The sequence below is a fragment of the Streptomyces sp. NPDC093094 genome (genome assembly GCF_044754345.1).
GTDB lineage: Bacteria > Actinomycetota > Actinomycetes > Streptomycetales > Streptomycetaceae > Streptomyces.
On sequence record NZ_JBIVOX010000002.1, the window covers coordinates 577,607 to 632,864 of the forward strand.

53 protein-coding genes, 2 tRNA genes and 2 pseudogenes (2 of these 57 cut by a window edge) are annotated in these 55,258 nt (G+C 71.8%); 19 read left to right on the forward strand and 38 right to left on the reverse strand.

Annotation, left to right across the window (positions count from 1 at the left end; all coding sequences use genetic code 11):
• The 3 genes from ACIQGV_RS05390 to ACIQGV_RS05400 all read right to left on the reverse strand — a co-directional run.
• A protein-coding gene (locus tag ACIQGV_RS05390) for a DMT family transporter (RefSeq protein WP_402490749.1) crosses the window boundary here: on the reverse strand, positions 1-307 show its 5' portion. 14 nt of this gene lie to the left of the window's left edge; the window shows 307 of its 321 coding nt (coding positions 1-307); the start codon lies at positions 305-307; its stop codon lies beyond the left edge, outside the window.
• A 172-nt stretch (positions 308-479) separates the two neighbouring features.
• Positions 480-782 carry a co-chaperone GroES gene (locus tag ACIQGV_RS05395; RefSeq protein ID WP_247615119.1) on the reverse strand — a complete coding sequence of 101 codons (303 nt, stop codon included), beginning with the start codon at positions 780-782 and terminating at the stop codon, positions 480-482.
• Positions 783-875: 93 nt separating this feature from the next.
• The gene (locus tag ACIQGV_RS05400; protein WP_402490751.1) at positions 876-1,205 is read right to left on the reverse strand and encodes a DUF3618 domain-containing protein; all 330 of its coding nucleotides are present in this window, start codon (positions 1,203-1,205) and stop codon (positions 876-878) included.
• A 106-nt stretch (positions 1,206-1,311) separates the two neighbouring features.
• Here ACIQGV_RS05400 and bcp point away from each other — a divergent pair, with 106 nt between their 5' ends.
• From bcp to ACIQGV_RS05420, 4 genes and pseudogenes are all read left to right on the forward strand, one after another.
• The gene (gene bcp, locus ACIQGV_RS05405) at positions 1,312-1,779 is read left to right on the forward strand and encodes a thioredoxin-dependent thiol peroxidase (RefSeq protein WP_402490754.1); all 468 of its coding nucleotides are present in this window, start codon (positions 1,312-1,314) and stop codon (positions 1,777-1,779) included.
• Between the two features lie 94 nt (positions 1,780-1,873).
• Positions 1,874-2,521 (forward strand): annotated as a pseudogene (locus ACIQGV_RS05410) (HNH endonuclease signature motif containing protein); the annotation flags it as partial.
• A 45-nt stretch (positions 2,522-2,566) separates the two neighbouring features.
• On the forward strand, positions 2,567-3,019 hold the full coding sequence (locus ACIQGV_RS05415; protein ID WP_402491060.1) for an HNH endonuclease: 453 nt from the start codon (positions 2,567-2,569) through the stop codon (positions 3,017-3,019).
• Positions 3,020-3,030: 11 nt separating this feature from the next.
• A tRNA-Leu gene (locus ACIQGV_RS05420) sits at positions 3,031-3,105 on the forward strand.
• Between the two features lie 46 nt (positions 3,106-3,151).
• Here the strand turns inward: ACIQGV_RS05420 and rdgB are convergent.
• The 4 genes from rdgB to ACIQGV_RS05440 form a co-directional block, all read right to left on the reverse strand.
• The gene (gene rdgB, locus ACIQGV_RS05425) at positions 3,152-3,757 is read right to left on the reverse strand and encodes an RdgB/HAM1 family non-canonical purine NTP pyrophosphatase (RefSeq protein ID WP_402490757.1); all 606 of its coding nucleotides are present in this window, start codon (positions 3,755-3,757) and stop codon (positions 3,152-3,154) included.
• Positions 3,758-3,800: 43 nt separating this feature from the next.
• Positions 3,801-4,199 (reverse strand): hypothetical protein, encoded by a 399-nt coding sequence (locus ACIQGV_RS05430; protein WP_402490760.1) that lies wholly within the window; start codon positions 4,197-4,199, stop codon positions 3,801-3,803.
• Positions 4,200-4,527: 328 nt separating this feature from the next.
• A complete protein-coding gene (gene rph / locus ACIQGV_RS05435) occupies positions 4,528-5,253 on the reverse strand; it encodes a ribonuclease PH (RefSeq protein WP_402490763.1) in 726 nt (241 codons plus the stop codon).
• Between the two features lie 77 nt (positions 5,254-5,330).
• On the reverse strand, positions 5,331-5,579 hold the full coding sequence (locus tag ACIQGV_RS05440) for a glucose PTS transporter subunit EIIB (RefSeq protein WP_402491063.1): 249 nt from the start codon (positions 5,577-5,579) through the stop codon (positions 5,331-5,333).
• A gap of 171 nt (positions 5,580-5,750) precedes the next feature.
• Between ACIQGV_RS05440 and ACIQGV_RS05445 the strand changes: the two genes are divergently transcribed.
• The gene (locus ACIQGV_RS05445) at positions 5,751-7,040 is read left to right on the forward strand and encodes a PTS transporter subunit EIIC (protein ID WP_402490766.1); all 1,290 of its coding nucleotides are present in this window, start codon (positions 5,751-5,753) and stop codon (positions 7,038-7,040) included.
• Positions 7,041-7,218: 178 nt separating this feature from the next.
• On the forward strand, positions 7,219-8,481 hold the full coding sequence (locus tag ACIQGV_RS05450; RefSeq protein ID WP_402490769.1) for a PTS transporter subunit EIIC: 1,263 nt from the start codon (positions 7,219-7,221) through the stop codon (positions 8,479-8,481).
• 119 nt (positions 8,482-8,600) lie between these two features.
• Here ACIQGV_RS05450 and ACIQGV_RS05455 read toward each other — a convergent pair whose 3' ends face one another.
• Complete coding sequence (locus ACIQGV_RS05455) at positions 8,601-9,353, reverse strand: MBL fold metallo-hydrolase (protein WP_402490772.1); 753 nt, start codon at positions 9,351-9,353, stop codon at positions 8,601-8,603.
• A gap of 214 nt (positions 9,354-9,567) precedes the next feature.
• Here ACIQGV_RS05455 and ACIQGV_RS05460 point away from each other — a divergent pair, with 214 nt between their 5' ends.
• Positions 9,568-10,008 carry a type II toxin-antitoxin system PemK/MazF family toxin gene (locus ACIQGV_RS05460; protein WP_402490774.1) on the forward strand — a complete coding sequence of 147 codons (441 nt, stop codon included), beginning with the start codon at positions 9,568-9,570 and terminating at the stop codon, positions 10,006-10,008.
• A gap of 82 nt (positions 10,009-10,090) precedes the next feature.
• On the opposite strand, the gene ACIQGV_RS05465 is transcribed toward ACIQGV_RS05460, so the two are convergent.
• The 7 genes from ACIQGV_RS05465 to clpS all read right to left on the reverse strand — a co-directional run bounded on the left by ACIQGV_RS05465 (position 10,091) and on the right by clpS (position 14,928).
• The gene (locus ACIQGV_RS05465; protein ID WP_402490776.1) at positions 10,091-11,041 is read right to left on the reverse strand and encodes a PLP-dependent cysteine synthase family protein; all 951 of its coding nucleotides are present in this window, start codon (positions 11,039-11,041) and stop codon (positions 10,091-10,093) included.
• Positions 11,042-11,047: 6 nt separating this feature from the next.
• Positions 11,048-11,326: a MoaD/ThiS family protein gene (locus ACIQGV_RS05470; protein WP_402490779.1), complete on the reverse strand. Its 279-nt coding sequence runs from the start codon at positions 11,324-11,326 to the stop codon at positions 11,048-11,050.
• Positions 11,327-11,439: 113 nt separating this feature from the next.
• A complete protein-coding gene (locus tag ACIQGV_RS05475) occupies positions 11,440-11,535 on the reverse strand; it encodes a putative leader peptide (protein ID WP_402490782.1) in 96 nt (31 codons plus the stop codon).
• A gap of 89 nt (positions 11,536-11,624) precedes the next feature.
• Entirely contained in the window at positions 11,625-12,047 is a 423-nt protein-coding gene (locus ACIQGV_RS05480; RefSeq protein WP_402490784.1) for a Mov34/MPN/PAD-1 family protein, read from the reverse strand.
• A 171-nt stretch (positions 12,048-12,218) separates the two neighbouring features.
• The gene (locus ACIQGV_RS05485; RefSeq protein ID WP_402490786.1) at positions 12,219-13,637 is read right to left on the reverse strand and encodes an amino acid permease; all 1,419 of its coding nucleotides are present in this window, start codon (positions 13,635-13,637) and stop codon (positions 12,219-12,221) included.
• A gap of 353 nt (positions 13,638-13,990) precedes the next feature.
• On the reverse strand, positions 13,991-14,599 hold the full coding sequence (locus ACIQGV_RS05490) for a DUF2017 domain-containing protein (protein ID WP_402490788.1): 609 nt from the start codon (positions 14,597-14,599) through the stop codon (positions 13,991-13,993).
• A gap of 11 nt (positions 14,600-14,610) precedes the next feature.
• Entirely contained in the window at positions 14,611-14,928 is a 318-nt protein-coding gene (clpS, locus tag ACIQGV_RS05495; protein ID WP_089106662.1) for an ATP-dependent Clp protease adapter ClpS, read from the reverse strand.
• A gap of 56 nt (positions 14,929-14,984) precedes the next feature.
• Between clpS and ACIQGV_RS05500 the strand changes: the two genes are divergently transcribed.
• Positions 14,985-16,316, forward strand: coding sequence for a nicotinate phosphoribosyltransferase (locus ACIQGV_RS05500; RefSeq protein WP_402490791.1), 1,332 nt, complete (start codon positions 14,985-14,987; stop codon positions 16,314-16,316).
• A gap of 80 nt (positions 16,317-16,396) precedes the next feature.
• Complete coding sequence (locus ACIQGV_RS05505; RefSeq protein ID WP_402490794.1) at positions 16,397-16,984, forward strand: nicotinamidase; 588 nt, start codon at positions 16,397-16,399, stop codon at positions 16,982-16,984.
• On the opposite strand, the gene ACIQGV_RS05510 is transcribed toward ACIQGV_RS05505, so the two are convergent.
• A complete protein-coding gene (locus ACIQGV_RS05510; protein ID WP_402490797.1) occupies positions 16,977-17,312 on the reverse strand; it encodes a hypothetical protein in 336 nt (111 codons plus the stop codon). The two genes, ACIQGV_RS05505 and ACIQGV_RS05510, sit on opposite strands and share 8 nt — an antisense overlap.
• 121 nt (positions 17,313-17,433) lie before the next feature.
• Positions 17,434-19,779, reverse strand: a complete 2,346-nt coding sequence (locus ACIQGV_RS05515; protein WP_402490800.1) for an immune inhibitor A domain-containing protein — start codon at positions 19,777-19,779, stop codon at positions 17,434-17,436.
• 418 nt (positions 19,780-20,197) lie between these two features.
• On the opposite strand from ACIQGV_RS05515, the gene ACIQGV_RS05520 reads away from it, so the two are divergent.
• Positions 20,198-20,458, forward strand: a complete 261-nt coding sequence (locus ACIQGV_RS05520) for a hypothetical protein (RefSeq protein ID WP_402490802.1) — start codon at positions 20,198-20,200, stop codon at positions 20,456-20,458.
• Positions 20,459-20,519: 61 nt separating this feature from the next.
• Here ACIQGV_RS05520 and ACIQGV_RS05525 read toward each other — a convergent pair whose 3' ends face one another.
• Entirely contained in the window at positions 20,520-21,233 is a 714-nt protein-coding gene (locus tag ACIQGV_RS05525) for an RDD family protein (protein WP_402490805.1), read from the reverse strand.
• 89 nt (positions 21,234-21,322) lie between these two features.
• Positions 21,323-22,762, reverse strand: a complete 1,440-nt coding sequence (locus ACIQGV_RS05530) for an RDD family protein (protein WP_402490807.1) — start codon at positions 22,760-22,762, stop codon at positions 21,323-21,325.
• A gap of 239 nt (positions 22,763-23,001) precedes the next feature.
• On the opposite strand from ACIQGV_RS05530, the gene ACIQGV_RS05535 reads away from it, so the two are divergent.
• The gene (locus ACIQGV_RS05535; protein WP_402490810.1) at positions 23,002-23,478 is read left to right on the forward strand and encodes an SsgA family sporulation/cell division regulator; all 477 of its coding nucleotides are present in this window, start codon (positions 23,002-23,004) and stop codon (positions 23,476-23,478) included.
• 14 nt (positions 23,479-23,492) lie between these two features.
• Here the strand turns inward: ACIQGV_RS05535 and ACIQGV_RS05540 are convergent, their stop codons facing one another.
• Positions 23,493-24,899 (reverse strand): FAD-binding oxidoreductase, encoded by a 1,407-nt coding sequence (locus ACIQGV_RS05540; protein WP_402490813.1) that lies wholly within the window; start codon positions 24,897-24,899, stop codon positions 23,493-23,495.
• A 91-nt stretch (positions 24,900-24,990) separates the two neighbouring features.
• Here ACIQGV_RS05540 and ACIQGV_RS05545 point away from each other — a divergent pair, with 91 nt between their 5' ends.
• Positions 24,991-26,463, forward strand: coding sequence for a tetratricopeptide repeat protein (locus ACIQGV_RS05545; protein ID WP_402490815.1), 1,473 nt, complete (start codon positions 24,991-24,993; stop codon positions 26,461-26,463).
• Here ACIQGV_RS05545 and hppD read toward each other — a convergent pair.
• Positions 26,460-27,605 (reverse strand): 4-hydroxyphenylpyruvate dioxygenase, encoded by a 1,146-nt coding sequence (gene hppD / locus ACIQGV_RS05550; protein ID WP_402490817.1) that lies wholly within the window; start codon positions 27,603-27,605, stop codon positions 26,460-26,462. The two genes, ACIQGV_RS05545 and hppD, sit on opposite strands and share 4 nt — an antisense overlap.
• 122 nt (positions 27,606-27,727) lie before the next feature.
• Between hppD and ACIQGV_RS05555 the strand changes: the two genes are divergently transcribed.
• Genes ACIQGV_RS05555 through ACIQGV_RS05575 form a run of 5 tightly spaced genes read left to right on the forward strand, consistent with a single transcriptional unit; the run spans position 27,728 to position 31,913 of the window.
• Entirely contained in the window at positions 27,728-28,234 is a 507-nt protein-coding gene (locus ACIQGV_RS05555; protein ID WP_402490820.1) for an Lrp/AsnC family transcriptional regulator, read from the forward strand.
• Positions 28,235-28,245: 11 nt separating this feature from the next.
• A complete protein-coding gene (locus ACIQGV_RS05560) occupies positions 28,246-28,893 on the forward strand; it encodes an ABC transporter permease (RefSeq protein WP_402490823.1) in 648 nt (215 codons plus the stop codon).
• A complete protein-coding gene (locus ACIQGV_RS05565) occupies positions 28,886-30,130 on the forward strand; it encodes a betaine/proline/choline family ABC transporter ATP-binding protein (protein ID WP_402490825.1) in 1,245 nt (414 codons plus the stop codon). The genes ACIQGV_RS05560 and ACIQGV_RS05565 overlap by 8 nt, the downstream gene beginning before the upstream one ends.
• A complete protein-coding gene (locus tag ACIQGV_RS05570; RefSeq protein WP_402490828.1) occupies positions 30,127-30,948 on the forward strand; it encodes an ABC transporter permease in 822 nt (273 codons plus the stop codon). The genes ACIQGV_RS05565 and ACIQGV_RS05570 overlap by 4 nt, the downstream gene beginning before the upstream one ends.
• Positions 30,945-31,913 carry a glycine betaine ABC transporter substrate-binding protein gene (locus tag ACIQGV_RS05575; protein ID WP_402490831.1) on the forward strand — a complete coding sequence of 323 codons (969 nt, stop codon included), beginning with the start codon at positions 30,945-30,947 and terminating at the stop codon, positions 31,911-31,913. Before ACIQGV_RS05570 ends, ACIQGV_RS05575 begins: the two co-directional genes overlap by 4 nt.
• A 392-nt stretch (positions 31,914-32,305) precedes the next feature.
• On the opposite strand, the gene ACIQGV_RS05580 is transcribed toward ACIQGV_RS05575, so the two are convergent.
• The 4 genes from ACIQGV_RS05580 to ACIQGV_RS05595 all read right to left on the reverse strand — a co-directional run bounded on the left by ACIQGV_RS05580 (position 32,306) and on the right by ACIQGV_RS05595 (position 37,631).
• The gene (locus ACIQGV_RS05580) at positions 32,306-33,097 is read right to left on the reverse strand and encodes a S16 family serine protease (protein WP_402490833.1); all 792 of its coding nucleotides are present in this window, start codon (positions 33,095-33,097) and stop codon (positions 32,306-32,308) included.
• 107 nt (positions 33,098-33,204) lie between these two features.
• Positions 33,205-33,846: an IclR family transcriptional regulator gene (locus ACIQGV_RS05585; RefSeq protein WP_402490835.1), complete on the reverse strand. Its 642-nt coding sequence runs from the start codon at positions 33,844-33,846 to the stop codon at positions 33,205-33,207.
• A 291-nt stretch (positions 33,847-34,137) separates the two neighbouring features.
• Complete coding sequence (locus tag ACIQGV_RS05590; RefSeq protein ID WP_402490838.1) at positions 34,138-35,931, reverse strand: DEAD/DEAH box helicase; 1,794 nt, start codon at positions 35,929-35,931, stop codon at positions 34,138-34,140.
• A gap of 194 nt (positions 35,932-36,125) precedes the next feature.
• Complete coding sequence (locus ACIQGV_RS05595; RefSeq protein WP_402490841.1) at positions 36,126-37,631, reverse strand: MFS transporter; 1,506 nt, start codon at positions 37,629-37,631, stop codon at positions 36,126-36,128.
• A gap of 233 nt (positions 37,632-37,864) precedes the next feature.
• Between ACIQGV_RS05595 and ACIQGV_RS05600 the strand changes: the two genes are divergently transcribed.
• Positions 37,865-37,939, forward strand: a tRNA-Cys gene (locus ACIQGV_RS05600).
• Between the two features lie 169 nt (positions 37,940-38,108).
• Here ACIQGV_RS05600 and ACIQGV_RS05605 read toward each other — a convergent pair.
• The 10 genes and pseudogenes from ACIQGV_RS05605 to ACIQGV_RS05650 all read right to left on the reverse strand — a co-directional run.
• Positions 38,109-38,534 (reverse strand): annotated as a pseudogene (locus ACIQGV_RS05605) (SUKH-4 family immunity protein); the annotation flags it as partial.
• 208 nt (positions 38,535-38,742) lie between these two features.
• Positions 38,743-41,055: a xanthine dehydrogenase family protein molybdopterin-binding subunit gene (locus tag ACIQGV_RS05610; protein WP_402490844.1), complete on the reverse strand. Its 2,313-nt coding sequence runs from the start codon at positions 41,053-41,055 to the stop codon at positions 38,743-38,745.
• Positions 41,052-42,839: a 2Fe-2S iron-sulfur cluster-binding protein gene (locus ACIQGV_RS05615; protein ID WP_402490846.1), complete on the reverse strand. Its 1,788-nt coding sequence runs from the start codon at positions 42,837-42,839 to the stop codon at positions 41,052-41,054. Before ACIQGV_RS05615 ends, ACIQGV_RS05610 begins: the two co-directional genes overlap by 4 nt.
• Complete coding sequence (locus ACIQGV_RS05620; RefSeq protein ID WP_402490848.1) at positions 42,836-43,729, reverse strand: FAD binding domain-containing protein; 894 nt, start codon at positions 43,727-43,729, stop codon at positions 42,836-42,838. The genes ACIQGV_RS05615 and ACIQGV_RS05620 overlap by 4 nt, the downstream gene beginning before the upstream one ends.
• A 242-nt stretch (positions 43,730-43,971) precedes the next feature.
• The gene (locus ACIQGV_RS05625) at positions 43,972-45,603 is read right to left on the reverse strand and encodes a beta-N-acetylhexosaminidase (RefSeq protein ID WP_402490851.1); all 1,632 of its coding nucleotides are present in this window, start codon (positions 45,601-45,603) and stop codon (positions 43,972-43,974) included.
• Between the two features lies 1 nt (position 45,604).
• Positions 45,605-46,450, reverse strand: coding sequence for a carbohydrate ABC transporter permease (locus ACIQGV_RS05630; RefSeq protein ID WP_402490853.1), 846 nt, complete (start codon positions 46,448-46,450; stop codon positions 45,605-45,607).
• Entirely contained in the window at positions 46,447-47,325 is an 879-nt protein-coding gene (locus ACIQGV_RS05635) for a carbohydrate ABC transporter permease (protein ID WP_402490856.1), read from the reverse strand. Before ACIQGV_RS05635 ends, ACIQGV_RS05630 begins: the two co-directional genes overlap by 4 nt.
• Positions 47,322-48,614 (reverse strand): extracellular solute-binding protein, encoded by a 1,293-nt coding sequence (locus ACIQGV_RS05640; RefSeq protein ID WP_402490859.1) that lies wholly within the window; start codon positions 48,612-48,614, stop codon positions 47,322-47,324. The genes ACIQGV_RS05635 and ACIQGV_RS05640 overlap by 4 nt, the downstream gene beginning before the upstream one ends.
• A 276-nt stretch (positions 48,615-48,890) precedes the next feature.
• Positions 48,891-49,178 (reverse strand): DUF3039 domain-containing protein, encoded by a 288-nt coding sequence (locus tag ACIQGV_RS05645; RefSeq protein WP_356690570.1) that lies wholly within the window; start codon positions 49,176-49,178, stop codon positions 48,891-48,893.
• A gap of 29 nt (positions 49,179-49,207) precedes the next feature.
• Positions 49,208-49,780, reverse strand: a complete 573-nt coding sequence (locus ACIQGV_RS05650) for a YqgE/AlgH family protein (RefSeq protein ID WP_402490862.1) — start codon at positions 49,778-49,780, stop codon at positions 49,208-49,210.
• A 244-nt stretch (positions 49,781-50,024) separates the two neighbouring features.
• On the opposite strand from ACIQGV_RS05650, the gene murA reads away from it, so the two are divergent.
• Entirely contained in the window at positions 50,025-51,362 is a 1,338-nt protein-coding gene (gene murA, locus ACIQGV_RS05655) for a UDP-N-acetylglucosamine 1-carboxyvinyltransferase (protein ID WP_402490865.1), read from the forward strand.
• 157 nt (positions 51,363-51,519) lie between these two features.
• Here murA and ACIQGV_RS05660 read toward each other — a convergent pair whose 3' ends face one another.
• The 3 genes from ACIQGV_RS05660 to ACIQGV_RS05670 all read right to left on the reverse strand — a co-directional run.
• A complete protein-coding gene (locus ACIQGV_RS05660; protein WP_402490868.1) occupies positions 51,520-51,801 on the reverse strand; it encodes an HU family DNA-binding protein in 282 nt (93 codons plus the stop codon).
• Between the two features lie 328 nt (positions 51,802-52,129).
• Positions 52,130-53,551: an NAD-dependent malic enzyme gene (locus tag ACIQGV_RS05665; protein ID WP_402490870.1), complete on the reverse strand. Its 1,422-nt coding sequence runs from the start codon at positions 53,549-53,551 to the stop codon at positions 52,130-52,132.
• 378 nt (positions 53,552-53,929) lie between these two features.
• Positions 53,930-55,258, reverse strand: the 3' portion of a protein-coding gene (locus tag ACIQGV_RS05670) for a HelD family protein (protein WP_402490873.1). Its footprint extends 969 nt past the window's final position; only the last 1,329 of its 2,298 coding nucleotides appear in the window; its start codon lies beyond the right edge, outside the window; its stop codon occupies positions 53,930-53,932.

The window sequence follows — 55,258 nt, forward strand, 5'->3', positions numbered from 1 at the left end:
TCGCCTTCAGCCCGACGACGGCGACCAGCAGCAGACAGACGAAGAAGATCCGGGCGGCGGTGGCCGGCTCACCCAGCACCACCATGCCGAGCACCGCCGCACCGGCCGCGCCGATGCCGACCCACACCCCGTAGGCGGTGCCGATGGGCAGCGTGCGGGTGGCCCAGGACAGCAGGACCATGCTGGCGACGATGCCGGCGCCGGTGAACAGGCTGGGGACCGGACGGGTGAAGCCGTCGGTGTACTTCATCCCGACCGACCAGCCGACCTCCAGCAGACCGGCGACGACGAGCAGAACCCAGGCCATGACGAGCACCTCCGGGAGACGGGCGTTTCCAAGGGGGCGTCGTCTTTGCGCGTCCACCGCTGAGCGGGTGGTCCCGGTACGGCGCGTCTCGTCGGGGTTGCCTTCGAATCTAGCAAAGAAACGAGAAAGGGGCCGGTGACACCGGTCACCGGCCCCTCGCCCGGACGCTGAATCAGAGGTAGAGCCCCGTGGAGTCCTCCGACCCCTCGAACCGGTCGGCGGCGACGGCGTGCAGGTCGCGCTCGCGCATCAGCACGTACGCGGTGCCCCGCACCTCCACCTCGGCCCGGTCCTCCGGGTCGTAGAGCACACGGTCGCCCGGCTCCACGGTCCGCACGTTCTGCCCCACCGCGACGACCTCCGCCCACGCCAGCCGCCGGCCGACGGCCGCCGTGGCGGGGATCAGGATGCCGCCGCCGGAACGCCGCTCGCCCTCACCGGTGTCCTGCCGCACGAGGACGCGGTCGTGCAGCATACGGATGGGCAGCTTGTCGTGTTCCGTACTGTCGTTTCTGTTGGCGCTCACGCCTCGAACCTACCTGTCTTCGGCGCATCCCACCCGGGAGGGTCAGCCCTTGCGTCGCCGGGTGCCCAGGGCGAGCAGCCCCACGACCCCGACGGCGAGGAGGGCGACGGGCACGACCCGCTCCAGGCGCGGCGCCCCCTCCTCGTCCACGAACTTCGCCCGGACGTCGGTCACGACCCGGTTGACCTGTACGTAGGCCCTTCCGAGGGTGTGGTCGACATTGGCCGCGAGCTTGGCCTTGGCGTCGCCGACGATGGTCTTCGGGTGCACCCGCACGCCGATCTCGTCGAGCGTCTCGGCCAGCACTTCACGGCGGCGCTTGATGTCCGCCTCGATCTGCGCCGGGGTTCTGGTGTCCGACGTCTCCGCCACCGTACGGCCTCCGTGTCTGCTGATGCTGTTCCGGACAGTCTGTCAGCTCTCCGCGCGGCCGCACCGTCAGGACCCCCGGTCGGGGACAGGCTCTAGGCTCGGAGCCATGAGCGAACGACTCCAGCCCGGGGACCCGGCCCCCTCCTTCACCCTGCCCGACGCGGACGGCAACGAGGTCTCGCTGGCCGACCACAAGGGCCGCAAGGTCATCGTCTACTTCTACCCGGCCGCCCTCACGCCCGGCTGCACCAAGCAGGCGTGCGACTTCACCGACAACCTCGACCTCCTGGCCGGCGCCGGCTACGACGTCATCGGCATCTCCCCCGACGCCCCGGAGAAGCTCGCGAAGTTCCGTGAGAAGGAGTCCCTCAGGGTCACGCTGCTGGCGGACCCCGAGAAGACGGTGACCGAGGCGTACGGGGCGTACGGCGAGAAGAAGAACTACGGCAAGACGTACATGGGCGTCATCCGCTCCACGATCGTCGTCGACGAGGAGGGCAAGGTCGAACGAGCCCTCTACAACGTCCGCGCCACCGGCCACGTCGCCAAGATCATCAAGGACCTGGGCGTCTGACCCACCCCCTCCGCCCCGGCCTGGCGTGACCCTCCACCCTTCGGATCGTTGATCCGTTCGAGCAGGGAACGTCCGGTCGGGTCGGAGGGGAGTCATGGGGGCCAGCGGTTACTCGAAGGAGTGTTTGACAGAGGCGGCACGGGGTGCTCGAACGCTTTCGGAGGCGTGCGAGCGGCTGGGGGTGGATCCGAAAAGCTGGAAGCGGCGATACATCCACGAGCGGATGAAGAAACTCGGCGTGGACGTGTCCCACTTCGAGCGCGAGGGAGTCAAGTGGACGAGGGAGATCCTTGAGCCGGTGGTCGCCGCGTCGACCAGCGTCAACGAGGTCCTGCGGCGGCTCGGACTCGACGTGGTCGGCGGACACCACACGAACATCTCGCGGCGCATCAAGACCTACGGCATCGACATCTCACACTTCACGCCGAGGCCCCGCACCGAGCGTCAGCGCAACAACCAGCGCCGGCGCACCCCCGAGGAGATCCTTACCGAGAACACAGCTGCAGATGGCATGCGAGTCCCGAGCAGCCGCCTCAAGCGTGCGTTGCGGGAGACGGGCATGCCGGAGCAATGCGCCCTGTGTGCCATGGACGGCAACTGGCTCGGACGGACGATCCCTCTGGAGGTCGACCATATCAACGGCAACTGGCGGGACAACCGCGTCGACAACCTGCGACTCCTCTGCCCCAACTGCCACTCCACAACGGACCGTTACCGAGGTCACGGCAAAGGCACGGCATCCGAGTACGGCCGCAGCGGACGGCCCGCGCCCGACCGCCTGCGCGCGCTGGTCGCGGAGTCGGCCTCCCTCGCGGAAGTGCTGCGTCGCCTGGGCCTCCCGGACAGCGAGCTTCATCGCAAGAGGCTGCGTCAGTGGTTCGACGACGACCATCTGACGGCGTCCCACTTCCGCGGGCACACGGAACAGCGGGGACGCCGCTCGCCCCACGCGAAGCGGCCCGAAGAGGTCCTGGTGCGGCGCGAGGAAGGCCGGCGGACGGCGACCAGGCGACTTCGCCGAGCCCTCCAGGAGATCGGCGTACCCGACGAGTGCGCCCAGTGCAGGGTCGTTCCCGCGTGGCGCGGTCGCCCCATGACACTGGAGATCGATCACATCAACGGCGACTGGCGAGACAACCGCCGGGAGAACCTGCGGCTGCTGTGCCCCAACTGCCATGCGGCCACAAACACCTGGTGCAGGGGAGGCAGGCGGCGGCAAGCCGCGGATGCCACCCAGTAGAGTAATCGGGCGTGCCCGTACCCCAGCTGGCTAGAGGGTGCCGGTTTAGGTCCGGTATGTCGTGGGTTCGAGTCCCACCGGGCACACTTTCCGTAAGGGCGCCGCAACCGCGAGGTCGGCGCCCTTACATGTTCAGCCTCCCAGCAGCTCGCGCACCACCGGTACCAGGCCGCGGAACGCCTTGCCGCGGTGGCTGATGGCGTTCTTCTCGGCGGGGGTCAGTTCCGCGCAGGTGCGGGTGTCGCCCTCGGGCTGGAGGATCGGGTCGTAGCCGAAGCCGCCCGTGCCGGAGGGGGTGTGGCGCAGGGTGCCGAGGAGGCGGCCCTCCACGACCCGCTCCGTGCCGTCGGGCAGCGCGAGGGCCGCGGCGCAGGCGAAGTGGGCGCCGCGGTGCTCGTCGGCGATGTCGGAGAGCTGGGCGAGGAGCAGGTCCAGGTTGGCCCTGTCGTCGCCGTGGCGGCCGGCCCAGCGGGCGGAGAAGATGCCCGGCGCGCCGTTCAGGACGTCCACGCAGAGGCCGGAGTCGTCGGCGACCGCCGGCAGGCCCGTCGCCTGCGCGAGGGCGTGGGCCTTGAGCAGGGCGTTCTCGGCGAAGGTGACGCCGGTCTCCTTGACGTCGGGGACGTCGGGGTAGGCGTCGGCGCCGACGAGCTCGTGCGGGAGTCCCGCGTCGGCGAGGATCGCCCTGAGTTCGGTGATCTTTCCGGCATTGCGGGTGGCGAGGATCAGGCGGGTCATGGCGTCCAGTATCGCGGGGCCGCCACGACCCGCCCGCACCGGCTTACGGCGTGCAGACCTTGGTGAGTTCACCGGCCGCGTCGGTGACGCCGCTGATGTCCGGGGTCTCGTCGCCGTTCTGGATCGCGGTGGTGACCTCGGTCAGGGCCGCCCGCAGGTCCGCGGTGGCCTTGTCGAGGTCGGCGTCGCCCGTGGAGCTGTCTATCTTCTCCAGGCTCTCCCCGACGGCGTCGATGGCCTCCTCGGTCTGGGCGGGGTCGTTCGCCGCGCTCTCCACCGCCTGCTGGAGGTCGGTCACGGCGTCGGCGACGGCGTCGGCGGTCTCGACGCAGTCCAGTGCCTTGCTCACGGCGTCGCAGCCGGTGGTGAGGCCGGTGGTCAGCACGGCGGCCACCAGGGCGGCGGCGACGGTGGTGGTGCGGCGTCGGCGGCTCGCGGCCATGGAACGGTTCCCTCCCTCTGGGCCTTGCGGCCCCCTCTGTGGACGGGCGCACGGCGTGAGCCGTGCGCCCGTATCCCTAGGACGCGGCGGGGGGGGGGGGGGGGGGGGGGGGGGGGGGGGGGCCGCCCGGCCCGGGGGGGGGGGGGGGGGGGGGGCGGCGGGGGGGGGGGGGGGGGGGGGGGGGGGGGGGGGGGGGGGGGGGGGGGGGGGGCCCCGGGGGGGCGCGGGGGGGGCGGGGGGGGGGGGTGGGGGGGGGGGGGGGGTGGCGGGGGGGGGGGGGGGGGGGGGGGGGGGGGCCCCCCCCCCCCCCCCGTCCGTGGTCCCGGTGCTACTGCTCCAGCGCCTTGGTCTGCAGCAGCGTGAGGTCCGCGCAGCCGGCGACCGCGAGGTCGAGCAGGGTGTCGAGTTCGGCCCGGTCGAAGGGCTGGGCCTCGGCGGTGCCCTGGACCTCGACGAAGCGTCCGTCGCCGGTGCAGACGACGTTCATGTCGGTCTCGGCGCGCACGTCCTCCTCGTAGCGGAGGTCGAGCAGGGGCACGCCGTCCACGATGCCGACGGAGACGGCGCTCACGGTGCCGGTCAGCGGCTTGCGGCCGGCCTTGATCAGCTTCTTGCCCTGGGCCCAGGCGACGGCGTCGGCGAGGGCGACGTACGCGCCGGTGATGGCGGCGGTGCGGGTGCCGCCGTCGGCCTGGAGGACGTCGCAGTCGAGGACGACGGTGTTCTCGCCGAGGGCCTTGTAGTCGATGACGGCGCGCAGGGAGCGGCCGATGAGGCGGGAGATCTCATGGGTCCGGCCGCCGATCTTGCCCCGTACGGACTCGCGGTCGCCGCGGGTGTTGGTGGCTCGGGGCAGCATGGAGTACTCCGCGGTGACCCATCCCTCGCCGGTGCCCTTGCGCCAGCGCGGGACCCCCTCGGTGAAGGAGGCGGTGCAGAGGACCTTCGTGTCGCCGAAGGAGACGAGGACGGAGCCCTCGGCGTGCTTGCTCCACCCGCGCTCGATGGTGACCGGGCGGAGTTCTTCGGGGGTGCGGCCGTCGATTCGAGACATGCGCACGAGCCTATCGGCACGGACGGAAGGGGCTCCTCCCGCGGTGGGAGGAGCCCCTTTCAGGTGAATCCCGTGGATCACATCATGTCTTCGATGTCCGCGGCGATCGGGTCGGCGTCGGTGCCGATGACGACCTGGATGGCGGTGCCCATCTTGACGACGCCGTGCGCTCCGGCGGCCTTCAGGGCCGCCTCGTCGACCAGCGAGGGGTCGTGGACCTCCGTGCGCAGACGGGTGATGCAGCCCTCGACCTCTTCGATGTTGTCGATGCCGCCGAGCCCGGCAACGATCTTCTCAGCCTTGCTGGCCATGTCTTTCTCCCTGATCCGACCTGAGGTGAAGCGCGTGAGCGACTTTGTCGCAGTAACCCACAATTGGCCCAACTTCGCGAGCGTTCGGGCTGTATGGGCCTCAGGATGACGGCACGGCTCCACAATCGTCCGTGACTGGTCTACACCACCTTCCGGACGGTCGCCAAACCGCCCGGAAGGACGCCCATGAGTGAAGAAGCCGTCAGTCCCTCGCGCGCCCGCTGGAACACCCTGTTCCAGGGACTGCAGAAGATGGGGCGCAGCCTTCAGCTCCCCATCGCCGTACTGCCGGCGGCCGGCATCCTCAACCGGCTCGGCCAGCCGGACGTGTTCGGCGACGACGGACTCGGCTGGACGGACGTCTCCAAGGTCATGGCGGGCGCGGGCGGCGCACTGCTGGACGGGTCGCTGGGTCTGCCGATGCTGTTCTGCGTGGGCGTGGCCATCGGCATGGCGAAGAAGGCGGACGGTTCTACGGCCCTCGCGGCGGTGGCGGGCTTCCTCGTCTACTACAACGTGCTGCGCCAGTTCCCCGAGGACTGTCCGCCCGACACCCTGGCCATCCCCAACGTCGGCTGTCTGGCGCCCGTCGAGGACACGGCGGCGGGGTTCACCTACCAGAACCCGGGCGTCTTCGGCGGCATCGTGATCGGGCTGCTGACGGCGTACTTCTGGCAGCGCTATCACCGCACGCGGCTGGTGGACTGGCTGGGCTTCTTCAACGGGCGCCGGCTCGTGCCGATCATCATGTCGTTCGTGGCGATCGCGTTCGCGGCGCTGTGCCTGTGGGTGTGGCCGCCGATCGGTGACGGGCTGGAGAACTTCAGCGACTGGCTGAGCGACGCGGGCTCGTGGGGCGCGGGCATCTTCGGTGTGGCGAACCGTGCGCTGCTGGTGATCGGGCTGCACCAGTTCCTGAACGTGCCCATCTGGTTCCAGTTCGGCACGTACGTCAAGCCGGACGGCACCGAGGTGCACGGCGACATCAACATGTTCCTGGCGGGCGACCCGAACGCGGGCCAGTTCCTGACGGGCTTCTTCCCGATCATGATGTTCGCGCTTCCCGCGGCGGCGCTCGCGATCACGCACACCGCCCGGCCGGAGCGCCGCAAGGAGGTCGGCGGCCTGATGCTCTCGGTGGCCCTCACCTCGTTCGTGACGGGTATCACCGAGCCGATCGAGTACTCGTTCCTGTTCATCGCGCCGGGGCTGTACGCGGTGCACGCGCTGCTGACGGGTGTGTCGATGGCGGTGAGCTGGGGGCTGGGCGTGCACGACGGCTTCAGCTTCTCCGCGGGCCTGATCGACTACGTCATCAACTGGAACCTGGCGACGAAACCGTGGCTGATCATCCCGATCGGGCTGGCGTTCGCGGCCGTCTATTACGTCGTCTTCCGGTTCGCGATCACGAAGTTCGATCTCAAGACGCCCGGCCGGGAGCCGGAGGACCAGCACGAGGACGTCACCAAAGCCTGAAGTCCCCGCTGTCGAGGGCCCCTTGGACCACCCCGGTCCAGGGGGCCCTCGGCGTGCCCGGAACGGGCACGCGGTGTAGCGCTCCGGTAGCAGGAATCGTGGGTTCCTTATGCGCTCTTCATCGTGTACAACAGGTCTACACCACTGAGTGGTGTAGACCACCCCCGATGGAGGAAGTATGAGCACCGCCACCGCATCGGCGGCCCCCGCGAAGAAGCGGGGCTCCGGCCTGTTCCAGGGTCTGCAGAAGGTCGGTCGCAGCCTTCAGCTGCCCATCGCCGTGCTTCCGGCGGCGGGCATCCTGCTGCGCTTCGGCCAGGCCGACGTGTTCGGCGCCGACGGCCTCGGCTGGGACAAGGTCGCGTCCGTGTTCGCCACCGCCGGCGGCGCGGTCTTCGACAACCTGCCCCTGCTGTTCTGCATCGGCGTCGCCATCGGCTTCGCCAAGAAGTCCGACGGCTCGACGGCGCTCGCCGCGCTCGTCGGCTTCCTGGTCTACAGCAACGTCCTGAAGGCGTTCCCGGTCACCGAGGCCGTCGTGAACACCACCGGGAACAAGGGTGTCGACGTCGCCGCGACGTACAACAACCCGGGCGTCCTCGGCGGCATCCTGATGGGCCTGATAGCCGCGGTGCTCTGGCAGAAGTACCACCGCACCAAGCTGGTGGACTGGCTGGGCTTCTTCAACGGCCGCCGGCTCGTGCCGATCATCATGGCCTTCGTCGGCACCGCCGTCGGTGTCTTCTTCGGTCTGGTCTGGGAGCCGATCGGTGAGGGCATCTCCAGCTTCGGCGAGTGGATGACCGGCCTGGGCGCCGGTGGTGCGGGTCTGTTCGGTCTCATCAACCGCGCGCTGATCCCGGTCGGCATGCACCAGTTCGTGAACACCGTCTCGTGGTTCCAGATCGGCGACTTCACCAACGCCGCCGGCGACGTCGTCCACGGCGACCTGAACCGCTTCTTCGCCGGCGACCCGAGCGCCGGACTCTTCATGACCGGCTTCTTCCCGATCATGATGTTCGGTCTGCCGGCCGCCGCCCTGGCCATCGCGCACTCCGCCCGCCCCGAGCGCCGCAAGGCCGTGATGGGCATGATGGTCTCCCTGGCGCTGACCTCCTTCGTCACCGGTGTGACCGAGCCGATCGAGTTCTCGTTCATGTTCATCGCGCCGGCTCTGTACGGCATCCACGCGGTGCTGACCGCCGCCTCCATGGCCGTCACCTGGGCCCTCGGCGCCCACGCGGGCTTCACGTTCTCGGCCGGTCTGATCGACTACGCCCTGAACTGGAACCTCGCCACCAAGCCCTGGATGATCATCCCGGTCGGTCTGGTCTTCGCGGCGATCTACTACGTGGTCTTCCGCTTCGCGATCGCCAAGTTCAACCTCCCCACCCCGGGCCGCGAGCCCGAGGAGGAGGTCGAGGACCTCACGAAGGCGTGAGCCCCTCGCACCCCGCGCGAAAGGCCCCCGGAGCCCTGACAGGCTCCGGGGGCCTTCCCCGTTCGTACGGCCGGATCCCGCGGGTGCGGCCGGATCCCGTGCGACCGGATCCCGTGCGGCTAGATCTCGTACACCGTCCGCGGCACGGCCAGTTCCACCGGCCCGTCGTAGACCGCTCGGGCGTCGGCCAGGTTGATCTGCGGGTCCGTCCACGGGGGGATGTGGGTGAGGACCAGGCGGCGGGCGCCGGCGCGGGCCGCGGTCTCGCCGGCCTCGCGGCCGTTGAGGTGCAGGTCGGGGATGTTCTCCTTGCCGTGCGTGAAAGCCGCCTCGCACAGGAACAGATCGGTGTCACGGGCGAGTTCGTCCAGCACCGGGGTCACACCCGTGTCGCCGGAGTACGTCAGCGACCGGCCGCCGTGCTCGATCCGGATCGCGTACGCCTCCACCGGATGGGCGACCCGCTCGGCGTGCACCGTGAACGGGCCGACCTCGAAGGCGGACGGCTTGACCGTGTGGAAGTCGAAGACCTCGCTCATCGAGGAGGCCGAGGGGGTGTCGGCGTAGGCGGTGGTCAGCCGGTGCTCCGTGCCCTCCGGGCCGTAGACCGGGATGGGGGCGCAGCGGCCGCCGTCGTGCCGGTAGTAGCGCGCGACGAAGTACGCGCACATGTCGATGCAGTGATCGGCGTGCAGATGACTCAGGTAGATCGCGTCGAGGTCGTAGAGACCGCAGTGACGCTGCAGCTCGCCGAGGGCACCGTTGCCCATGTCGAGAAGCAGCCGGAAGCCGTCGGCCTCGACGAGGTAGCTCGAGCAGGCCGATTCCGCGGACGGGAACGACCCCGAGCAGCCGACGACGGTGAGCTTCATGAAGCAGAAACCTCCGAGGACGGGAAGGTCGGAAGAAGGGGCGTCGGGGGGCGTGCGGTCCGTCGAGCGTAAGGCGCAAAACGTCCGGTCGCTCCTCCGCCCGGGGCCGTTGTGGGCGAACTCACCAATGGTGTCACCGGTTCGGCTGGAACGGGGGGTGAGCGAAGCGCGGGAGGGCGCGCGGGGCGGTGTGTGCGCCGGTACCGTCGTCCCTATGGACACGTCCTGGTGGCTGGCGCTCGCGGCGGTGGTGCTGCTCGCACTCGTGGCCGCCCTGGTCGACGGCCGGCTGCGCGCGGGCCCGGCCGGGCGGCGGAGCCGGCCGCGGCGTGCGGCGTCCTCGGTGCGGCCGCGGCCCGCCGAGATCTGGTGGGCGAACGTGCCCTACGAGGACGGTGCGGGGGCGAAGGACCGGCCGTGTCTGGTGCTGACGGTGCGGGGGCGGCACGCGACCGTCGCGAAGATCACGAGCAAGTTCCACGACGAGCGGGCGGGTGTGATCCCGCTCCCGCCCGGTGCGGTGGGTGACGCCCGGGGCCGCACGAGCTTCCTGGAGACGGACGAGCTGCGCGAGGTGCCGGTGTGCGACTTCCGCCGGAGGGTGGGGGTGATGGACCCGGTCCTGTGGGACCAGGTCCGTCACCTTGCGACGTAGGAGCGGCGCCCCCGGGCCCGCGGCCGTCCGCGGGTCCGTCGTGGCTCGTCGCGCGGTTCCCCGTGCCCCCGGGGCGTGGCCGTCACGCCCAGAGCTGGCCCTGGAGCGTCTCGATGGCCTCTTCCGTGGTGGCCGCGGTGTAGACACCGGTGGAGAGGTACTTCCAGCCGCCGTCGGCGACGACGAAGACGATGTCGGCGGACTCGCCCGCCTTCTGCGCCTTCCTGCCGACACCGATCGCGGCGTGCAGCGCGGCGCCCGTCGAGACGCCCGCGAAGATGCCCTCCTGCTGGAGCAGCTCCCGGGTGCGGGTGACCGCGTCGGCGGAGCCGACCGAGAAGCGGGTGGTCAGCACGGAGGCGTCGTAGAGCTCGGGGACGAAGCCCTCGTCGAGGTTGCGCAGGCCGTAGACCAGGTCGTCGTAGCGCGGCTCGGCGGCGACGATCTTCACGTCCGGCTTGTGCTCGCGCAGGTAGCGGCCGACGCCCATCAGGGTGCCGGTGGTGCCGAGGCCCGCGACGAAGTGGGTGACGGAGGGCAGGTCGGCGAGGATCTCCGGGCCCGTCGTCGCGTAGTGGGCGCCCGCGTTGTCGGGGTTGCCGTACTGGTAGAGCATCACCCAGTCGGGATGCTCGGCGGCGAGTTCCTTGGCCACGCGCACGGCGGTGTTGGAGCCGCCCGCCGCCGGGGAGGGGATGATCTCCGCGCCCCACATGCCGAGCAGTTCCCGGCGCTCCTGCGAGGTGTTCTCCGGCATCACGCACACCATGCGGTAGCCCTTGAGCTTGGCCGCCATGGCGAGGGAGATGCCGGTGTTGCCGCTGGTCGGTTCCAGGACGGTGCAGCCCGGGGTGAGACGGCCGTCCTTCTCCGCCTGCTCGATCATGTGCAGCGCCGGGCGGTCCTTGACCGAGCCGGTGGGGTTGCGGTCCTCCAGCTTGGCCCAGATCCGCACGTCCTCGGACGGCGACAGCCGCGGCAGGCGCACCAGAGGGGTGTTGCCCACCGCGGCGAGCGGGGAGTCGTAACGCATCGCCGGTCAGGCCATGCCGCCGGCCACGGCCGGCAGGATCGTGACGTTGTCGCCGTCGGACAGCTTGGTGTTGATGCCGTCGAGGAAGCGGACGTCCTCGTCGTTGAGGTAGACGTTGACGAAGCGGCGCAGCTGTCCGCCGTCCACGATGCGGGCCTGGATGCCCGTGTGCCGGGTCTCGAGGTCGGCGAACAGTTCGGTGAGGGTGTCGCCGCTGCCCTCCACCGCCTTCTGACCGTCGGTGTACTGGCGGAGGATGGTGGGGATGCGGACCTCGATGGCCATGGCTGAGGGCTCCTGTCGGGAGTAGTGGCGTCGGTGGGCGCGCGGCAGCGCAGGTGGACCGGGGTGGTGCGGTGAGCGCCGCGGCTCCACGGCCGTACGGCGGCAGGGCTGCGTCAACAGATGGAGCTGGCGAGCCTGCACAGGTCGACGTGCAGCCGCGCCACGAGCAGCGTGCCCGGCGTCTTGTCGCTCACGTCGTTCAGAACCATGGGCTCATCGTATCGATTCCCGTCCCGGGTCACGGAGTGTGATTCCGTATGGCGGACGGATTTGGTCCGTGATGTGAGACGTGGGCTGCTCAGTACGCCTCGACGATCACGACCTCCTCCTCGGTGACCTCGCCCTCCACGATCCGGAAGGAGCGGAACTGGAAGTCGCCGAGCCCGTCGGTGTCCGCCGTGGAGACCAGGACGTAGTGGGCGCCGGGCTCGTTGGCGTACGAGATGTCCGTGCGGGAGGGGTGGGCCTCGGTCGCGGTGTGGGAGTGGTAGATGACGACCGGCTCCTCGTCGCGGTCGTCCATCTCGCGGTAGAGCTTCAGCAGATCGCCGGAGTCGAACTCGTAGAAGGTGGGCGACATGGCGGCGTTGAGCATCGGGATGAAGCGCTCGGGGCGGTCGGAGCCCGCCGGGCCCGCCACGACGCCGCACGCCTCGTCGGGGTGGTCCTTGCGCGCGTGCGCGACGATCTGGTCGACGAGGGCCTGGGTGATGGTCAGCATGTCCGAAAGGATAAGCAGAAGGGCCGTTCCGTACCGAGGGATGGTACGGAACGGCCCAGATGCCGGACGTCCTGAGCGGCAGCCTCCCGGGGACGCCACGAGTGTCCCCGGACGGCCGGACGCCGGCGCGGTGAAGGTCCGCCGAAATCAGCCGAGGTCAGCGGCCGATTGTCAGCCGACCTTCTCGAACTGCGGCTCGCGGCGTTCCGCGATCTGCGGGTTGCGCGCCTTGAGCACCGCCCAGCCGATGCCCAGGACGACGGCCCAGCCGGCCATCACGTAGAGGCTGACGCGGGAGTCCTTGTCGTAGGCGATCAGGCCGGTGACGAAGAGCAGGAACGCGATGGCGACGTACGAGCACTTCGCGCCGCCGGGCGCCGGGAAGGAGGAGGCGGGCAGCCGGCCCGCGTCGACCGCGCGGCGGTACAGGACGTGGCTGACGAGGATCATGAGCCAGGTCCAGATGCCGGCGCCGGTGGCGACGGAGGTGACGTAGCCGAACGCCTTCTCCGGGACGACGTAGTTCAGGATCACGCCGATGCCCATGAAGAGCACCGAGACGGTGATGCCGAGGGCGGGCGTCTTGGTGGAGGACAGCTTCCTGAAGACCCGCGGGGCCTCGCTGCTCTCGGCCAGGTTCCGCAGCATGCGGCCCGTGGAGTACATGCCGGAGTTGCAGGAGGACAGGGCCGCGGTCAGGACGACGAAGTTGACGATGGCGGCGCCGGCCGGGATGCCGATCTTCGCGAATGCCTCCACGAACGGGCTGACGCCGGGCGCGAACTCCGTCCACTTGACCACGCACAGGATGACCGTGAGGGCACCGACGTAGAACAGCGCGATACGCCAGGGCAGGGTGTTGATCGCCTTGGGGAGGGTCTTCTCCGGGTCCTCCGACTCGCCGGCCGTGACACCGACCAGCTCGACCGCGAGGTAGGCGAACATGACGCCCTGGAGGGTCATCAGGGACGCGCCGATGCCCTTGGGGAAGAAGCCGTCGAACTCCCACAGGTTCGAGACGGCGGCGGTGTCACCGGCGGAGCTGAAGCCGAAGGTGAGCACACCGAGGCCGATCACGATCATGCCGATCAGGGCCGTGACCTTGACCATCGAGAACCAGAACTCCAGCTCGCCGAAGAGCTTGACGGAGATCAGGTTCACCCCGAAGAGGACCACCAGGAAGACCAGCGCCGTGACCCACTGCGGGATCTCCGGGAACCAGTAGTTGACGTAGATCGCGGCGGCCGTGAGCTCGGCCATGCCGGTGACGACCCACATCAGCCAGTACGTCCAGCCGGTGAAGTAGCCGAAGAACGGGCCGAGGAACTCGCGGGAGTACTCCGCGAAGGAGCCCGACACGGGGCGGTAGAGCAGGAGCTCGCCGAGCGCCCGCATGATGAAGAAGATGATCACGCCGGCGAGGGCGTACATGAGGATGAGGCTGGGTCCGGCCTTGGCGATGTTCGCGCCGGCTCCCAGGAAGAGGCCGACGCCGATGGCGCCGCCGATCGCGATCATCTGGACCTGACGGCTGCCGAGCCCTCGCTCGTACCCCTCTTCGGGAGCGTCGGTGACCTTCTCGGAGGTCATGTGTGATGCGCCTTTCTCCATGGCCGATCCCGGGCCTTTCGTCGGCCCCGGATCGGGTCTCGATCCCCCCGGATTGATGGAGCTGGGCAAACCCTCGCGGGGGCCTGCCCGTGCCTGGCCGGCGGTCGCCGGCTCGGTGGCGCACCCGGCGGACATGGGTGGTGTTCGCCGGGCGGTCGTGAAGATTTATCACGGCCGCAACACTGATCGCCGGGGTCGCCTGTGACGCACTGCACAGGAAGAAGCGGACTAACCGGACATAAGCGGGGCGTAAGTGACCATGCTGTTGACTCAACCGTTATCCGGATCTGAGCGTCCGCTGAGCGAACGCGAAAACGGTCACACCGGGATGATCACGGCATGAGCGTCGAGACGAGGGTCTCCTGGAGGCCGCCCAGCCACAGGTACGCCATCACCATCGGCTTGCGCGGGTCCTCGTCGGGCAGCCGGTAGAGCAGATCGGTGTCGTCCTCGTCGGCGATCTCCAGCCGGGAGCCGATCGCCAGACGCAGGTCGTTGAGCGCGCCCAGCCACTGCCGGGACTCCTCCGGCGACAGCTTCAGCACCGCCCCGCCGTCCCCGGCCGCCATGGTCAGCGCGTCCAGCGAGCGGACCACCGCGAGGGCGTTCTCGCGCTTGCCCGCCCTGAGGTCGTTCTCGGTGTACCGGCGGAACTCGGCGGAGTGCGCCTGCCGCTCCTCGGCCTCCCGCGCGGAGCCGGGCAGCTCCTCGGGGTCGCTGTAGGCGTCCGGGAACAGCCGGCGCAGCACCGGGTCCGAGGGCGGCTCGCTCGGCCCCTCCGCGAACAGCTCGGCGAGCGGGTCGCCGTCGGCGTCCTCGGCGGGGCCCGGGCCGATGAGCTCCAGGAGCTGCACGGCCAGCGACCGGATGATGGAGATCTCGACGTCGTCGAGGGCGACGGCCGCGCCGCCGCCGGGGAGCGGTTCGAAGGTGCCTGGCATCAGGGAGGTCGCTACTTCCGGTCCTGCTGGAGGGTGGCCCACAGTCCGTAGCCGTGCATCGCCTGCACGTCGCGCTCCATCTCCTCGCGGCTGCCGCTGGAGACGACCGCCCGGCCCTTGTGGTGGACGTCGAGCATGAGCTTGGTGGCCTTGTCCTTGGGATAGCCGAAGTACGTCTGGAAGACGTACGTCACGTAGCTCATGAGGTTGACCGGGTCGTTGTGGACGATCGTGACCCAGGGGACGTCGGGCTCGGGTACGGCGAAGACCTCCTCCGCCGACTCGGTGCGTTCGATCTCTACGGGAGCGGGTGACGTCACAAGGCCCATGCTGCCACGCCCACGATAAATCGTCACACTGACGAAATGGGGGTAGCATGCTTGCCATGAACACAGCGGACCTTGGGCTGCCGGTGGACGTTCCCTCGACGGCTCTCTTCACGGACCAGTACGAGCTGACCATGCTCCAGGCCGCCCTGGAGGCCGGGACCGCGGACCGCAGGTCGGTCTTCGAGGTCTTCACCCGGCGGCTGCCCGAGGGGCGGCGCTACGGCGTCGTGGCGGGCACCGGGCGGGTCCTGGACGCCGTCGAGAACTTCCGCTTCGACCCCGCCGTACTGGGGTTCCTGCGCGAGCGGGGCATCGTCGGCGAGCAGACGCTGGACTGGCTCGCCGGCTACCGCTTCTCGGGTGACATCTGGGGCTACCCCGAGGGCGAGGTGTACTTCCCGGGCTCGCCGATCATGCGGGTGGAGGGCTCCTTCGCCGAGTGCGTGCTGCTGGAGACCGTGATCCTGTCGGTCCTCAACCACGACTCGGCGATCGCCGCGGCCGCCTCCCGGATGTCGTCGGCCGCCGGGGACCGTCCGCTGATCGAGATGGGCGCGCGCCGCACCCACGAGCTGGCCGCCGTCGCCGCCGCCCGCGCCGCCTACGTCGGCGGCTTCGCCTCCACCTCCGACCTCGCCGCCGGCTTCCGCTACGGCATCCCCACCGTCGGCACCTCCGCCCACGCCTTCACCCTGCTGCACGACCGCGAGCGCGACGCCTTCCGGGCCCAGGTGGACTCCATGGGCCGCGGGACGACGCTGCTGGTGGACACGTACGACGTCGCCGAGGCGGTCCGCACGGCCGTGGAGGTCGCCGGGCCCGGGCTGGGCGCGGTGCGCATCGACTCCGGGGACCTGCTGCTGGTCGCGCACCGGGTGCGGCACCAGCTGGACGAGCTGGGCGCCCGCGGCACCCGGATCATCGTGACCTCCGACCTCGACGAGTACGCGATCGCCTCCCTGGCGGCCGCCCCGGTCGACGCCTACGGCGTGGGCACCCAGCTGGTGACCGGCTCCGGGCACCCCACCTGCTCGATGGTCTACAAGCTGGTCGCGCGGGCCGAGTCCGGCGACCCCAGGGCTCCGCTGGTGCCGGTGGCCAAGAAGTCCACCGGGGGCAAGACCTCCATCGGGGGACGGAAGTGGGCCGCGCGGCGCCTCGACGCCGAGGGCGTCGCCGAGGCGGAGGTCGTGGGCACCGGGGCCGTGCCGGCCGAGCTGGCCGACTCCCAGCTGCTGGTGCAGCTGGTCAAGGGAGGCGACGTCGTGGCACGTGAGCCGCTGGACCTCGTACGGGACCGGCACACGGCCGTCCGGGACGGGCTGCCGCTGTCGGCCACCCAGCTGTCCCGCGGGGAACCGGTGCTTCCCACCGAGTACCTGCGCTGAGCGGAGGGCAGGCCCTCTCCCCTCGGCGGCCCCGAATCTCTAGGCTTTGAAGTTCCAGCATTCGTCGAAGGACATTCACCATGCGCCGCGCCTTGATCGTCGTCGATGTGCAGAACGACTTCTGCGAGGGGGGCAGTCTCGCGGTGGCCGGCGGTGCCGACGTGGCCGCCGCCGTCACCGAGCTGATCGGGCAGGCTCCGGCCGGGTACCGGCACGTCGTGGCCACCCGTGACCACCACATCGCACCCGGGGGCCACTTCGCCGACAACCCGGACTTCGTGCACTCCTGGCCCGCCCACTGCGTCGCGGGGACCGAGGGGGTGGGATTCCATCCGAACTTCGCGCCGGCCGTCGCCTCCGGCGCGATCGACGCGGTCTTCGACAAGGGGGCGTACTCCGCGGCCTACAGCGGGTTCGAGGGGGCCGACGAGAACGGCACCTTCCTGGCCGACTGGCTGCGCGAGCGGCAGATCGACGAGGTCGACGTCGTGGGCATCGCCACCGACCACTGCGTCCGGGCCACCGCCCTGGACGCGGCCCGCGAGGGCTTCCGCACCCAGGTCCTGCTGGACCTGACGGCCGGCGTCGCCGCCGGGACCACCGACCGCGCGCTGGAGGAGATGCGCGCGGCCGGGGTGGAGCTGACGGGGAAGCCCGTGGTCAGCTGACGGGCTCCGCGGGGCGCCTGAGCAGCGCCCGGATGGGGTGCCACAGCTCGGTGACGGCTCCGGCGCCGCTGTCCGGGGCCGTGCGCCATATGAGGCCGTCGGGGTGGTGCAGGACCGCCGTGATCTCGTCCGGGGTGGGCGGGGCGGCGTTGCCGCGCAGGTAGACCGCCCGCAGCCCCAGGTTGCGCAGCCTGGTCAGGGCGCGCGCCCGGTTCTGGGCGTGGACGAGGAACCGCACCGCGGCGGAGCCCTCGGCGCCGGGGCTGGGCAGGTTCAGCGCCACCACCACGCTGCCGTTCGGCAGCTTGCAGAAACCTCCTGCGGCCATACGATCACACCCCCGTGCGCACTGGTGTCAATAAGAAATCCACAGCACGCACCTAAACACGATCGGCGGCAACCCGCCAAGGGGTTGCCGCCGATACGCCTCTGACCTGCGGTGATGCTGTTTACTTCACCGCGGGCGACACCTGGAGCAGGATCGTGGAGCCGTCCGTGGCCTCCTTGACGATCCTGATCTTGGTGTTGGTGTCAGTGATCTCGACGCCCACGCGCGGGTTGGTCGCGTCGTAGTAGGTGTTGGTGCGGTCGTTGAAGACCGAGACACCCGCCTTCGACGGGATCCTGGTCGCCACGTCCGCCTTGTGCAGGGTGATGCCGTCCGTGCGGTAGAGGCTGAACGGCGAGTCGTACGCCTGGACGCGCGCCCGCATCAGGGTGCCGTCGGTGTACTTCAGCTGGGCGGGGTGGGAGTCGACCGGGAGCAGCAGACCGACACCGGGGTGCTGGCTGGTGTTGTTGTCCACCTGGGAGGTGTCCCACTTCCAGATCAGCAGACCGTTCTGGTACGCGTAGTGCTCGACCCAGGACGGACGGGCCGCCGAGCCGAAGTTGTACGGGCCGACCTTGAGGGTCTTGTCGTACGAGACGTACTGGCGGTTCTCCGCGATGTAGAACTGGTCGTACTTCGAGGTGAACGAGGCGCCGACGCGGCCGAAGCCCTTCTTCGTCCAACCGGCGTCGTCGCCCTCGGCGTTGTCCGTGAACAGCGCGGTGCCGTCGGCGACGACGGAGATGTTGTCGCCCGTGAAGCCCTTCAGCGCCACGCCGCCGTCGCTCTGGTAGCGGAAGCGCAGGTCGAACTTCTTGCCCGCGTAGGCGTTCAGGGAGTACGACAGCTTCTTGTAGGCGTCGATCGTGCCGGTCAGGGCCGGCTTGTCGCTGCCGTCACGGGTGATCGGCTGGCCGTCGAGCGTGCCGTCCAGGGCGGTCCAGTTGGCGCCGCCGTCGGTGGAGACCTCGGCGTAGAGGTAGTCGTAGTCCTTCTCGATGTCGTACCAGCCGTCGAGGGTCAGCGCCGCCGACGCCTTGCCGGTCAGGTCGACCGAGCGGGTGAGCGTGTTGCGCAGGTCGTTGCCGCTGCCGCTCCACCACTGCTTGGTGCCGCCGGCCGGGGCGACGATCTCGGTGGTCACGGCCTTCTGGGGCAGCTTGACCACGAGGGCCTGCGCGTGGCGGTTGTTGTACTCCGCGACGCCCAGCTTGTGCTGGGACTTCTTCGCGGCCCTGGCGGTCTCGTAGTCCAGCCAGCCGAGCTGGAGCTTGTCCCAGGCGGTCATGTCGCCGGGGAGGTCGCCGATGCTGTCCTTGCCGGTGCCGAGCCAGGAGCCCGACGACATCAGGGTCCAGAACCCGGTGGAGTTCTCGCCGCCCGCGGTGTCGTAGTGGTCCGGCAGACCGAGGTCGTGGCCGTACTCGTGGGCGAAGACGCCGAGTCCGCCGTTCTCCGGCTGGATGGTGTAGTCGCCGACCCAGATGCCGGAGTCGCCGATCGGGGTGCCGCCGAGCCTGTTGCCCTCGGGGCCGGTGGCGCCGGCGTCGGTGCCGAACGCGTACCAGCGGTGGGCCCAGATGGCGTCCTCGCCCTGCGCGCCGCCGCCCGCCGACTCGTCCTCGCCCGCGTGGACGATCTGGAAGTGGTCGATGTAGCCGTCGCGCTCGTTGAAGTTGCCGTCGTTGTCGAAGTCGTAGCGGTCCCACTGGTCGTAGGAGGCCAGCTTCGCCTTGATCTCGGCGTCGGTCTTGCCGGCGGCCTTCTGCTGGGCGACCCACGCGTTGACGCCGTCCTGGACCGCGAACCAGGCGCAGTTGTCCGGGTCGCAGGCGTTGGAGCCGTAACGGGCCTCGTTGTACGGGACCTTGACCCAGTCCTGGACCTCGCCCTCGACCGAGTAGCGGCCCGAGGACTGCTTCTCGTAGTAGGTCTTGACCGAGTTGGTGCCCTTGCCGAAGTACAGGTCCTGGAAGTGCTGGCGGCTGTAGTCCGCCTGCCAGGCCGTGCTGTTGTCCTGGGTGCGGTCCGGCTTGGCGATCGTGTTGTGCAGCGGGCCGGGCGTGCCGCCGTAGCGGCTGTCGACCTGGTCGCCGAACTCCACCAGGATCGTGAAGATCTTGTCGGTCTTCTCGCGGCGGAGCTCCACGTACTTGCTGTTGCCGCGGCTGCTCTCCAGCTCGACGACCTGCGAACCGCTGCGGTTCTGAAGGTCGGCCTGGCCGGATATGACCTGCTTCAGGGCCTCTTCGCGCTGGGCTTCCTGAGTCTTGCTGAACGGTCCTTCGAGGTTGTGCTCCTGCTGAAGTGCCTTCGGGGACGCCGGGTCCCGGCGGTCCACGGCGGGCGTCTTGGCGCCGCCCGAGTCCGCCTGGGCCACGGCGAACGTCGAGAACGTCGCGGTGGCCGCGGCGAGCGCCACGGCGGTCGCCGTCGCTCTGAACGTCCAGGTTCTGCTGGTCACTTGAGATCCTCCCCCGCGTGCGGGCGCGCGGCAAGGAAGGGTTCCTGTGTCATGGAGGGGCGCCCGCGCGCGCGTGATCAACGCGTGTAGTCAAGTGACGACATTGGACTAGAGGTTGGGCAGAAAAGACAGACCTTGACTTGAGCAGGTCAACTGCACTATGCGGAGTTCCCGCTTCGCTCAGCGGACGTTCCGGCGGCCGTCCGGTCATATTCGACAGGCGCATGCAAACGTCCACTTGATGGACGCCATGACTCGGTGCGCCCCCTGTGCACCGACACTGTTGGTCAGGTCACGCTTACCGCTCGTTCCGTTCGGGCATGCACGCGAGGAGAGTCGCGTGGCGGAACGCCCGGAATTCGGCGGAAAGCCAGGCCGATGCCCTAGTCTCGCCCCCACTTCCGAGGACACGATTGCCATGCCTCGTCCGACTGCCGCACAGCTCGTCTACGGTTCGTCCACCGTGATCCTGTCCACGCTGGCCCTGCTGCTGCTGTCCGGGACCGGTTCGGCCGCGGGCATCGCGTTCGTCGCCCTGGCCGCGCTCGCCCTCGGACTGCTGGTCGCCCTCACCGTCCCGGCGCGCAGGCCCGCGCGGCGCACGCGTCCCGCCGCCGTGGCGCAGAGCGCGCCCGCGCAGGCGGAGCGGGTGGCGGCGTCGGTGGCCGCCGACAACTGACCCCGCGCGCACGGCGAAGGGCGGACCCGCCGGGTCCGCCCTTCGCCGTGTGCGGCACCGCTCAGGTACGGGTGCTGACCACGACCGTCTTGGCCGCCTTGTCGTGCAGGCCCTGCTTGTAGGGCTTGTCGAAGAAGCTCCAGCCGCCGCAGATCGCGGTCCACAGACACGCGCAGCAGAACGCGAACGGGATCCACAGGACCGACGCGCGCATCAGCGAGGTCTGCGCGGAGGGCGTCGAGCCGTTGTCGAGGTTGGCCACCCTCATGCCGAGCCACTTCTTGCCGAGCGTCTGCCCCGTCCTGGCGATCAGGAACGTGTCGTACGCGATGTAGAGGACGGCCGCCACCAGGGACTGCGCGAAGGACTTGCCGACCTCCACGTCGTCGGCGGCGACGTCGTAGTTGTCGACACCGAAGCCCCAGGTGAGCAGCCAGACGACGATGCCGACCATGATCATGTCGATGATCCGCGCGAGGGTGCGCCTGCCGCTGTCGGCCAGCGGGGGCATGCCGTGCAGCGGGTCGGCGGGGTAACCGCCGCCGTACGCGTCACCGCCGCCGTAGGGGCCACCGCCGTAGGGAGGAGGCTGCCCGCCCCCGTAGGGAGGCGGCTGCCCGCCGGGAGGCGGCTGCCCGCCCGGGGGCGGCGGGGTGCCGCCCGACGGAGGCGTGTCGTAGGGCGAGCCCGATCCCTGTCCGGGCGGTGGCTGCTTCCTGAACGGGTCGTCATCCGGTGGCTGGCCGCCGGAGCCGGGGGGCGGTTCGGTGCTCATGGCCCGAGTGGACCGCGGCGGTCCCGGCCCCGCATCCGGCGCGCGGCCGTCCGGGCTACCTGATCATCCGGCTGCGGCGGCCTGCCCGGTCAGCCCGCCACGAAGGTGTGCGCGGCCTTGTCGTGCCAGCACTGACGCCAGGGACGGTCGAACACGCACCACAGGACGCCGAGGACACCGAAGAGGAGCAGGGCCGGGACGCTGTACACCAGCCAGCGGCGCAGCGCGGCCCCGAAGGACGGGGGCTCGTGCGCCTCGATGTCGCGGACCTCCAGGCCCAGCGCCTTCTTGCCCGGCGTGCGGCCCCACTTGGCGGTGGGCAGCGCCTCGTAGAGGACACCGGTCAGCAGCAGGACCGCCAGCACGATGCCGAGGTACGCCGACGTCGTGCCGTCCAGCAGCCAGACCGTGACCGTCTCGCCGGACAGCCTGGCCTCGTCGATCTTGCCCCGGATGTGGTCCAGCGCCCTGGTGGCGAGGGGCACGGCCGCGGCGGCGGTGACGCCCGCGACGACCACGGTGTCGATCAGCCGTGCCGCGAGCCGTCTGCCGAGCCCCGCCGGGCGTGCCTCGGCCTGCCGCCGGGCCGCCGCCTGGAACACGTCCTCCACGGGCGGCTTCCAGGGGGCGACCGGCTGCTCGTCGGCGGACCCGCCGGCGAGGCGGTGCACCTGCTGCGCCCAGGAGGACTGTCCGCCTCCGACAGCGCTCGTCACGGGCGCCGTCGCGGCCGCCTGCTGCGCGCCGCCGGACTGCGCGGGGACGCCGGGGGCCGTCGGGCGGGAGCCGGCCGGACCGGCGGAGGCGGGGGAAGCGGCGGGGGCCGCCGGTGCGGGGGCGGCGGCCTGGGCGGCGTGTCCGCCGGCCGCTCCCGCGGACCCCTGCACGCCCTGGGCCGCGGCGCGTTCGGCGGCGGCCAGGCCGGCACCGAAGCCGGGTCCGTCGGCCGCCCTCGGCGGGACGGCCCGGAAGGTCATGGTGCCCTCGTCGGCCGCAGGTCCGGACGCGGCACCGGCGCCGGAAGCCTGCGCCGGGGCTCCGTCCGCGAAGTGGGGACCTCCCGCCTGCGGGGCGTTCTCGCCCGGCTGATCCGCACCCGAACCGGTGACGGCCGGCCGGCGGAGGCCGAAGGCGCCGCCGCTGTCGGCGGACGGCGGGTCGGCGGGGACCCGGGGGTCGGCGCCCCACGAGATCCGGCGGTCCTGCTCGCCGCCGAATCCGGACTGGCGGGCGCGGTCGGCCGCCCAGGCGGAGGCAGGCTCCTGGCGGGCACCGGCCGCGGACCGCCCCGGCTCGGGGTCCTCGTCGAAGAAGTGCGGGCCGGTCTCCTCCACCGGCGGGGCCGCGGAGGCAGGCGGGGCCGCGCCCTGGGGCGGGCTGAGCGGCGCTCCGTCGGACGGCGCCGGGCGGCTCGTGCCCGGCACCCAGGCAGAACCGTTCCAGTACCGGACATATCCGGGGATGGAGGGGTCCGGGTAATACCCTTCGCGGGGCCTGTCGTCACCGGGGGCCGGGGTTGGGGCGCTCATGTCCGTCGTCCCGTATCTGCTCGGGGGTCGTATGGGGGCCTCCACATCTATCAGACCGGCGCATCCGGCAGGGCCCGTCCCGCAGTACCCACCCCTATCCGGGCAACGGCGTACGCCCGCTTCGCCCCGTCCGGAAAAAATTCCCCAGAACCCGCGTAATGCCCGGGGCCCGCCCCGCTCTCCATTCGTACGGGCCCGCCCCCGGGTCCGCGGCAGACCCGTACGAGAGAGGAACGGACATGCATCCCACCGTCGTCGAGCGTGAGCTGGAGCTCAGGCTCATCCTGTCGCCCGAGCGCAGCGTCCCGGTCCCGGCCCGGCTCAGCTACTGCACCGACGACCCCTTCGCCGTGCACATCGCCTTCCACATCACCTCCGGGCATCCGGTGAACTGGACGTTCGCCCGCGAGCTGCTGGTGGAGGGGGTGTTCCGGCCGTGCGGGCACGGGGACGTGCGGGTGTGGCCGACGAAGACGGAGGGGCACGGTGTCGTGCTGATGGCGCTCAGCTCCCCCGACGGCGACGCCCTGCTGGAGGCGCCCGCCGCGCAGGTGTCGGCCTGGCTGGAGCGCACCCTGCGGGTGGTCCCTCCGGGGTCCGAGGCCGGGCGGCTCGGCATCGACGCCGGCCTCGCCGAACTGCTGGCGCCCCTGCCGGCCGACGACCTGTGGCTGCGCGACCCGTGGCCGTCGGACGAGTCGCGGGAAGGGGAGTGAGCTGTCACGGACCGTCAGAACAGCTTGCCGGGGTTGAGGATGCCGAGCGGGTCGAAGACCTGCTTGATCTGCCGCTGGAGCTCCACGCCCACGGGGCCGATCTCGCGGGCCAGCCATTCCTTCTTCAGGACCCCGACACCGTGCTCGCCGGTGATCGTGCCGCCGAGTTCCAGGCCGAGGGCCATGATCTCGTCGAAGGACTCACGGGCACGCCGGGACTCGTCGGGGTCCTGCGCGTCGAAGCAGACGGTGGGGTGGGTGTTGCCGTCGCCGGCGTGCGCGCAGACACCGATGGTGAGGGCGTACTTCTCGGCGATGCGTTCGACGCCCTCCAGCATGTCGCCGAGCCGGGAGCGGGGCACGCACACGTCGTCGATCATCGTCGTGCCCTTGACCGCCTCCAGCGCGGTCAGCGACAGCCGGCGTGCCTGGAGGAGCAGCTCCGACTCGGCGGCGTCGTCGGCGGGCACGACCTGGGTGGCGCCGGCGGCCTCGCAGAGCGCGCCGACGGCGGCGAGGTCGGCGGCGGGGTCGGGCGTGTCGAAGGCGGCGAGCAGCAGGGCCTCGGTGCTGTCGGGCAGGCCCATGCGGGCGAGGTCGTTGACGGCGCGGACGGTCGTACGGTCCATCAGTTCGAGGAGGGACGGGACGTGCCCGCCGGCCATGATCCGGCACACCGCGTCGCAGGCGGCGGCCGTGGAGGCGAACTCGGCGGCGAGGACGAGCTGCCGGGGCGGCTGCGGCTTCAGCGCGAGGACCGCGCGGACGACGATGCCGAGGGAGCCCTCGGAGCCGACGAACAGACGGGTGAGGTCGTACCCGGCGACGCCCTTGGCCGTGCGGCGGCCGGTGGACATCAGGCGTCCGTCGGCGAGGACGACGTCCAGGCCGAGGACGTACTCGGCCGTCACCCCGTACTTCACGCAGCACAGTCCGCCCGAGGCGGTGCCGATGTTGCCGCCGATGGTGCACTGCTCCCAGCTGGAGGGGTCCGGCGGGTAGCAGAGGCCGTGTTCGTTCACCGCGCGGGAGAGGGCGGCGTTGACGACGCCCGGTTCGACGACGGCGATCCGGTCGACCGGGTCGATCTCCAGGATGCGGTCCATCTTCGTCAGGGAGAGGACGATGCAGCCCTCGGAGGCGTTGGCCCCGCCGGACAGTCCGGTGCGGGCCCCCTGGGGGACCACGGGGACGCGCAGTTCGGTGGCCGTGCGCATGACGTGCTGGACCTGCTCGACCGTACGGGGCAGGACCACCACGGCGGGTGCGCCGGCCGGGCAGAAGCTCGCCATGTCGTTGGCGTAGGAGGCGGTGACGTCCGGGGCCGTCAGCAGGGCGTCGGCCGGGAGGCCCGCGAGCAGCCGGTCGGTGAGGTTGGCCTGCGTCTCGTCGGGCGCGGCTTCGATTCGGCTCATGATCACAGCGTGTCACCCGGGGCCATCGGTGTGAACCCCGACGGCACCGCCCCCGGGCTGCCCGGTGTGGTCGTCGTACTGACGCACAGTGAGCGGCATGGACAGCGAGGAGAAGGCGGGGCCGCGCGCGGGGCAGGACCCGGTGCCGGGCACGGTGCCGGGGGCCCCGCCCGGTGACGGCCGGGACGGCGCCGGACGGCTGCGGCAGCGGGCCGGGACGAGGACGCTGGCCGGCGCGCTCGTCGGGTGTGCCGTGCTCGGCGGGGTGCTGACGCTGCTGCCGTCGTGGGAGCGGGACGGCGTGGCGGGTGCCGGGGGGCCGCTGGCTCAGGCCCGGGTGGCGGTCACCGGCGGTGTGCCGGCCGCGCTGCCCGGTCTGGAGATGCTGATCGCGGACCGGGAGAGCCATCTGGGGGAGCATCCGCAGGACGCGCAGTCGTGGGCGGTGCTCGGCGCGGCGTACGTGGAGCGGGGGCAGCGCCTCGCGGACGCGGGGGCCTTCACGAAGGCCGAGCGGGCGCTGCGGACCTCGCTGCGGACACACCGCAGCGCGCAGGCGCTGGAGGGTCTGGCCGTGCTGGCGAACGCCCGGCGGGACTTCCGGGCCGCGCGCGGCCACGGCGAGGCCGCGCTGAAGGCGGAGCCCCGGCGCTGGACGGCGTACGGCCCGCTGATCGAGGCGTGCGCGGGGCTGGGTGACCACAAGGCGGCCGAGCGGGCCCTGGAGCGGCTGCTGGAGCTGCGGTCGGGTCCGGCCGTGCAGGCGCGTGCGGCGGCGGTGTACCGGGACGGGGGCCGGCGCGAGGACGCCGCGGCGGCGCTGTCGGACGCGGCCGCGGCGGCACGCACCCCGGCGGAGCGCGCGGCGTGGCTGGAGCGGGGCGGGCAGCTGGCGTTCGAGCGCGGGGACCGCGAGGCGGCGCTCCGGCTCTTCGGGGAGGCGCTGCGCACGGACCCCGACCTGCGGGCGGCGCAGGCCGGACAGGGCAGGGCACTGGCGGCGCTGGGCCGTACGGCGGAGGCGCTGGAGGCGTACGAGGCGGCGCTGGAGAAGCAGCCGGTGCCCCAGTACGCGCTGGAACTGGGCGAGCTGTACGAGTCGCTGGGGCGCGGGCGGGAGGCGCGGGTGCGGTACGACCTGCTGCGCGACCGGGTGCGGGCGGCGGCCGCGGGCGGGTCCGACGAGGAGCTGGTGCTCGGCCTGTTCGAGGCGGACCACGGCGATCCGGCGGAGGCGGTGCGCAGGCTGCGGGCGGAGTGGAAGCGGCAGCCGGGGGTCGCGGTGGCGGACGCGCTGGGCTGGGCGCTGTACCGGACGGGGCAGCACGAGGAGGCGCTGGGGTTCGCGGTACGGGCGACGGACAAGGAGCACGGGGGCGGTGTGCGCAGCGCGCTGTTCGCCTTCCACCGCGCGATGACCGAGCGGGCACTCGGGCTGTCCGCTCCCGCTCGGCGTCATCTCCGGGAGGCGCTGCGGATCAATCCGTACTTCTCCGTGCTGCACGCGCCGGTGGCCCGCCGGGTCCTCGAAGGACTGGGCGAGCCACCGGACGAGCCGCTGCCGGACTAGAGGTTGCCGCGCTTGGCCTGCTCGCGCTCGATCGCCTCGAACAGGGCCTTGAAGTTGCCCTTGCCGAAGCCCATGGAGCCGTGCCGCTCGATGAGCTCGAAGAACACGGTCGGGCGGTCCTGGACCGGCTTGGTGAAGATCTGGAGCAGGTAGCCGTCCTCGTCGCGGTCGGCGAGGATCTTCAGCTCGCGCAGCGTCTCGATGGGCACGCGGGTGTCGCCGACCCACTCGCCGAGGGTGTCGTAGTAGGAGTCCGGGGTGTCGAGGAACTGCACCCCGGCCGCGCGCATGGCGCGCACGGTGGCGACGATGTCGTTGGTGTTCAGCGCGATGTGCTGGACGCCGGCGCCGCCGTAGAACTCCAGGTACTCGTCGATCTGGGACTTCTTCTTGGCGACGGCGGGCTCGTTGATCGGGAACTTGACCTTGAGCGTGCCGTCGGCGACCACCTTGGACATCAGGGCGCTGTACTCGGTGGCGATGTCGTCGCCCACGAACTCCTTCATGTTCGTGAAGCCCATGACCTTGTTGTAGAAGCCGACCCACTCGTTCATGCGGCCGAGTTCCACGTTGCCGACGCAGTGGTCGACCGCCTGGAAGGTGCGGTGGGCGGGCGGCTCGACGATCGGCCGCGCGGCGACGTAGCCGGGCAGGTACGGGCCGTCGTAGCCGGAGCGGTCGACGAGGGTGTGGCGGGTCTTGCCGTACGTGGCGATCGCGGCGAGGACGACGGTGCCGTGCTCGTCCTTCAGCTCGTACGGCTCGGCGACGGAGGTCGCGCCGTGCTCGATCGCGTAGGCGTGGGCGGCACGGGCGTCCGGGACCTCGATGGCGAGGTCGACCACGCCGTCGCCGTGCTCGGCCACGTGCTCGGCGAGGAAGTGGCCCCAGGGGGTGGCGGGCCTGATCACCGAGGTGAGCACGAACCGGGCGGAGCCGTTCTCCAGCACGTAGCTCGCGGTCTCGCGGCTGCCGTTCTCCGGTCCGGAGTACGCGACCAGCTTCATGCCGAAGGCGGTGGAGTAGTAGTGCGCCGCCTGCTTGGCGTTGCCCACGGCGAAGACGACCGCGTCCATTCCCTTGACCGGGAAGGGGTCGGCCTGCCGGGCGGTGTCGGGAGTGTGGTGTGTGGTCTGCGTCATAGGCGAAGCGTCGCTCCGACCGGCAAGGTGCGCAATAGTTCCTGTATCCACTGGACAATCTGTTCAGCAATACGCCGGTCACGGCGGGCTTTCTGTACAGGATGACCACCCGGGAGGGCACTGTGGCGATCGATCATCTGGACGGGCGGATCATCGTGCTGCTGGCGCGCGAGCCGCGCATCGGGGTGCTGGAGATGTCACGGCGGCTGGGCGTGGCCCGGGGCACCGTGCAGGCGCGGCTGGACCGGCTTACGTCGAATGGAGTCATCCGCGGGTTCGGCCCGGAGGTCGATCCGGCGGCTCTCGGATATCCGGTCACGGCGTTCGCCACGCTCCAGATCCGGCAGGGTCAAGGAGCGGACGTCCGGGCGCACTTGGCGACCGTGCCGGAGGTGCTGGAGCTGCACACGACAACCGGCAGCGGGGACATGCTGTGCCGTCTGGTGGCCCGCTCGAACGCCGATCTCCAGCGTGTGATCGACCTTGTCGTCGGTTTCGATGGGATCGTCCGGGCCTCCACCGCGATCGTGATGGAGAACCCCGTTCCGCTGCGGATCATCCCGTTGGTCCAGCAGGCGGCGCTGGGGGCGCAGGCGGCGGAGGACCGGGAGGGACCGACCCGACCTTGAGGTGACCGCTCTTGAACTTCCTGGAGTACCTCGGCAGCCGCTACCAGCAACTGCTCTTCGACGCCTACCAGCATGCCAGCGTCGTGTTCCAGTGCATGGTCGCGGCGACCCTGATCGGGGTGCTGATCGGGGTGGCCACCTACCGCGTCGACTGGGCCGCGAACCTGGCGACCATGACCACCTCGTCGTTCCTGACCGTGCCGTCGCTGGCGATGATCGGTCTGCTCATCCCGGTCGTGGGGCTCGGCGTGCCGCCGACGGTGATCGCGCTGACGCTGTACGGGCTGCTGCCGATCGTGCGCAACTCCGTCGTGGGGCTGCGCGGGGTCGACCCGTCCCTGGTCGACGCCGCGAAGGGCATCGGGATGTCCGGGCCGATGCGGCTGGCCCGGGTGGAGCTGCCGCTGGCCTGGCCGCCGATCCTGACCGGCATCCGGATCTCGACGCAGATGCTGATGGGCATCGCGGCGATCGCCGCCTACGCCTCGGGACCCGGCCTCGGCAACGAGATCTTCCGCGGGATCTCCTCGCTGGGGAGCAAGAACGCGCTCAACCAGGTGCTCTCGGGCACGCTCGGGATCATCGTCCTGGCCCTGCTGTTCGACGCCGCGTACGTCCTGCTCGGACGGCTGACCATTCCGAGGGGGATCCGTGCCTGAGCCGACGTCCGCGACCGGGGCCACGATCGAGCTGGAGAACCTCACCAAGCGGTACCCGGGCAATCCGCAGCCGTCCGTCGACAACGTCAACATGGAGATCAGGGCGGGCGAGATCGTCATCTTCGTCGGCCCGTCCGGCTGCGGCAAGTCCACCTGCCTGAAGATGATCAACAGGCTGATCGAGCCGACCGGCGGCCGCATCCGGATCAACGGCGAGGACGTGACCGGCATCGATCCGGTCAAGCTGCGCCGCAAGGTCGGCTACGCGATCCAGTCGGCCGGGCTGTTCCCGCACATGACGGTCGCCCAGAACATCGCGCTCGTGCCGAAGATGGTCGGCTGGTCCAAGGACCGCGTCAAGAACCGGGTGGAGGAGCTGCTGGACCTGGTGGGCCTGGATCCCGGCGAGTTCCACGACCGCTATCCGCGCCAGCTCTCCGGCGGCCAGCAGCAGCGGGTGGGCGTGGCCCGGGCGCTGGCCGCCGATCCGCCGGTGCTGCTGATGGACGAGCCGTTCGGCGCGGTCGACCCGATCACCCGCGACCATCTCCAGGACGAGCTGATCAGGCTCCAGCACGAGCTGCACAAGACGATCGTGTTCGTCACCCACGACTTCGACGAGGCGATCAAACTGGGCGACCGGATCGTGGTGCTGCGCGAACGCTCGCACATCGCCCAGTTCGACACCCCCGAGGCGATCCTGACCAACCCGGCCGACGACTTCGTCTCCGGGTTCGTCGGCGCGGGCGCGGCCCTGAAGCGGCTGAACCTCACCCGGGTGCGCGACGTGGAGATCACCGAGTATCCGACGGTGACCGTGGACACCCCGCTCCAGGAGATCTTCACGACGCTGCGCGCCGGCGGGACCAACGAGATCCTGCTGCTCGACAAGCGCCGCCGCCCCTACAAGTGGCTCCGGCGCGGCGACCTGATGCGGGCCAAGGGGTCGCTCGCCCGCGCGGGCACCCATGTGAGCGACACCGTGACCCGGGACGCGACCCTGCGGGACGCGCTGGAGGCGGTTCTCACCGACAACGCCGGCCGGGTCGCGGTGACCGGGCGGCGCGGGGAGTACACCGGCGTCGTCGACATGGAGACGCTGATGAACTCCGTGCACGAACTGCTGGAGGCGGACCGGCTGGACGCCATGGAGCACCAGCACGACCTGGAGGAGGCGCGGACCGAGCGCACCCACACGGAGCAGGAGGGCGGCGACGGAGGGGGGAGGAAGGCGTGAGCACGCCGGAGCTGGACGGACGCGACGAGCAGCAGGAGGAGCGGGAGCTGCCGCCCGCGCCTCCCCCGCAGCGGCCCGTACGACGTGTCACCTGGCAGAAGCTCACCTTCCTGCCGGCCTTCGTCGTGCTCGTGCTCCTCGCGACCTGGCTGTGGTTCGCCCAGGCCGAGCTGGACACGATCTCCGAGAACGCGCTCGCGAAGGGCCAGGTCTCCAAGGCCCTGTGGCAGCACATCCAGCTCACCGCGATCTCGACCTTCTTCGTCCTGATCATCGCGATCCCGCTGGGCATCCTGCTGACCCGGCCGAGCCTGCGCAGGGCCGAGCCGGTGGCGCTGGCCCTGGCCAACATCGGGCAGGCGACCCCGGCGATCGGCCTGCTGGCCCTGCTGGTGATCTGGCTGGGCATCGGACGCAGGTCCGCCCTGATCGGCATGATCGCCTACGCGATCCTGCCGGTGCTGTCCAACACCGTCGCGGGCCTGAAGGCCAACGACCCGACCCTGCTGGAGGCGGCCCGCGGGATCGGCATGTCCCCGCTGGGGGCGCTGTCGAAGGTGGAGCTGCCGCTGGCGGTGCCGCTGATCCTGGCGGGTGTGCGCACGGCTCTCGTGCTCAATGTCGGCACCGCCACGCTGGCGGTCTTCGGCGGGGGCGGCGGTCTGGGCGTGCTGATCACGGCCGGGATCACCAACCAGCGCATGCCCGTGCTGGTGCTCGGCTCGGTCCTGACCGTCGCGCTCGCCCTGATGGTCGACTGGCTCGCCTCACTGGCGGAGCTGCTGCTGCGGCCCCGCGGACTGGAGGCGGGCCGATGAGACGGCGCGTCCTCCTCGCGCCGGCCGTGCTGCTCGCGGCGCTGCTGCCCGGCTGCGGCCTCACCAGCGGCTCCCCCATGGTCGACGACGTGCGGCCCGGCTCCATCGGACGGGGCGAGCCGCTGAAGGGCGCCGAGCTGACGGTGACGTCGAAGTCGTTCACCGAGCAGCTGATCCTCGGCGCGATCATGGGCATCGCCTTCGAGGCGGCGGGCGCGGACGTGCTCGACCGCACCGGCATCCAGGGCTCCATCGGCAGCCGTGAGGCGGTGCGCAACGGCGACGCCGACGGCGGGTACGAGTACACGGGCACGGCCTGGATCACGTACCTGGGGCACAGCGAGCCCATCACCGACCCGCAGGAGCAGTGGGAGGCGGTGCGCAAGGAGGACGCGGAGAACGGCCTGACCTGGCTTGCGCCGTCCGCGCTCGACAACACCTACGCCCTGGCCATGAACCAGGCGAACCACAAGAAGTACCGCACGGACAACCTCTCCGAGGTCGCCGCCCTGTCGAAGTCCGACCCCTCCGCGGTGACGCTGTGCGTGGAGGTCGAGTTCGCCAACCGGGCGGACGGGCTGCCCGGCATGGAGAAGGCGTACGGGATGGACGTGCCGACGGGCAACGTCACCCAGATGGACACCGGGATCATCTACACCCAGGTGGCGAAGGGCAGCTGCACCTACGGCGAGGTCTTCACGACGGACGGCCGCATCAAGTCGATGAACCTCGTGGTCATGGACGACGACAAGCACTTCTTCCCCAACTACAACGCGGCCCCGGTGATCAACACCAAGACCCTGGAGGAGTGGCCGGCCATCCCCGAGGTCCTCGACCCGATCACCAGGAAGCTGGACAACTCGGTCGCCCAGGACCTGAACGCAAAGGTGGACGTGGACGGGGAGGATCCGCACCAGGTGGCGCTGGAGTGGATGAAGGAGGAGGGCTTCGTGACGGAGGGCTGAGACCGGGGCGAGAGGCCGGACCGGCACCGGGGGCCGGGGACCGGAACGGGACCAGGGGCCAGGGCGGGACCGGGCCGGGACCGGGGTCCGGGGACCGGGGTCCGGGGACCGGGGTCCGGGGACCGGGACCGGGGACCGGAACGGGACCAGGGGCCAGGGCGGGACCGGGCCGGGACCGGGCCGGGACCGGGCCGGGACCGGGCCGGGACCGGGCCGGGACCGGGCCGGGGCTGGGGACCGGGCCGGGGCTGGGGACCGGCCCGGACTGGGGACCGGCCCGGACTGGGGACCGGCCCGGACTGGGGACCGGCCCGGACTGGGGACCGGGGACCGGGACCAGAACCGGGACGGGGACCAGAACCGGGCCAGGGCCAGGGACCGGGCCAGGGGGCCTAGCAGCTGGGGACGGAGCCCTTGCCGGACTCCAGCGCCGTGAGGGCGTCCACCGCGCCCTTCAGAGTGGTCACCGGGATCAGGCGCAGTCCCTTCGGCAGCTCCGACTTCGCGTCGGAGCACTCCGCCTTCGGCACCAGGAAGACCGTGGCCCCGTCACGCCTGGCGGCCTGCGTCTTCAGCGCCACGCCGCCCACCGCGCCGACCCGGCCGGCCGCGTCGATCGTGCCCGTGCCGGCGATCGTGCGGCCGCCGGTCAGATCGCCGCCCGCGCCGTCGCCGTCGAGCTTGTCGACGATGCCCAGGGAGAAGAGCAGACCCGCGCTCGGGCCGCCGACGTCGGCGAGCTTCAGGGTGACCTTCACGTCGTCGGGGTCGAGCTTCAGGTGGTTCAGCGCGGCCTGCGTGGCCAGGTCCTGGGACTCCTTCATCTGCCGGGTGTTGTGCTGCTCGATCTCCTCGACGGTGTCGCCGCTCGGGTAGACCGCGTCACGCGGCATCACCGCCCGGTCGGTGCGGAACCAGCTGTCCAGCACATCGCCGAGCGCGACCTCCGTGTCCGGGCCGGTCGCCTCGATGGTCGTCATCCGCAGCTGGCCGCTCGTCGGACGGGTCGGGGCACCCGAGACGGTGATCACCGGGTCCCCCTTGTTCTCGCCCAGCACGTTCGCCGTCATCCCCGGCTGCGCCACCGCGAACGGCAGCGGCGCGAACGCCGCCGTGGCGAGCAGGGCCACGACGGGAACGGCACAGACGGCGACGGCCTGGAGGCGCGTGAGACGAGAGAGCACGGAGTAAATCTAACGCGGCCCGCTCCTGGCCCCGGCCCCCGTCCCGTCGCGGGGGCCGCCTGCGGGGCCGGGGCCCCGCCGGTCCGGCCGGGCCGGGTCCGCTCACGTCAGCGGAGCGCCTCCGCCACCTCTCGGGCCGCTTCCACCACACGCGGGCCCACTCGTTCGGGTACGGCGTCGGCCAGCATCACCACGCCGACACTGCCCTCGACGCCGGTGACTCCCACCAGCGGCGCGGCCGCCCCGCTCGCCCCGGCCTCCAGCTCGCCGTGCGTCAGGGTGTAACCGGGATCCTCGAACGGCTTCAGCCGCGCGGACAGTATCGCCTTGCCCGCGGCACCCCGCTCCAGCGGATGCCGGAACCCCGCCCGGTAGGCCACGTGATAGTCCGTCCAGGTCGGCTCCACGACCGCGACGGCCAGCGCCTCCGCGCCGTCGACCAGCGTCAGATGCGCGGTCGCGCCGATGTCCTCGGCCAGTGACCGCAGCGCCGGCAGGGCCGCCTCGCGCACCAGCGGATGCACCTGGCGCCCCAGCCCGAGCACCCCGAGCCCGACCCGGGCGCGGCCGCCCAGATCACGCCGTACGAGCGCGTGCTGTTCCAGCGTGGCCAGCAGGCGGTAGACGACGGTCCGGTTCACACCGAGTTTGTGGGAGAGCTCGGTCACGGTGAGCCCATGGTCCGTGTCGGCCAAGAGCTTGAGGACTCTCAGTCCCCGGTCGAGCGTCTGGGAGGTCTCCGCGGTCACGACGCCCACTCCTTAGTGGTGAGGTCGGCAGCCTCCCAGGAGCCGAATGCGTCGCCGAGTCCCGTCAGCGACGCGCCTCAGAGGCCGCCGATCGGCTGACGTCCCGGCCTGTCCGGGCCCAGTCGCTTCACGGCTGCGCTCCGCGGCGGCGCTGCCACGGGGCGTGTGCGTAGCGGGACATTAGCGAAACCGGTTCGCTGAGCGGAAGGCTCCGTCCAGAATCCGGTCAATGGCCGGAGGGGACTGCTTGCCTTTGTCCTGATACGCAACGCGGTCCGGGCGGGCCCCGGACTACCTCATCCGCGTCGCCCACTCCTGGACCTTGGCGATCCGCTGGCGCAGCTGCCCCGCGGTCGCCTCGGCGCTCGGCGGGCCGCCGCACACCCGGCGCAGCTCGGTGTGGATCACCCCGTGCGGCTTGCCGCTCTGGTGGACGTACGCGCCGACCATCGTGTTGAGCTGCTTGCGCAGCTCCATCAGCTCCTTGTGCGTGACGACCGGCCGGCGCTCGGCGGGCATCTCCAGCAGATCGGCCTCGGCGTCCGGCCTCTTGCGGCTGTGCGCGATCTGCCGGGCCTGCCGCTTCTGCAGCAGCATCTGCACCTGGTCGGGTTCGAGGAGCCCCGGGATGCCGAGGTAGTCCTGCTCCTCCTCGCTGCCGGGGTGGGCCTGCATGCCGAACTCGGCGCCGTTGTACATGACCCGGTCGAAGACCGCGTCCGACTCCAGCGCCTCGAAAGGCAGCATGTCCTGCTCGCCGGTGTCCTCGTCCTTCTGCTGCTCGGCCTCCTGGAGGAGCTTGTCCTCCTCGGCGTAGGGGTCCTCCTCGCCGTTCTTCTTCGGCTTGTCGAGGACGTGGTCGCGCTCGACCTCCATCTCGTGCGCGAAGGTCAGCAGGTCGGGCACGGTCGGCAGGAACACCGACGCCGTCTCGCCGCGCCTGCGCGACCGCACGAAACGGCCCACGGCCTGCGCGAAGAACAGCGGCGTCGAGATCGTCGTCGCGTACACCCCGACCGCGAGCCGCGGCACGTCGACGCCCTCGGACACCATCCGCACGGCGACCATCCAGCGGTCGTCGCCGCCGCTGAACTCGTCGATACGGTTCGAGGCGCCCGTGTCGTCGGACAGCACCAGGGTCGCCTTGGTGCCGGTGATCTCCCGGATCAGCTTGGCGTAGGCGCGGGCGGAGTCCTGGTCGGAGGCGATCACGAGGGCGCCCGCGTCCGGGATGGCCTTCCTGACCTCGGTCAGCCGCTGGTCGGCGGCGCGCAGCACGCTGGGCATCCACTCGCCGCGCGGGTCCAGCGCGGTGCGCCATGCCTGGCTGATCGCGTCCTTGGTCATCGGCTCGCCGAGCCGGGCCTCGATCTCGTCGCCCGCCTTGGTGCGCCAGCGCATGTTGCCGCTGTAGGAGAGGAATATCACCGGGCGCACGACATGGTCGGCGAGGGCCGAGCCGTAGCCGTAGGTGTAGTCCGCCGAGGACCGCCGGATGCCGTCCTGGCCCTCCTCGTACGTCACGAAGGGGATCGGGTTGGTGTCCGACCGGAACGGCGTACCGGTGAGGGCGAGCCGGCGCGTGGCCGGTTCGAACGCCTCCAGGCATGCCTCGCCCCAGGACTTGGAGTCGCCGGCGTGGTGGATCTCGTCGAGGATCACCAGGGTCTTGCGCTGCTCGACCCGGTTGCGGTGCAGCATGGGCCGTACGCCGACACCGGCGTAGGTCACGGCGACGCCGTGGTACTCCCGGCCGAGCGGGCCCGCGCTGTACTCCGGGTCCAGCTTGATCCCTATCCTTGCGGCCGCCTCCGCCCACTGCTTCTTCAGATGCTCGGTCGGCGCGACCACGGTCACCTGCTGCACGACATGGTGGTGCAGCAGCCAGGACGCCAGCGTCAGCGCGAAGGTCGTCTTCCCGGCGCCGGGCGTGGCGACCGCGAGGAAGTCACGCGGCTGCTCCTGGACGTACTTCTCCATCGCTCCCTGCTGCCAGGCCCGCAGCTTGCTCGCGGTGCCCCAGGGTGCACGGCCGGGGAAGGCTGGCGACAGATGGTGGGAGTGGGAGGTGGCGGTGGTAGTCACGGTCTCCGTACGGGGGTGGCTCGGCTACGTATGACAACCGGGCCACCTTACCGGCGCCCCGGTGGTGCCGACGGGCGAACGACGCCGGGGCGCCGCCGGGTGGGACTGACGTCACAGTCGGCGCGCGAGGGCCGCGTCCGGCGGGCCGCCGGGGCCGGCCGTGCCTCGGCGGCACCGGGCGGTGCCGGCCGGTGTCACCGGGGTTCGGCCCTCAGCCGCGTCGCCACCCACGCCCCCGCCAGCGCCACCGAGGCCATCGGCAGGAACACCGCGGCGAAGGCGGCCGGGTGGGAGCCGGCGGACCCGGCCGCGCCGTGGGCGACCGTGCCGCCGCCGAGGGCCGCGAAGGCTGCGCCGCCCGCGGCCAGGAGCAGGACGTTGGACAGGCCGTCGGAGATCTGGAGGGCGGCGGAGTTGGCACCGGCCTCCTCCGGGGCGGAGAGGTGCAGCAGCAGCACGCTGGTGGAGGAGATCACCAGCCCCATGCCGAAGCAGCCGAAGCCCCAGGCGACGGCGACCGTCCAGGACGGCACCCCGTCGATCAGCACGCTCGGGGCGGCGGCTATGGCGGCGGCCGCCAGCACCATCCCCAGCGCCGTCAGCCGCTGCCGGTACGGCTCCGCCCACGGCCGCGACTGCACCCATGAGCCCAGCGCCCAGGTCCCGCCGCCCGCCGCGAGCGAGAACCCGGCCAGCGTCGGCGACAGCCCCCGCTGGGTCACCAGCATCAGCGGCACGAACGACTCCGCCGCGATGAACGAGCCCGCCGCCAGGCCGCGCAGCAGCACCACGGAGGGCAGTCCCCGCGCCGCCCGCCACGTCCCGCGCGGCAGCAGCCCCAGCACGGCCGGCACCAGCAGCACGACACCGAGCGCTCCGGGCAGCAGGGACGTCCAGCGCAGGTCCTGCGCCGCGTACTGGAGCAGCCCGGCGCCCAGCGAGATGCCGAACGCGAGCCGGATCCGCCGCCGGCCGACGGAGCCCCGCACGCCGGGCGCCGTCCCCGTCGGCGCCCCCTCCGACGCCTCCGCGGCCGGACCGTCCACCGGACCGGACGCCCGGCTGCGTATCTGCGGCAGGGCGAGGGCGAGCGGGAAGACCACCAGCGCCGGGATGCCGACGAACACCCAGCGCCAGCCGAGGTGCTCGGTCACCGCGCCCGAGGCGAGCGGGCCGACGACGGACGGGACGACCCAGCTCGCCGCGAAGGCCGCCATGATCGCCGGGCGGAGCCGCTCCGGATAGGCGCGGCCCACGACGACGTACAGCGCGACGATCACCAGGCCGCCGCCGAAGCCCTGGACCGCCCGGCCCAGGATGAACAGCCACATCGCGCCGGCCGTGCCGGACAGCAGCAGACCGGCGGCGAAGGCGGACATCCCCGTGGTCAGCGCGCCCAGGGGACCGCGCCGGTCCGACCACTGGCCGGACAGCACCATCCCGAACAGGCTGGTGGTGAAGTAGCCGGAGAACGCGAACGCGTACAGCGACACCCCGTCCAGCTCCCGCGCGGCGACGGGCATGGCCGTGCCCACCGCCGTCGCCTCGAAGGCGATCAGCAGCACCACGGACACGACCCCGATCGTCAGCGCCCGGTGCGCGCGGCTCAGCACGCCCTCGTCCGTCGGGCCGGCCCCGGCGGCCAGGGGCAGGTCAAGGGGCTGTGCGACGTCAGTGTCGCGCGGTTCGAGCGCTGTCATGCCCGTCAGAGTAAGGCCCGAAGGATGGTTTGACCCCTGTCGGGAGTCGGCCTCCGGCTCGGACCTTGGTCGTACGACCCACGCTGTCACGGCCCCTCGGACACCCCGTTCGTGAACGGCGTGTGGCAGTCCCGTTGCAGCCCCGCCCGACTCCTTGAGCCCCTCCCGCACCCGGCCCTACGGTCGTCGTACCGAGTCCGACAGGAACCGACGCCCCTGGCGGACTCGCCCACGGCCGTGTGCCCGAGTGGTTCAGGGAGTCGCCTGCAAAGCGACTTACGCGGGTTCGATTCCCGCCACGGCCTCCACACCTCACCCGGTGCTGTCCCGAGCACCCGAGCGGTTCAGGGAGTCGCCCGCGCCGCATCCGTCAGCGGGCTCCGCCCGCGGAGACCTACGCGGGTTCGATTCCCGCCACGGCCTCCACACGCTCCCCGGCCCCCGGGTGGTTCAGGGGGTCGCCTGTGCGGCGTTCAGCAGTGTGCTCTCCCGGCGTACCTGCCAGAGGGAGAAGGCGAGGGTGGAGACGTCCTGGCTCAGCGGGTGGAGGGTGCCCTCCGGCTCGCTCCAGTCGAGGACCTCGCCCGTGCGGCCGTCGAGAAGCACGCTGCTGTCCTCGGTGAGCCGGCCGAGGCGTATCAGACGGTCGAGGCCGGCCGCGGGCAGCGGCACGTCCGGGCGCTCCTCCGCGTGGTACTCCCGCAGCGGCGCCAGCGGCGCGTCCGTGTCCAGGTGGAAGAGGAACCCCTCCTCCGGCAGGCCCGTCTCGCGCAGGAAGCGGCGCGTCGGCTCATGGGCCAGCGCCGCGGGGAAGTCGACGTCCTCGAAGCGGACGACGCGGCCCCGGCCGAACTCCCGGTCCAGCAGGCGGTAGGGAAGGTCGAGGGCCAGCCCGGAGCGGCCCTGCGCGAACTTCGGCGGCAGCCCCAGTGACAGCTCGCTCGTCAGCAGACTCATGACTCCCCCGTGATTCCCCCGTGCGCGTTCGTGCCCAGGGGCGGCGGCCGCCTCGGATCCTCGCAGCCCCGCCCACTGCCAGAAGACTACGCGCCCCCACTGACAGCGGCCCCACCTGCGCGGGCCCACGAAAGGCCGGGAACCGGCCCGGGCCTCACCGGCCCGTGACCACCGCCGCCTGCGGCCTGATCGGCAGCCGGTTCACCGGCCGCCCGGTCGCCGCCCGCACCGCGGACGCGATCGCCGCCGGCGAGGCGACCACCGGCACGGCGCTGACCGCCTTGGCCCCGAACGGCGCGACCACGTCCCGCTCCTCGACCAGCTTCACGATCCGGATGTCCGGCGCGTCCAGGGCCGTCGGCAGCGCGTAGCCGGTCAGATCGGGGTGCCGGATCGTGCCGCGGGGCGTCCGCAGGTTCTCGGTGAGCGCGATGCCCACACCCTGCGTGACCCCGGCCTCGATCCGCGCCGCGACCTGCGCCGGGTTCAGCACCCGCCCCACGTCCTGCGCGACGGCCAGCTCCACGACCCGCACGGAGCCCAGCTCCACGTCGACGTCCACCACGGCACGGATCGCGCAGAACGCGAGCCCCACGAACGCGTCGCCCTGCCCGGCCTCGTCCAGCGGCTCGGTGGGATGCGGGCGGCACTGGGCGGTCGCCCACAGTTCCTTGCCCTCCATCGCCTCCGCGACGGTGGTCGACAGGACCCCGTCGTACGAGGTGATCTTCCCGTCGGCGATCTGCAGCAGCTCGGTGGACATGCCGAACTTGTGCGCCAGCGGCTGGAGAAGCTGCGTGCGGACCATCTTCGCCGCGCGCTCCACCGCCCCGCCCGACACCCAGGTGTGCCGTCCCCGGCAGCCCGGACCGGCCGGCGGCTGGTCGGTGTCGACGGGCGCGACATGCACCTCCTCGACGCCCAGGGTCTCCTGCACGACCTGCCGGGCGAGCGTGCTGAAGCCCTGCCCCGTCTCGACGGCCGCGCACAGCACCGTCGCCACGCCGTCCTGGACCTTCACCGTCGCGGTGGAGACCTCGTCGGTGCCCTCCGCGCCGAGCATGTGCACCATGCCCAGGCCGTAGCCCACGCCCCGGCGCACCGCGCCCGGCTCGCCCGCGCCCTCGGGTCCGCCGGGCAGCAGCCACTCGTCCTCGGGGGTGTCCTTGGGCAGTGCGGGCAGCGGGAAGTCCCTTACCGCCTGGAGGAGTTCGGCCACCGGGGCCGGGCAGGTCACCGTCTGGCCGATGGGCAGCACGTCACCGGTGGCCAGCACGTTGCGCAGGCGCAGCTCGGCCGGGTCGACGCCGATCTTCCTGGCGAGCTTGTCCATCTGGGCCTCGTAGGCCGCGCACACCTGCATCGCGCCCTCGCCGCGCACATGGCCGGAGGGCGGGTTGTTGGTGCGTACCGCCCAGCCCTCGATGAAGGCGTTCGGGACGACGTACGGGCCGCAGGCGAAGGAGACGGCCGCGGCGAGCGCCTCGGAGGAGGTGTCGGCGTAGGCGCCCGCGTCGAGCAGGATCTGCGCCTCGACCTTGACCAGCCTGCCCTCGGCGTCGGCGTGGTGGCGGTAGCGCAGCAGCGTCGGATGGCGGTGGACGTGGCCGAGGAAGGACTCCTCGCGGGTCGCCGTCAGTTTCACCGGGCAGCCGGTCCTCAGCGCGAGCAGTCCGAGGGGCAGCTGGAAGCCCTGGTCCTCGCGGTCGGCGGTGGCGCCGGGCACCCCGGTGACGACGACCTTCACCTGCTCGGGCGGCAGGCCGTAGCAGGCGGCGAGGGTGTCGCGGTCGGCGTGCGGGTCGGTGGAGGCGGTGTAGAGCTCGACGCCGCCGTCCGGGCGGGGCACGGCGAGAGCGGCCTCGGCGCCGATGGGGGCGGGGTCCTGGCGGCCGATGCGGTACAGGCCCTCGACGACGATCTCCCCGTCGGCCTCCGGGTCGCCGTGGCGCAGCGGGATGTGCCGGATCAGGTTGCCGTCGGGGTGCAGCGGCTCGGCCTCGAAGGCGTGCTCGGGGTCGGTGACCGGGTCGAGCACCTCGTACTCGACGATGACGGCGGCGGCGGCCATCCGCGCGGTGTCGGGGTGGTCCGCGGCGACGGCGGCGATGGGCTCGCCGTGGTGGCGTACGACGTCGGAGGCGAAGACCGGCCGGTCGGCCGTGCCGCGCCCGTACACGGGCCTGCCGGGCACGTCCTCGTGCGTGACGACCGCGCGGACACCGGGCATCTCGCGCGCGTGGGTGGTGTCGACGGACCGGATGCGCGCGGAGGGGTGCGGCGAGCGCACCACGGCCGCCCACAGCAGGCCCTCGGCCCACAGGTCGGCCGCGTAGGGGAAGGTGCCCTCCGTCTTGGCGCGCGCGTCCGCGGGGGCGAGCGAGGAGCCGAGGCCGTGCGGGATCGGCTCCGGGGCGGGGGCGGCTGCCTCCGCGGAGGTGGTCGCGGTGGCGGCTTCGTTGCTCACGCCTGGCCTCCGTCCTGTCCCTGTCCGTGCCCGTACGGCTGGTCGTGCGGATCGTCGTGGAGATGTTCGTGCGGGGCCGGTGCGCCCGGGGGCAGGCCCGCCTCGAAGGCCGACGGACGGACGCCTCCGGCGCCCGGTCCCGCCTGGTGCGGGATGCGGGCCTCGCCGTCGTGCTCGCCGTCCCCGCCGGCGCTGTGCGCCTCGCGTTCGGCGACGACCTCCTGCACGGCGTCCAGGACGCCCCGGTAGCCCGAGCAGCGGCACAGGTTGCCGCACAGGGCCTGCCGGGTCTCCAGCTCGGTCGGCGCCGGGTTGCCCTCCAGCAGGTCGTGCAGGGTCATCGCCATGCCGGGCACGCAGAAGCCGCACTGCACGGCACCGCACCGCGCGAGCGCGCGCTGCACGTCGGAGGGCCGGCCGTCGGCGGCCAGTCCCTCGACGGTGCGCACCTCGCTGCCGGCCGCGGTGGCCGCGGGCACCAGGCAGGACGCCACCAGCCGGCCGTCCACCTGGACGTTGCAGGCACCGCACTCGCCCTGCGAGCAGCCGTCCTTGGCGCCCGCGAGCCCGAGCCGCTCGCGCAGCACGTAGAGCAGCGACTCGCCGATCCAGGCGTCGGTGACGGGCCGGTCCGCGCCGTTGACCCGCAGGACGTAGGCGGCGAGCGGGTGCTCCTCGGCCGGGGGCGGAGGCAGGTCCGCGGGGGTGTCGGACGCGGCCTCGGCAGCGGCGGCCGGTACGTCGCCGGAGGCGGCGGGGCCGTCGGCCGGGGCGTCGTCGGGGCCGGGCGCGGTCCCGGGGGCGGTCCCGGGGGCGGTCCCGGGGGCGGTCCCGGGCGCGGCCTCGAGGTCCGGGGCGTCCTCGGGGGACGTCACGGTCCCGGCGGACGCGGCGGCCCGGGCCTCGGCGGAGCGCGACGCCCCGGGAGCCATGTCGGGCGTCGCCGCCCGCGCGGACACCTCGCCGCGGGAAGGGGCGTCCGTGCCGGGGTACGTCGCGGGTGCCGTGCCGGGCTCCGCGGGCTCCTCCGCGGCCTCCGGGGCGTCGTGCGCCCCGTCGGCCCCGTCGGGGTCCTCGGACGTGCCGGGGACGGCCTCCCGGGCCTCGGTGTGCGGGTGCCCGGGCAGGGGCTCGCCGTGCGGGCCGGCCGGGTCGTGGTCCTGGAACGGGCCGGCCGCGCCGGTGTCGCCGTACGCGTGGGTGCCGCCGGTCCCGCCGCCCCACGTCCGGTCGTCGTCCTGCGGTGCGGCCCACGGCGCGGACGCGCCGCCCGGCAGCGTGGCCGGGGGCGTGCTGCCCCACTGCTCGACCAGCGAGGACGTGGTGTACTCGCCCGACTCGTCGGGGAGGTCGCCGCCCGCGACCGGGATGGACCACTGGCCGGTGACCTCGTGCCCGGGCGCGGGGGCGGGGGCGTGCTCCTGGGCGTTCGCGTCCTCGAAGGTCCACTGCCCGGTCGCCCCGGGGTGGTAGGTGAAGCGGTCGTCGCCCGCGGTGCCCGTCCCGGGCGCGGGCCACCGGTCCCCCTCGGCGGGTCCGGCCGCCGCCGGCCAGCCGCCGGCGGGGTCGGTGGCCGCGTCGGAGGCGGGGGCCACCGCGATCTGCGGCGGCACATAGCCGTGGCCGGGCGCGGCGAGCGGGCTGTCGGCGGCGAGCAGCGCCTCTATGCCGCCCTCGGGCAGCTTGACGAAGGCGGTGGCGCCGTCGTCGTAGTCGCCCTGGGGCAGCGGGTCCCAGCGCCCCGGTGCCTGGGGCGTGCCCTCTCCGTGCTGGTCGTCGGTCACGACAGTGCCCTCCCCAGTGCTCGTCGGGCCAGCGCGGCGACGGTGCGCCGCAGGTGCAGTACGGCGGGCGGAAGCTCCTGCACCGAACCGTCCTCGGCGGGTACCGGGTCGGGGATGCAGGCGGCGGCGACGTACTCCCCGAACGCCTCCAGGGCCTCGGGGACGATCGCGCGGTCGTTGTCCCAGTCGATGAGCTGGGCGATCCACTGCTCGGCGTCCAGGGGCCTGAGCGGCATCGGCGCTATGGCGCCCACCGCGCAGCGCACACCCCGGCGGGCGGGGTCGAGCACGAGGGCGACGGAGGCGGCCGCGCGGCCGGGGCCGGTGCGGCCCGTGGCCTTGAGGAAGACCTGGGGGGCGTGCAGCAGCGGCACGCGCACGTAGCCGATGAGTTCGCCGCCGCGCAGCATCTCCATGCCGGCCAGCAGGTGCGAGACCGGGATCTCGCGGCGGGCGCCGCCGGGTCCGGCGACGACGACCGTGGCCTCCAGGGCGGCCAGCACGGGCAGCGCGTCACCGGTCGGCGCGGCGGTGGCGATGTTGCCGCCGAGGGTGCCGGCGTTGCGGATGTGCGGCGGTCCGGCGGCACGCGCGGCGGCGGCGAGCGCCGGGATGAGGGCCGCGAAGTCGGGTCGGCCCATGCGGGCGTGGGTGAGGCCGGCGCCGAGCAGGGCGTGGCCGTCCTGGTACTGCCAGCCGCGGATCTCGCTGATGCGGCCGAGGCCGACCAGCGCGGTGGGCCTGAGCTGCCCGGAGTTGACGGCGGCCATCAGATCGGTGCCGCCCGCGACGGGCACGGCCGCGGGCATGGCGGAGAGCGCCGCCACGGCCTCGTCCAGCGTCGTGGGCAGCGTGACGGCCTGCGCCGCCCGTGGTGCGTGCGTGGTCAAACCGGCTGCCCCTTCCCGCTGCCCCGCCTGGTCCCACCTGTGTTGCCGTACGGTACGTGCTGACAAGGCGGACGTGGCAACTCTGGCACATCATCGCAGGGGCCGGACGCGGGGGTCCGCTAGGAGGCATTCGCCCACCTCATCGAGGGGATGGCCGGTTTTCGCGTGACTTCATCGATGTGTGCTAATTGACACTCTTCGGTGACGGCCGGGCGTTTTCGTGTCATCGGTCCGGGCCGGGGTCACCGGTTCGGCGGCGGCCCCTCCAGCGGGCGTCCGGGCACCCCGGGCCGCCGCTGCCACGGCCGGGGCCCGGCAGGTGGCCGATAGGCGACGCCCAGGGCGTCCAGCCGCCGGTAGTGCGTGCTCATCCGGCGCTCGAAGTCCCCGAAGTCCCTCGCCCGCGGGCCGGGCAGGGCGCTCCAGGCCACCTCGGCGAAGGCCGCGAGCCGGGGGAACGTCTGGTAGTCCACCCGCGCGCGGTCCTCCGTCACCTCGGTCCACACATTGGCCTGGGTGCCGATCACGTGCCGTGCCTCGCTCCCGGTGAGCGCGGGCGGAACCGGTTCGAAGCGGTAGACGTCCTCCAGGGTGCGGACGTAGCCGATGGGGACGGGCTCGTCCGCACCTCCGTCCTGGCGGTGGTCCAGGTACACGTGCTGCTCGGGGCACATGACGACGTCGTGGCCGGCCCGCGCGGCGGCGATCCCGCCCTCGTAGCCGCGCCAGGAGGAGACGGCGGCGCCTTCCGCGAGCCCGCCCTCCAGGATCTCGTCCCAGCCGATCAGCCTGCGTCCGCGCGCGGAGAGCCACCGGTCGAAGTGGCCGACGAACCATGCCTGGAGTTCGTCCTCGCCGGCCAGTCCGAGTTCTTCCGTACGGGCCTGTGCGGCGGGTGAGCGCCGCCACTGCTCCTTCGGGCACTCGTCCCCGCCGATGTGCACGAACTCGCCCGGAAACAGGTTCAGCAGTTCCTCGAACACCCCCTCGTAGAACCGCAGGGTGGTGTCGGTGGGGGCGAGTACGTTGGGGGAGATCCCCCAGTTGTCCCAGACGGTGAGAGCGGTGGTGTCGACGACGTCGGTGTTGCCGAGTTCCGGATAGGCGGCGATGGCCGCCTGCGAGTGCCCGGGTACGTCGATTTCCGGGACGACGGCGATATGCCGCTCGGCCGCATAGGCCACGATCTCGCGGATGTCGTCCTGGGTGTAGAAGCCCCCGTGCGGCTTCTCCTCCCACAGCGGTGAGGCGCGGTGTCCGAATTTCGTCCGGGCCCGCCAGGATCCGGTCCCGGTCAGCCGCGGGTACCGCTCGATCTCCACGCGCCAGCCCTGGTCGTCCGTCAGGTGCAGATGGAGCACGTTGAGTTTGTGGGCGGCCATCAGGTCGAGATAGCGCAGGACACCGTCCACGGGCATGAAGTGCCGGGCCACGTCGAGCATGAGGCCCCGCCAGCCGAAGCGCGGGGAGTCCTCGACGGTGACCCGCGGAAGCTCCCAGGACTCCCGCGGCCGCACCGGTGCCCGGCGGAAGGCGTCGGGGCCGAGCAGCTGCCGGAAGGTCTGGGCGCCCCAGAACACCCCGGCCGCGCTGCCGCCCTGGATACGGCACGAGCCGGTGCCGCTGACCAGGCGGTAGCCCTCCGGCGGCAGGTCCGGCTCGATGCTCAGCACCACCCGCCGGGCGGGGTCGCCCGTCTCCGGGAAGGGCAGGCCCGTGGCCGCGCCGACCGTGGCGCGCAGCCAGCGCGCGACGCCCTCCGTGCCGGGCCCCGCCTCCAGGGCCGTACCGCCGTCGAGGCGCGTGCGCTCTTCGGCACCCTCGCCGCCGCGCACGAGCGTCGGCGCCGGGATCAGTTCCGCCGTCCGTGTCATCTCAGTCCTTTACCGCTCCGCCCAGTCCGGAGACCAGACGCCGTTGTACGAGTACGAAGAACACCAGCACCGGAATCGTCATCACCGTGGACGCCGCCATGACGCCGCCCCAGTCCGGATCCTCCGGCTTGTAGAACACCAGCAGCGCCATCGGCAGGGTGGACTGCGAGGTGTCGCTGATGATGAAGGACTTGGCATACAGGAAGTCGTTCCAGGCGGAGATGAAGGAGAACACGCTCGTGGCCACCAGACCGGGCAGGACGAGCGGGAAAAGGATCTGCCACAGAAAGCGCGCCCGGCTCGCCCCGTCGAGGTGAGCGGCCTCCTCCAGCGTCTCCGGAACGGCTTTCACGAACCCCCGCAGCATCCAGATCGCGAAGGGCAGCGAGAAGGCGATGTGGGGCAGGATCAGGGACCCCAGGGTGTTCAGCTGGCCGAAGTCCCGCATGAGGAAGAACATCGGGATGGTGAGCGCTTCCACGGGCACCATCTGGGCGATCAGGAACATCACCATCAGAGTGGTCCGGAAGCGGAACCGGAATCGCGTCACGGCCACTGCGGCGAGAAAGGCGATCAGCGCCGAGGCGATCACCACACTCACCGCGACGACCACGCTGTTGACGAAGTAGCGGCCGAATTCCTGCTGCCCGAAGACCCGCCGGAACGCGTCCAGGGTGGGCGCCGACGTCCACGGCCGGGGCTCGGCCGACTCGATCTCCCCGGCCGGCCGGAAGGCACCGAGGACCATCCAGTAGAGCGGAAAGGCGACGACGGCCGCGATCAGCAGCGCGCTCCCCTCGGCGGCCGACCGCCAGGGCCGCCGCGGCAGCGCGCGGGGCGCCCTCACAGCTCCTCCCCCTGCCGGCGCAGCAGCCGCAGGTACAGCAGCGTCACCGCGAGCAGGATCAGCAGCATCACGACGCCGATCGCCGCGCCGAGGCCGTACTGCGAGGACGCGAACGCCTGCTGGTAGGCGTAGACGTTCAGCACGAGGTTCTGGCCCGCGATGCCGCCGCCGCCCGTCATGACGTAGATCTGCGTGAAGACCTTGAAGTCCCAGATGACGGACTGGAGGGTGACGACGACCAGGACGGGCCGCAGCATCGGCGCGAGCACCGACCGCCAGATCCGCCACTGCGAGGCACCGTCCAGGGCCGCCGCCTCCAGCACCTCGGCGGGGACCGCGCGGATCCCGGCGTACACCGTCACCATGACGAACGGGAAGGAGCACCAGACCACTTCCAGCAGCACCAGGAGGAACGCGCTGGAGCGCCCGTACGTCCAGGAGAAGCCGTCCAGTCCGAGGACCCGGTTCACCGGGCCGAAGTCGGGGTCGAAGAGGAACAGCCACACCGTCGAGCCGGTGACGGCCGGGGTGGCCCAGGCTCCGAGGGCCGCCAGCATCAGGGCCAGCCGCGGCAGGGCGCGCACCCGGGTGAGCAGCACGGCGAGGGCGCAGCCGACCGTCAGGGTCGACACGACGCAGGCCGCCGCGAACAGCACGGTCGCCAGCAGCACCTGCCGGAACCGCTCGTCCCCGAACAGCTCGGAGTAGTTGGCCAGCCCCCGGAAGGAGACCGGCTCGCCTCCGCTGACCTGTGCCTGGGTGTACTCGAGGAGCGAGATCAGGCCGAGCTGGTACACGGGGTAGACGAGGAGCGCGCCGAGGACGAGGAGGGCGGGCGCGAGGTGGAGCCAGGGAGTGCCGGCCCGGCCCCTCACCCGGCGGCCCCGAACGCCTCGTCCATCTCGCGGGCCGCGTCCCCGGCGGCGGCGGCCACGTCCTTCTTCCCGCTGACGATCTCCTGGAACATGGTCGGCAGCACCTGTGAGGCGTCGATCCGCGCCCATGCGGGCGAGGCGGGCACGAACTTCGTCCCCGCGGCCAGCGTCTCGACGAAGGGCGCCACGAACGGCTCCCGGGCCGCGGCCTCGCGCCGTACGTCGGAGTACGTCGGCAGGAAGCCCATCGCGTCGAACAGTTCGCCCTGGGTGCGCTTGGCGGCCAGCCGCTTCATCAGGTCGACGGCGAGCGTGCGGTGGGACGTGCTCCTGAGCACGCCGATGTTGTTGCCGCCCGCGAAGGCCGGCGCGACGGAGCCTGCGCGCAGACCGGGCAGCGGCACGACGGCGTATCTGCCCCTGACCTCGCCCGCCTCGACGGCGGCATGGCTGAAGTCGCCCGCGATCGCCATGGCCGCCTTCCCCGCGGCGAAGGCGGTGACGGTGTCGTTGCCGGTCATGCCGGCGCAGACGGCGACGGGGCAGTTGTCGTCGCCGAACAGGGAGGTGTACGCCGCGATGCCCTTGCGGGCGGCGGCGCTGTCGACGGCGGACGTCCAGGAGCCGTCCCGGCCGGTGGCGAGTTCGCCGCCGTGCGCCCAGACGAAGGGCAGGGCGCCGTAGGTGTAGGCGCCACCGACGGCGAGACCGTACAGGTCCGGCCGGGCCTTCCTGATCCGCTTGGCCGTGGCGATCAGCTCGGCCTGGCTGCGGGGCGCCTCCAGGCCGAGCCGGGCGAACACGTCGGTGCGGTAGTACAGGGCGCGCACGCCGACGAAGAACGGGGCGCCGTAGACCTTGCCGTCGACGGTGACCGAGCGGCGTGCGGTGGGGTCGGTGTCGGCGGACTCCGGCCAGGCGGCGAAATCCTTCGTCACGTCCAGCAGTCCGCCGTCGCGGACGTGGCCGGCGGTGTCGGTGTTGCCGTACTCGACGACGTCCGGGGCGCTCGCGGGGTCGTTGAAGGCGGCCTTGATGCGCTGGGCGCGGGTCTCGACGGGGATGTACTCGACGGTGACGTCGGTGCCGTCGTGCGACTTCTCGAAGACGTCGACGACGGAGGCGACGATCTTCTCCTTGGGCTTGTTGTCGACCTCCTGGAAGAGCCAGACGCGCAGGGTGCCGGACCTGTCGTCCTCGGCGGAGGTGCGGCCGGACGACTGGGGGGCGCAGGCGGCGAGGAGTAAAGCGGCGAGGGCCAGGAGGGCCGGGCCAGGGGACGGCTTCATGGGAAGTGATCCTCCGCGTGTTGCAGCATACGCAATGGGGGTTTCGCTCTGCACAACACCAGGGAGGCTATGGACTGCACGAACAGGTCCACAAGAGGTCTGAACCACTTCGTGACACTCGAAGGCCCGGTGACGCACGGGACCCGGTGACACACGGGACTGGTGACACACGAGGCCCGGCGGCACACGCGGGGCCCATGACGCACGAAGGCCCCCGGAAACGCGCCGTGACGCGTCTTCCGGGGGCCTTGCGCCGGTCCGTCCGACCGGGCCGGGCTACTTCTTGTCGCCGCCCTTGCCCTTGTCGTCGCCGCCGGACCCCATGGAGTCGTAGATCTCCTTGCACATGGGGCACACGGGGTACTTCTTCGGGTCACGGCCAGGCACCCACACCTTGCCGCAGAGCGCCACGACGGGGGTCCCGTCGAGGGCGCTCGCCATGATCTTGTCCTTCTGGACGTAGTGGGCGTAGCGCTCGTGGTCGCCGTCGCCGTGGGAAGTCTGCGGCGTGGGCTCGACGAGGGTCCCGGTACCAGTCCCGCGCTCGGGCTCAAGAGTGCTCATACGGCCAAGGGTACTGAAGCTCGCACGCATCAGTTGAGCGACGGGTCGTCCGGATAGGTGGCGACCATCGCCAGCTCGCTGCGCTGACGGCGCAGCACTTCGCGCCAGAGCCGCTCGGGTTCCGGGGAGGAGACGTCACCGGGCTCGGACTCGACGACGTACCAGGCGCCGTCCACCAGTTCGTCCTCCAGCTGGCCCGGACCCCAGCCGGCGTATCCGGCGAAGATGCGCAGCGAGCCGACCGCGGAGGCGAGCAGCTCGGGCGGGGCCTCCAGGTCGACCAGCCCGATCGCCCCGTGGACCCGGCGCCAGCCCAGAGGGGTGCCGTCGGCGGCGGAGCCGCCCGGGATCACCGCGACGCCGAGGGCCGAGTCGAGGGAGACGGGGCCGCCCTGGAAGACCACGCCCGGCTCACCCGCCAGGTCCGCCCACGCCTCCAGGATGTCGCCCACGCCGACCGGCGTGGGGCGGTTGAGGACGACCCCGAGGGAACCCTCCTCGTCGTGGTCGAGAAGGAGCACCACCGCGCGGTCGAAGTTCGGGTCCGCCAGGGCGGGCGTGGCCACGAGCAGCCGCCCTGTGAGCGAGGACACCTCGGTCATGCCAGACATGATCCCGCATCTTGCCCGGATGTGGGGAGCCAATCACCCTTCGCGCGTGCGCGCAGCTCAGGGCGCGTGGGTGCGACCCCGGCGCACGGTGACCCCATGTGCCCGTGTTGGCACGGTTCGTGTTGTGACAGAGATATGACGGAACGAGGGCCTCCTCGGGCTTACGGACGGGGGGCCGACGGCGATTACTCTTCTCTCTCTGGCCCCTGCCCCAACCCCACGGAACGCGAGATTCATGACCGTCAACGACGATGTCCTGCTTGTCCACGGCGGAACCCCGCTGGAGGGCGAGATCCGTGTCCGCGGTGCGAAGAACCTCGTACCGAAGGCCATGGTCGCCGCGCTGCTGGGCAGCGCGCCGAGCCGGCTGCGCAACGTTCCGGACATCCGCGACGTGCGGGTCGTACGCGGGCTGCTGCAGCTGCACGGGGTGACGGTCCGCCCCGGTGACGAGCCGGGTGAGCTGGTCCTCGACCCGTCGCACGTGGAGAGCGCGAACGTCGCTGACATCGATGCCCACGCGGGCTCGTCGCGCATCCCGATCCTCTTCTGCGGCCCGCTGCTGCACCGTCTCGGCCACGCCTTCATCCCCGGGCTCGGCGGCTGCGACATCGGCGGCCGGCCCATCGACTTCCACTTCGAGGTGCTGCGGCAGTTCGGGGCGACGATCGAGAAGCGCGCCGACGGCCAGTACCTGGAGGCTCCGCAGCGGCTGCGCGGCACGAAGATCCGGCTGCCCTACCCGTCGGTCGGCGCGACCGAGCAGGTGCTGCTGACGGCCGTCCTCGCGGAGGGCGTCACGGAGCTGTCGAACGCGGCCGTCGAGCCGGAGATCGAGGACCTCATCTGCGTGCTGCAGAAGATGGGCGCGATCATCGCGATCGACACCGACCGCACGATCCGCATCACCGGTGTGGACAAGCTCGGCGGCTACACCCACCGCGCCCTGTCGGACCGTCTGGAGGCCGCCTCGTGGGCGTCCGCGGCGCTGGCGACCGAGGGCGACATCTACGTCCGCGGCGCCCAGCAGCGCTCGATGATGACGTTCCTGAACACCTACCGGAAGGTGGGCGGCGCCTTCGAGATCGACGACGAGGGCATCCGCTTCTGGCACCCCGGCGGGCAGCTGAAGTCCATCGCGCTGGAGACGGACGTGCACCCCGGCTTCCAGACCGACTGGCAGCAGCCGCTGGTGGTCGCCCTGACGCAGGCGACGGGCCTGTCGATCGTCCACGAGACGGTCTACGAGTCCCGCCTCGGCTTCACCTCCGCGCTGAACCAGATGGGCGCCCACATCCAGCTCTACCGCGAGTGCCTGGGCGGCTCCGACTGCCGCTTCGGCCAGCGCAACTTCCTGCACTCCGCGGTCGTCTCCGGGCCGACCCGGCTCCAGGGCGCCGACCTGGTCATCCCCGACCTGCGCGGCGGCTTCTCGTACCTGATCGCGGCGCTCGCGGCCCAGGGCACCTCCCGGGTCCACGGCATCGAGCTCATCAACCGGGGCTACGAGAACTTCATGGAGAAGCTCGTCGAGCTCGGCGCGAAGGTCGAGCTCCCGGGCAAGGCGCTCTGACAGGCCCACGCACGCCGAAGGGCGGCCACCCGTGCGGGTGGCCGCCCTTCGGCGTCTCCGGCGAGAGCGCCCCGTCGGGGCGCGGGGAACTGCGCGACCGGCCACGGCCGGCCCGCAGTCGCCCACGGCGCCAGATCGAAGCGGCGCTCGGGCGGACTTACTTGCCCTTGGCGGCTTCCTTGAGCTTGGAGCCCGCGGACACCTTCACGCTGAAGCCGGCCGGGATCTGGATGGGCTCGCCGGTCTGCGGGTTGCGCGCGGTGCGAGCGGCACGGTGGGTGCGCTCGAAGGTGAGGAAGCCGGGGATGGTGACCTTCTCGTCGCCCTTGGCGACGACATCGCCGACCACGTCGGCGAACGCGGCCAGCACGGCGTCGGCGTCCTTGCGGGTCACCTCGGCGCGTTCGGCCAGCGCGGCCACCAGCTCACTGCGGTTCATGTTCTTACTCCCGTGTTCTTCTTGCCGTTGGGGCGTGTCACGCGGCGGAGCCGCAATCCGACACAGCGAAGCCGATGCTGCCACGGTCCTCGGACAGTCCCCGGACCCGGGTCCGTCGTCGGACGCTCGCGCCCAGGGACGCATCCTGCCTCTACCTGCGGCGGTAAAGCCAATCCGGCACCCGCAGGAGTCATGAGAACACCCTTGGGAGTCACACGAAACGAGCGCGGAAGCCTGGCCGACACCCTAGAGGCAGATCGGCCGGACCCGGTTCCACGACGCGCCGGGGAGCGGCCGTGGCAAGGTTCACAGCTCATGACCACGCAGGTCAGCCGTGCTGCGCCGTTCCCGCCGCCTTCGCCGCCTCGCGCACCGCGCCCGCGACGGCGCCCGCGACCCTGTCGTTGAAGACGGACGGGATGATGTAGTTGGGGTTCAGCTCGTCCTCGCTCACCACGTCCGCCAGGGCCTTGGCGGCCGCAAGCATCATCTCCGTGTTGACGGTGCGGGACTGGGCGTCCAGCAGACCGCGGAAGACACCCGGGAAGACCAGCACGTTGTTGATCTGGTTGGGGAAGTCGGAGCGGCCGGTGGCCACGACCGCCGCGGTCTGGCGGGCGATCGCCGGGTCCACCTCGGGGTCGGGGTTCGCGAGCGCGAACACGATCGCGCCGTCCGCCATGGCGGCCACGTCGTCGCCGTCCAGGACGTTCGGGGCGGAGACGCCGATGAAGACGTCGGCGCCGCGGACGGCCTCCTTCAGCGTGCCGGTGAGGCCCTCGTGGTTGGTGTTGTCGGCGATCCAGCGCAGCGGGGAGTCGGCCGGGGCGTCGACGAGGTCGGCCCGTCCGGCGTGCACCACACCGTGGATGTCGGCGACGACGGCGCTCTTGACCCCGGCGGCCAGCAGCAGCTTGAGGATGGCCGTACCGGCGGCGCCGGCGCCGGACATGACGACCCGGATGCTCTCGACGGCCTTGCCGGTCACCCGCAGCGCGTTGGTCAGCGCGGCCAGGACGACGATGGCGGTGCCGTGCTGGTCGTCGTGGAAGACGGGGATGTCGAGGGCCTCGCGCAACCGGGCCTCGATCTCGAAGCAGCGGGGCGCGGAGATGTCCTCCAGGTTGATGCCCGCGAAGCCGGGGGCGATGGCCTTGACGATCTCGACGATGGCGTCGGTGTCCTGGGTGTCCAGGCAGAGCGGCCAGGCGTCGATGCCGGCGAAGCGCTTGAAGAGGGCCGCCTTGCCCTCCATGACGGGCAGCGCGGCCTTGGGGCCGATGTTGCCGAGGCCCAGCACGGCGGAGCCGTCCGTCACGACCGCAACGGAGTTGCGCTTGATGGTCAGGCGGCGGGCGTCCTCGGGGTTCTCGGCGATGGCCATGCAGACACGGGCCACACCCGGCGTGTAGACCATGGAGAGGTCGTCACGATTGCGGATGGGGTGCTTGGAGGCCATCTCGATCTTGCCGCCGAGGTGCATCAGGAACGTACGGTCGGAGACCTTGCCGAGCGTGACGCCCTCGATGCCGCGCAGCTTCTCGACGATCTCGTCGGCGTGGCCGGTGGAGGTGGCCGCGATGGTGACGTCGATACGGAGCTTCTCGTGACCGGACGCGGTGACGTCGAGGCCGGTCACCGAGCCTCCGGAGGACTCCACGGCGGTGGTGAGCTGCGATACGGCGGTTCCGCTCGCGGGCACCTCCAGCCGGATCGTCATCGAGTAGGAGACGCTGGGCGCCGTTGCCATGGCCGACTTCCTCTGCTTTTCACCGTGTCGCGAATCGTGCCGTCCGATCGTCGCACCTACCAACGAGTACGTGGTAACCGCACAGGATTGCGGACGTTGTGTTCATGGAGAACGTGAACTTCGGAAAACCAATTCCACGATACGAGAAACGATCTGCCGACGCCACCCGCTGACGGCAGAGATAAAGAAGAGGCCCACGTCACACAGGACGTGGGCCTCTCTCACGTTCATGACACCGACCCGCCATGCTCGCCTCGCGGCAAGTGGTCCCTCTGAGGGACGAAGGTTGGGCCCGGGGGCTTGGATCGGGCCGGTGTCACGACAAGGCTAACAAACGGATGCCGCGGGGCCATTCCCGTGCCGCCGGATCTCCTGAAGTCAGTCCCGCAGCAGGTCGGGGGTCCCGGTCGCGTCCGGCTCGTCCCGCTCCCCCGAGACGACCGTGAGCTGCTGGGTCGCCCGGGTGAGGGCCACGTACAGCACCCGCAGGCCGGCCGGGGACTCGTCGGCGATCTCCGCCGGGGAGACCACCACCGTCGCGTCGTACTCCAGGCCCTTGGCCTCCAGGCTGCCGAGCGCCACCACCCGGTCGCCGAGCCCGGCCAGCCAGCGCCGCGCCTCCTCGCGCCGGTTCATCGCGACGACGACGCCGACGGTGCCGTCCACCCGCTCCAGCAGCCGCCCGGCCTCCTCGCGCACGCTCGCGCCGAGGGAGTCCCCCACGACGGCGAAGCGCGGGACGACACCGGTGGAACGCACCGCCGACGGGGACTTCGCGCCCGGCATGGCCAGGGCCAGCACCTTCGCGGCGAGCTCGGCGATCTCCGCGGGGTTGCGGTAGTTCACGGTCAGCTCGAAACGGCGGCGCGGACGGGTGCCCAGCGCCTCGTCACGGGCCTGCGCCGCCTCGTCCGGGTCGGACCAGGAGGACTGGGCCGGGTCGCCGACGACCGTCCAGGTGGCGTGCCGGCCGCGGCGGCCGACCATGCGCCACTGCATCGGCGTGAGGTCCTGCGCCTCGTCGACGATGACGTGGGCGTACTCCGTGCGCTCCTGGGCCAGCCGCTCGGCGCGCTCGCGCTGCGACTCCTCGCGCACGGGCATCAGCTCCTCCAGACCGGTGAGCTGGTCCAGCGGATCGAGCTCGCGCCTCCTGCGCGGGCGCGCGGGGGCGCCGAGGATCGCCTGGAGCTCGTCGAGCATGGCGATGTCGTGGACCGTGCGGCCCTCACGCCTGAGGGAACGGGCGACCCTGCGGACCTCGCCCGGGTTCAGGATGCGCCGGGCCCAGCGGCCGAGCCGCCGTTCGTCGGCCATGGCGGCGAGGACGGCGTTCGGGGTCAGCTCCGGCCACCAGGCGTCGAGGAACGCGATGAAGGAGTCCTCGCTCGTGACGTCCTCGTCGAAGGAGGAGCGCAGCTCGGCGGCGAGCTCCGGGTCGCTGTGCCGGCCGGCGCCGCCGGACTGCGCCCACAGCGCGTCCAGCAGCAGCTTGCGGGCGCGCGGGCGCAGCAGGTTCACCGGGGCGGTGCCGCCGAGGGCGGTGCGGCGCACCCGGTCCAGCTCGGCGGCCTCCAGTTCCAGCCGGCGGCCGAAGGCGACGACCCGCAGCCGGTCCGGAGAATCGTTCAGCTCCAGGGCTCCGCGGGCGGCCTTCCGCAGCACCTTCAGCATGCGGTAGGAGCCCTTGGCGCGAGCCGTGGACGG

Excerpts from the sequence above, each read along its gene's own strand:
- ACIQGV_RS05460 (WP_402490774.1), top strand. The coding sequence starts at position 9,568 with ATGGACACGTCCTGGTGGCTGGCGCTCGCGGCGGTGGTGCTGCTCGCA.
- ACIQGV_RS05650 (WP_402490862.1), bottom strand. The coding sequence starts at position 49,780 with ATGACCGAGGTGTCCTCGCTCACAGGGCGGCTGCTCGTGGCCACGCCC.
- ACIQGV_RS05510 (WP_402490797.1), bottom strand. The coding sequence starts at position 17,312 with ATGGCCGCAGGAGGTTTCTGCAAGCTGCCGAACGGCAGCGTGGTGGTG.
- ACIQGV_RS05465 (WP_402490776.1), bottom strand. The coding sequence starts at position 11,041 with ATGCGTTACGACTCCCCGCTCGCCGCGGTGGGCAACACCCCTCTGGTG.
- murA (WP_402490865.1), top strand. The coding sequence starts at position 50,025 with ATGACCGTCAACGACGATGTCCTGCTTGTCCACGGCGGAACCCCGCTG.
- ACIQGV_RS05475 (WP_402490782.1), bottom strand. The coding sequence starts at position 11,535 with ATGGTTCTGAACGACGTGAGCGACAAGACGCCGGGCACGCTGCTCGTG.
- clpS (WP_089106662.1), bottom strand. The coding sequence starts at position 14,928 with ATGGGCCTTGTGACGTCACCCGCTCCCGTAGAGATCGAACGCACCGAG.
- bcp (WP_402490754.1), top strand. The coding sequence starts at position 1,312 with ATGAGCGAACGACTCCAGCCCGGGGACCCGGCCCCCTCCTTCACCCTG.
- ACIQGV_RS05625 (WP_402490851.1), bottom strand. The coding sequence starts at position 45,603 with ATGACACGGACGGCGGAACTGATCCCGGCGCCGACGCTCGTGCGCGGC.
- ACIQGV_RS05645 (WP_356690570.1), bottom strand. The coding sequence starts at position 49,178 with ATGAGCACTCTTGAGCCCGAGCGCGGGACTGGTACCGGGACCCTCGTC.
- ACIQGV_RS05530 (WP_402490807.1), bottom strand. The coding sequence starts at position 22,762 with ATGAGCGCCCCAACCCCGGCCCCCGGTGACGACAGGCCCCGCGAAGGG.
- ACIQGV_RS05660 (WP_402490868.1), bottom strand. The coding sequence starts at position 51,801 with ATGAACCGCAGTGAGCTGGTGGCCGCGCTGGCCGAACGCGCCGAGGTG.
- ACIQGV_RS05445 (WP_402490766.1), top strand. The coding sequence starts at position 5,751 with ATGAGTGAAGAAGCCGTCAGTCCCTCGCGCGCCCGCTGGAACACCCTG.
- rdgB (WP_402490757.1), bottom strand. The coding sequence starts at position 3,757 with ATGACCCGCCTGATCCTCGCCACCCGCAATGCCGGAAAGATCACCGAA.
- ACIQGV_RS05455 (WP_402490772.1), bottom strand. The coding sequence starts at position 9,353 with ATGAAGCTCACCGTCGTCGGCTGCTCGGGGTCGTTCCCGTCCGCGGAA.
- ACIQGV_RS05430 (WP_402490760.1), bottom strand. The coding sequence starts at position 4,199 with ATGGCCGCGAGCCGCCGACGCCGCACCACCACCGTCGCCGCCGCCCTG.
- ACIQGV_RS05500 (WP_402490791.1), top strand. The coding sequence starts at position 14,985 with ATGAACACAGCGGACCTTGGGCTGCCGGTGGACGTTCCCTCGACGGCT.
- ACIQGV_RS05520 (WP_402490802.1), top strand. The coding sequence starts at position 20,198 with ATGCCTCGTCCGACTGCCGCACAGCTCGTCTACGGTTCGTCCACCGTG.
- ACIQGV_RS05505 (WP_402490794.1), top strand. The coding sequence starts at position 16,397 with ATGCGCCGCGCCTTGATCGTCGTCGATGTGCAGAACGACTTCTGCGAG.
- hppD (WP_402490817.1), bottom strand. The coding sequence starts at position 27,605 with ATGACGCAGACCACACACCACACTCCCGACACCGCCCGGCAGGCCGAC.
- ACIQGV_RS05395 (WP_247615119.1), bottom strand. The coding sequence starts at position 782 with ATGCTGCACGACCGCGTCCTCGTGCGGCAGGACACCGGTGAGGGCGAG.
- ACIQGV_RS05525 (WP_402490805.1), bottom strand. The coding sequence starts at position 21,233 with ATGAGCACCGAACCGCCCCCCGGCTCCGGCGGCCAGCCACCGGATGAC.
- ACIQGV_RS05575 (WP_402490831.1), top strand. The coding sequence starts at position 30,945 with ATGAGACGGCGCGTCCTCCTCGCGCCGGCCGTGCTGCTCGCGGCGCTG.
- ACIQGV_RS05480 (WP_402490784.1), bottom strand. The coding sequence starts at position 12,047 with ATGCTGACCATCACCCAGGCCCTCGTCGACCAGATCGTCGCGCACGCG.
- rph (WP_402490763.1), bottom strand. The coding sequence starts at position 5,253 with ATGTCTCGAATCGACGGCCGCACCCCCGAAGAACTCCGCCCGGTCACC.
- ACIQGV_RS05640 (WP_402490859.1), bottom strand. The coding sequence starts at position 48,614 with ATGAAGCCGTCCCCTGGCCCGGCCCTCCTGGCCCTCGCCGCTTTACTC.
- ACIQGV_RS05490 (WP_402490788.1), bottom strand. The coding sequence starts at position 14,599 with ATGCCAGGCACCTTCGAACCGCTCCCCGGCGGCGGCGCGGCCGTCGCC.
- ACIQGV_RS05450 (WP_402490769.1), top strand. The coding sequence starts at position 7,219 with ATGAGCACCGCCACCGCATCGGCGGCCCCCGCGAAGAAGCGGGGCTCC.
- ACIQGV_RS05545 (WP_402490815.1), top strand. The coding sequence starts at position 24,991 with ATGGACAGCGAGGAGAAGGCGGGGCCGCGCGCGGGGCAGGACCCGGTG.
- ACIQGV_RS05470 (WP_402490779.1), bottom strand. The coding sequence starts at position 11,326 with ATGGCCATCGAGGTCCGCATCCCCACCATCCTCCGCCAGTACACCGAC.
- ACIQGV_RS05595 (WP_402490841.1), bottom strand. The coding sequence starts at position 37,631 with ATGACAGCGCTCGAACCGCGCGACACTGACGTCGCACAGCCCCTTGAC.
- ACIQGV_RS05665 (WP_402490870.1), bottom strand. The coding sequence starts at position 53,551 with ATGGCAACGGCGCCCAGCGTCTCCTACTCGATGACGATCCGGCTGGAG.
- ACIQGV_RS05485 (WP_402490786.1), bottom strand. The coding sequence starts at position 13,637 with ATGACCTCCGAGAAGGTCACCGACGCTCCCGAAGAGGGGTACGAGCGA.
- ACIQGV_RS05535 (WP_402490810.1), top strand. The coding sequence starts at position 23,002 with ATGCATCCCACCGTCGTCGAGCGTGAGCTGGAGCTCAGGCTCATCCTG.